Origin of the sequence: Rhizobium sp. NPDC092011 (assembly GCF_044756305.1) — a bacterium.
Lineage (GTDB): Bacteria > Pseudomonadota > Alphaproteobacteria > Rhizobiales > Rhizobiaceae > Rhizobium.
Genome location: NZ_JBIVSO010000008.1, coordinates 1 through 57165, shown reverse-complemented (window position 1 = coordinate 57165; position 57165 = coordinate 1). Strand labels below are relative to the sequence as shown.

General features: G+C 59.5%; 50 protein-coding genes and 3 pseudogenes (1 of these 53 only partly in view). 29 read left to right on the top strand and 24 right to left on the bottom strand.

What is annotated here, in order from left to right:
- Nucleotides 1–1506, top strand: partial view of a 3-hydroxyacyl-CoA dehydrogenase NAD-binding domain-containing protein gene (locus tag ACIQJ2_RS26075; protein ID WP_400670378.1) — the 3' portion only. 543 nt of this gene lie to the left of the window's left edge; the window shows 1506 of its 2049 coding nt (coding positions 544–2049); its start codon lies beyond the left edge, outside the window; the stop codon is at nucleotides 1504–1506.
- Between the two features lie 357 nt (nucleotides 1507–1863).
- On the opposite strand, the gene ACIQJ2_RS26070 is transcribed toward ACIQJ2_RS26075, so the two are convergent.
- A complete protein-coding gene (locus ACIQJ2_RS26070; RefSeq protein ID WP_400670376.1) occupies nucleotides 1864–2853 on the bottom strand; it encodes a zinc-dependent alcohol dehydrogenase family protein in 990 nt (329 codons plus the stop codon).
- A 99-nt stretch (nucleotides 2854–2952) separates the two neighbouring features.
- Between ACIQJ2_RS26070 and ACIQJ2_RS26065 the strand changes: the two genes are divergently transcribed.
- Complete coding sequence (locus tag ACIQJ2_RS26065) at nucleotides 2953–3852, top strand: LysR family transcriptional regulator (RefSeq protein ID WP_400670374.1); 900 nt, start codon at nucleotides 2953–2955, stop codon at nucleotides 3850–3852.
- A gap of 316 nt (nucleotides 3853–4168) precedes the next feature.
- Here the strand turns inward: ACIQJ2_RS26065 and ACIQJ2_RS26060 are convergent, their stop codons facing one another.
- Entirely contained in the window at nucleotides 4169–4861 is a 693-nt protein-coding gene (locus ACIQJ2_RS26060) for an RraA family protein (protein WP_400670372.1), read from the bottom strand.
- Nucleotides 4862–5401: 540 nt separating this feature from the next.
- On the opposite strand from ACIQJ2_RS26060, the gene ACIQJ2_RS26055 reads away from it, so the two are divergent.
- The 8 genes from ACIQJ2_RS26055 to ACIQJ2_RS26020 all read left to right on the top strand — a co-directional run bounded on the left by ACIQJ2_RS26055 (nucleotide 5402) and on the right by ACIQJ2_RS26020 (nucleotide 13692).
- On the top strand, nucleotides 5402–6136 hold the full coding sequence (locus tag ACIQJ2_RS26055; protein ID WP_400670369.1) for a FadR/GntR family transcriptional regulator: 735 nt from the start codon (nucleotides 5402–5404) through the stop codon (nucleotides 6134–6136).
- Between the two features lie 121 nt (nucleotides 6137–6257).
- Nucleotides 6258–7223, top strand: coding sequence for a substrate-binding domain-containing protein (locus ACIQJ2_RS26050; RefSeq protein ID WP_400670366.1), 966 nt, complete (start codon nucleotides 6258–6260; stop codon nucleotides 7221–7223).
- Nucleotides 7224–7299: 76 nt separating this feature from the next.
- Nucleotides 7300–8844: a sugar ABC transporter ATP-binding protein gene (locus ACIQJ2_RS26045; RefSeq protein ID WP_400670363.1), complete on the top strand. Its 1545-nt coding sequence runs from the start codon at nucleotides 7300–7302 to the stop codon at nucleotides 8842–8844.
- Nucleotides 8841–9833, top strand: coding sequence for an ABC transporter permease (locus ACIQJ2_RS26040; protein WP_400670361.1), 993 nt, complete (start codon nucleotides 8841–8843; stop codon nucleotides 9831–9833). The genes ACIQJ2_RS26045 and ACIQJ2_RS26040 overlap by 4 nt, the downstream gene beginning before the upstream one ends.
- Nucleotides 9834–9852: 19 nt before the next feature.
- Nucleotides 9853–10638 (top strand): SDR family NAD(P)-dependent oxidoreductase, encoded by a 786-nt coding sequence (locus ACIQJ2_RS26035; RefSeq protein ID WP_400670360.1) that lies wholly within the window; start codon nucleotides 9853–9855, stop codon nucleotides 10636–10638.
- A 19-nt stretch (nucleotides 10639–10657) separates the two neighbouring features.
- Nucleotides 10658–11770: a mannonate dehydratase gene (locus ACIQJ2_RS26030; RefSeq protein ID WP_400670359.1), complete on the top strand. Its 1113-nt coding sequence runs from the start codon at nucleotides 10658–10660 to the stop codon at nucleotides 11768–11770.
- A gap of 9 nt (nucleotides 11771–11779) precedes the next feature.
- On the top strand, nucleotides 11780–12679 hold the full coding sequence (locus tag ACIQJ2_RS26025) for an SMP-30/gluconolactonase/LRE family protein (RefSeq protein ID WP_400670358.1): 900 nt from the start codon (nucleotides 11780–11782) through the stop codon (nucleotides 12677–12679).
- Nucleotides 12679–13692, top strand: coding sequence for a hypothetical protein (locus tag ACIQJ2_RS26020; RefSeq protein ID WP_400670355.1), 1014 nt, complete (start codon nucleotides 12679–12681; stop codon nucleotides 13690–13692). The genes ACIQJ2_RS26025 and ACIQJ2_RS26020 overlap by 1 nt, the downstream gene beginning before the upstream one ends.
- Before the next feature lie 25 nt (nucleotides 13693–13717).
- Here ACIQJ2_RS26020 and ACIQJ2_RS26015 read toward each other — a convergent pair whose 3' ends face one another.
- Nucleotides 13718–14200, bottom strand: a complete 483-nt coding sequence (locus ACIQJ2_RS26015) for an Lrp/AsnC family transcriptional regulator (protein ID WP_199150060.1) — start codon at nucleotides 14198–14200, stop codon at nucleotides 13718–13720.
- Between the two features lie 338 nt (nucleotides 14201–14538).
- On the opposite strand from ACIQJ2_RS26015, the gene ACIQJ2_RS26010 reads away from it, so the two are divergent.
- The 5 genes from ACIQJ2_RS26010 to ACIQJ2_RS25990 all read left to right on the top strand — a co-directional run bounded on the left by ACIQJ2_RS26010 (nucleotide 14539) and on the right by ACIQJ2_RS25990 (nucleotide 20824).
- Entirely contained in the window at nucleotides 14539–15669 is a 1131-nt protein-coding gene (locus ACIQJ2_RS26010; protein WP_400670353.1) for a trans-sulfuration enzyme family protein, read from the top strand.
- A gap of 61 nt (nucleotides 15670–15730) precedes the next feature.
- Nucleotides 15731–17290, top strand: a complete 1560-nt coding sequence (locus tag ACIQJ2_RS26005; protein WP_400670351.1) for an ABC transporter substrate-binding protein — start codon at nucleotides 15731–15733, stop codon at nucleotides 17288–17290.
- A gap of 89 nt (nucleotides 17291–17379) precedes the next feature.
- On the top strand, nucleotides 17380–18327 hold the full coding sequence (locus ACIQJ2_RS26000; protein WP_400670350.1) for an ABC transporter permease: 948 nt from the start codon (nucleotides 17380–17382) through the stop codon (nucleotides 18325–18327).
- A gap of 24 nt (nucleotides 18328–18351) precedes the next feature.
- Nucleotides 18352–19146 carry an ABC transporter permease gene (locus ACIQJ2_RS25995; protein WP_400670348.1) on the top strand — a complete coding sequence of 265 codons (795 nt, stop codon included), beginning with the start codon at nucleotides 18352–18354 and terminating at the stop codon, nucleotides 19144–19146.
- A 22-nt stretch (nucleotides 19147–19168) separates the two neighbouring features.
- The gene (locus ACIQJ2_RS25990; RefSeq protein ID WP_400670346.1) at nucleotides 19169–20824 is read left to right on the top strand and encodes an ABC transporter ATP-binding protein; all 1656 of its coding nucleotides are present in this window, start codon (nucleotides 19169–19171) and stop codon (nucleotides 20822–20824) included.
- Nucleotides 20825–20884: 60 nt separating this feature from the next.
- On the opposite strand, the gene ACIQJ2_RS25985 is transcribed toward ACIQJ2_RS25990, so the two are convergent.
- On the bottom strand, nucleotides 20885–21778 hold the full coding sequence (locus tag ACIQJ2_RS25985; protein WP_400670343.1) for a tetratricopeptide repeat protein: 894 nt from the start codon (nucleotides 21776–21778) through the stop codon (nucleotides 20885–20887).
- Nucleotides 21779–22001: 223 nt separating this feature from the next.
- Between ACIQJ2_RS25985 and ACIQJ2_RS25980 the strand changes: the two genes are divergently transcribed.
- Together ACIQJ2_RS25980 and ACIQJ2_RS25975 are read left to right on the top strand one after the other, a co-directional pair.
- On the top strand, nucleotides 22002–23648 hold the full coding sequence (locus ACIQJ2_RS25980) for an acetolactate synthase large subunit (RefSeq protein WP_400670340.1): 1647 nt from the start codon (nucleotides 22002–22004) through the stop codon (nucleotides 23646–23648).
- Nucleotide 23649: 1 nt separating this feature from the next.
- Nucleotides 23650–25041, top strand: coding sequence for an aldehyde dehydrogenase family protein (locus ACIQJ2_RS25975; protein WP_400670337.1), 1392 nt, complete (start codon nucleotides 23650–23652; stop codon nucleotides 25039–25041).
- A gap of 169 nt (nucleotides 25042–25210) precedes the next feature.
- Here ACIQJ2_RS25975 and ACIQJ2_RS25970 read toward each other — a convergent pair whose 3' ends face one another.
- Nucleotides 25211–25432, bottom strand: a complete 222-nt coding sequence (locus ACIQJ2_RS25970; RefSeq protein ID WP_400670334.1) for a DUF4287 domain-containing protein — start codon at nucleotides 25430–25432, stop codon at nucleotides 25211–25213.
- Between the two features lie 406 nt (nucleotides 25433–25838).
- On the opposite strand from ACIQJ2_RS25970, the gene ACIQJ2_RS25965 reads away from it, so the two are divergent.
- Entirely contained in the window at nucleotides 25839–27194 is a 1356-nt protein-coding gene (locus ACIQJ2_RS25965; RefSeq protein ID WP_400746635.1) for a hypothetical protein, read from the top strand.
- 86 nt (nucleotides 27195–27280) lie between these two features.
- Here the strand turns inward: ACIQJ2_RS25965 and ACIQJ2_RS25960 are convergent, their stop codons facing one another.
- From ACIQJ2_RS25960 to ACIQJ2_RS25925, 8 genes are all read right to left on the bottom strand, one after another.
- Nucleotides 27281–27853, bottom strand: coding sequence for a hypothetical protein (locus ACIQJ2_RS25960; protein ID WP_400670328.1), 573 nt, complete (start codon nucleotides 27851–27853; stop codon nucleotides 27281–27283).
- Nucleotides 27843–28406, bottom strand: a complete 564-nt coding sequence (locus ACIQJ2_RS25955; RefSeq protein ID WP_400670326.1) for a hypothetical protein — start codon at nucleotides 28404–28406, stop codon at nucleotides 27843–27845. Before ACIQJ2_RS25955 ends, ACIQJ2_RS25960 begins: the two co-directional genes overlap by 11 nt.
- Complete coding sequence (locus ACIQJ2_RS25950; protein WP_400670324.1) at nucleotides 28403–28996, bottom strand: hypothetical protein; 594 nt, start codon at nucleotides 28994–28996, stop codon at nucleotides 28403–28405. Before ACIQJ2_RS25950 ends, ACIQJ2_RS25955 begins: the two co-directional genes overlap by 4 nt.
- Nucleotides 28997–29344: 348 nt before the next feature.
- Entirely contained in the window at nucleotides 29345–30052 is a 708-nt protein-coding gene (gene arsH / locus ACIQJ2_RS25945; RefSeq protein WP_400670322.1) for an arsenical resistance protein ArsH, read from the bottom strand.
- Complete coding sequence (gene arsC / locus ACIQJ2_RS25940; RefSeq protein ID WP_400670320.1) at nucleotides 30045–30467, bottom strand: arsenate reductase (glutaredoxin); 423 nt, start codon at nucleotides 30465–30467, stop codon at nucleotides 30045–30047. The genes arsH and arsC overlap by 8 nt, the downstream gene beginning before the upstream one ends.
- 2 nt (nucleotides 30468–30469) lie before the next feature.
- Nucleotides 30470–31543 carry an ACR3 family arsenite efflux transporter gene (gene arsB / locus ACIQJ2_RS25935; protein WP_400670317.1) on the bottom strand — a complete coding sequence of 358 codons (1074 nt, stop codon included), beginning with the start codon at nucleotides 31541–31543 and terminating at the stop codon, nucleotides 30470–30472.
- A gap of 1 nt (nucleotide 31544) precedes the next feature.
- The gene (locus tag ACIQJ2_RS25930; RefSeq protein ID WP_400670315.1) at nucleotides 31545–32072 is read right to left on the bottom strand and encodes an arsenate reductase ArsC; all 528 of its coding nucleotides are present in this window, start codon (nucleotides 32070–32072) and stop codon (nucleotides 31545–31547) included.
- Nucleotides 32073–32128: 56 nt separating this feature from the next.
- Nucleotides 32129–32491 carry an ArsR/SmtB family transcription factor gene (locus ACIQJ2_RS25925; RefSeq protein ID WP_400670313.1) on the bottom strand — a complete coding sequence of 121 codons (363 nt, stop codon included), beginning with the start codon at nucleotides 32489–32491 and terminating at the stop codon, nucleotides 32129–32131.
- Nucleotides 32492–32837: 346 nt separating this feature from the next.
- Between ACIQJ2_RS25925 and ACIQJ2_RS25920 the strand changes: the two genes are divergently transcribed.
- From ACIQJ2_RS25920 to ACIQJ2_RS25905, 4 genes are all read left to right on the top strand, one after another.
- Nucleotides 32838–33221, top strand: coding sequence for a hypothetical protein (locus tag ACIQJ2_RS25920; RefSeq protein WP_400670311.1), 384 nt, complete (start codon nucleotides 32838–32840; stop codon nucleotides 33219–33221).
- 129 nt (nucleotides 33222–33350) lie between these two features.
- Nucleotides 33351–33755 carry a FixH family protein gene (locus ACIQJ2_RS25915; RefSeq protein WP_400670309.1) on the top strand — a complete coding sequence of 135 codons (405 nt, stop codon included), beginning with the start codon at nucleotides 33351–33353 and terminating at the stop codon, nucleotides 33753–33755.
- Nucleotides 33752–35191: an efflux RND transporter periplasmic adaptor subunit gene (locus tag ACIQJ2_RS25910; RefSeq protein ID WP_400670307.1), complete on the top strand. Its 1440-nt coding sequence runs from the start codon at nucleotides 33752–33754 to the stop codon at nucleotides 35189–35191. The genes ACIQJ2_RS25915 and ACIQJ2_RS25910 overlap by 4 nt, the downstream gene beginning before the upstream one ends.
- Complete coding sequence (locus ACIQJ2_RS25905) at nucleotides 35188–38358, top strand: efflux RND transporter permease subunit (protein ID WP_400670305.1); 3171 nt, start codon at nucleotides 35188–35190, stop codon at nucleotides 38356–38358. The genes ACIQJ2_RS25910 and ACIQJ2_RS25905 overlap by 4 nt, the downstream gene beginning before the upstream one ends.
- A 124-nt stretch (nucleotides 38359–38482) precedes the next feature.
- Here the strand turns inward: ACIQJ2_RS25905 and ACIQJ2_RS25900 are convergent, their stop codons facing one another.
- Nucleotides 38483–39394, bottom strand: coding sequence for a hypothetical protein (locus ACIQJ2_RS25900; protein WP_400670302.1), 912 nt, complete (start codon nucleotides 39392–39394; stop codon nucleotides 38483–38485).
- Between the two features lie 376 nt (nucleotides 39395–39770).
- Here ACIQJ2_RS25900 and ACIQJ2_RS25895 point away from each other — a divergent pair, with 376 nt between their 5' ends.
- Nucleotides 39771–40505: a phosphotransferase gene (locus tag ACIQJ2_RS25895; RefSeq protein WP_400670299.1), complete on the top strand. Its 735-nt coding sequence runs from the start codon at nucleotides 39771–39773 to the stop codon at nucleotides 40503–40505.
- A gap of 88 nt (nucleotides 40506–40593) precedes the next feature.
- Here the strand turns inward: ACIQJ2_RS25895 and ACIQJ2_RS25890 are convergent, their stop codons facing one another.
- The 4 genes and pseudogenes from ACIQJ2_RS25890 to ACIQJ2_RS25875 all read right to left on the bottom strand — a co-directional run bounded on the left by ACIQJ2_RS25890 (nucleotide 40594) and on the right by ACIQJ2_RS25875 (nucleotide 46074).
- Nucleotides 40594–40908, bottom strand: coding sequence for a DUF1634 domain-containing protein (locus ACIQJ2_RS25890; RefSeq protein ID WP_400670296.1), 315 nt, complete (start codon nucleotides 40906–40908; stop codon nucleotides 40594–40596).
- Complete coding sequence (locus ACIQJ2_RS25885; protein ID WP_400670293.1) at nucleotides 40905–41756, bottom strand: sulfite exporter TauE/SafE family protein; 852 nt, start codon at nucleotides 41754–41756, stop codon at nucleotides 40905–40907. Before ACIQJ2_RS25885 ends, ACIQJ2_RS25890 begins: the two co-directional genes overlap by 4 nt.
- Nucleotides 41757–42176: 420 nt before the next feature.
- A pseudogene (locus ACIQJ2_RS25880) lies at nucleotides 42177–43959 on the bottom strand (B12-binding domain-containing radical SAM protein).
- 576 nt (nucleotides 43960–44535) lie between these two features.
- Nucleotides 44536–46074 carry a PLP-dependent aminotransferase family protein gene (locus ACIQJ2_RS25875; protein WP_400670290.1) on the bottom strand — a complete coding sequence of 513 codons (1539 nt, stop codon included), beginning with the start codon at nucleotides 46072–46074 and terminating at the stop codon, nucleotides 44536–44538.
- A gap of 81 nt (nucleotides 46075–46155) precedes the next feature.
- Here ACIQJ2_RS25875 and ACIQJ2_RS25870 point away from each other — a divergent pair, with 81 nt between their 5' ends.
- Nucleotides 46156–47343, top strand: a complete 1188-nt coding sequence (locus tag ACIQJ2_RS25870; protein ID WP_400670287.1) for an MFS transporter — start codon at nucleotides 46156–46158, stop codon at nucleotides 47341–47343.
- Nucleotides 47344–47498: 155 nt separating this feature from the next.
- Here ACIQJ2_RS25870 and ACIQJ2_RS25865 read toward each other — a convergent pair whose 3' ends face one another.
- Entirely contained in the window at nucleotides 47499–48398 is a 900-nt protein-coding gene (locus ACIQJ2_RS25865; protein WP_400670286.1) for a sigma-70 family RNA polymerase sigma factor, read from the bottom strand.
- Nucleotides 48399–48478: 80 nt separating this feature from the next.
- Here ACIQJ2_RS25865 and ACIQJ2_RS25860 point away from each other — a divergent pair, with 80 nt between their 5' ends.
- Nucleotides 48479–50005: an MFS transporter gene (locus tag ACIQJ2_RS25860; protein WP_400670284.1), complete on the top strand. Its 1527-nt coding sequence runs from the start codon at nucleotides 48479–48481 to the stop codon at nucleotides 50003–50005.
- 15 nt (nucleotides 50006–50020) lie between these two features.
- Here ACIQJ2_RS25860 and ACIQJ2_RS25855 read toward each other — a convergent pair.
- A pseudogene (locus tag ACIQJ2_RS25855) lies at nucleotides 50021–50146 on the bottom strand (transposase); the annotation flags it as partial.
- Nucleotides 50147–50430: 284 nt separating this feature from the next.
- A complete protein-coding gene (locus tag ACIQJ2_RS25850) occupies nucleotides 50431–50634 on the bottom strand; it encodes a cold-shock protein (protein WP_199093616.1) in 204 nt (67 codons plus the stop codon).
- Nucleotides 50635–51260: 626 nt separating this feature from the next.
- Between ACIQJ2_RS25850 and ACIQJ2_RS25845 the strand changes: the two genes are divergently transcribed.
- A complete protein-coding gene (locus tag ACIQJ2_RS25845; protein ID WP_400670280.1) occupies nucleotides 51261–51545 on the top strand; it encodes a hypothetical protein in 285 nt (94 codons plus the stop codon).
- A 376-nt stretch (nucleotides 51546–51921) separates the two neighbouring features.
- Here the strand turns inward: ACIQJ2_RS25845 and ACIQJ2_RS25840 are convergent, their stop codons facing one another.
- Entirely contained in the window at nucleotides 51922–52239 is a 318-nt protein-coding gene (locus tag ACIQJ2_RS25840; RefSeq protein WP_400670772.1) for a winged helix-turn-helix transcriptional regulator, read from the bottom strand.
- On the opposite strand from ACIQJ2_RS25840, the gene ACIQJ2_RS25835 reads away from it, so the two are divergent.
- From ACIQJ2_RS25835 to ACIQJ2_RS25825, 3 genes and pseudogenes are all read left to right on the top strand, one after another.
- Nucleotides 52204–53331 (top strand): NmrA/HSCARG family protein, encoded by a 1128-nt coding sequence (locus ACIQJ2_RS25835; RefSeq protein ID WP_400670277.1) that lies wholly within the window; start codon nucleotides 52204–52206, stop codon nucleotides 53329–53331. The genes ACIQJ2_RS25840 and ACIQJ2_RS25835 overlap by 36 nt on opposite strands.
- A 172-nt stretch (nucleotides 53332–53503) precedes the next feature.
- Complete coding sequence (locus tag ACIQJ2_RS25830) at nucleotides 53504–53737, top strand: hypothetical protein (RefSeq protein WP_400670275.1); 234 nt, start codon at nucleotides 53504–53506, stop codon at nucleotides 53735–53737.
- A 290-nt stretch (nucleotides 53738–54027) separates the two neighbouring features.
- Nucleotides 54028–55028: pseudogene (locus ACIQJ2_RS25825) on the top strand (IS30 family transposase).
- Between the two features lie 107 nt (nucleotides 55029–55135).
- Here the strand turns inward: ACIQJ2_RS25825 and ACIQJ2_RS25820 are convergent.
- Complete coding sequence (locus ACIQJ2_RS25820; RefSeq protein WP_400670273.1) at nucleotides 55136–55741, bottom strand: zeta toxin family protein; 606 nt, start codon at nucleotides 55739–55741, stop codon at nucleotides 55136–55138.
- Entirely contained in the window at nucleotides 55742–55918 is a 177-nt protein-coding gene (locus ACIQJ2_RS25815; protein WP_400670270.1) for a hypothetical protein, read from the bottom strand.
- Nucleotides 55919–57165: the final 1247 nt, after the last annotated feature.

Sequence of the window (57165 nt, the reverse complement as noted above, 5' to 3'; positions counted from 1 at the left end):
GGCTTCGCGCGGGAAGCCTCGCAAAGGCCGCAGCCGCAGCCGATCTCTGAGCGCAGCGTTCCGATGGTCGAGGACGATTTCTGGTCACGCACGGAGAAGGCTGTCGCCGCCAAGGCGAGGGGAGAGGTCGCCCCGCTTCGTGCGCTTGCCTGTATCCGGATGGCAAGTGAAGCGGATTTTTTCACTGCGTCAGCTTTTGAACGCGAGACGTTTCTCGACTTGCGCGGCTCAGCACAAGCCGCTGCGTTGCGTCACGTCTTCTTCGCCGAGCGCGCAGCGCCGCGGCCGCCCGAGCTTGCTGGTGTGGTGCCGCGCCATATCCGTTCGGCCGCCGTCATCGGCGGCGGCACCATGGGAGCCGGCATCGTCGCGGCACTTAGGGACGCCGGCCTGCCGGTTGTTCTCGTCGAGCGTGACGCAGCCGCCGTCGAGCGGGGGCTTGCCAATGTAAACCAGATCTTCCAGGGCTCGGTAAAACGCGGCCGCATCTCGGCCGATGTTGCGGCAGAACGGATGAGAGGTGTTATCGGGACGGATGACTATGGTGCGCTCGCAGATACGGATCTTGTCATCGAGGCGGTGTTCGAAGATCTCGCCGTCAAGCGCGCGGTCTTTGCCCAATTGTCGAAGGCCTGCCGAGCCGATGCTGTATTGACCACCAACACATCCTATCTCGATCCGGACGAGATCGGGGAGGGCCTCGCGCAGCCGGAACGTTTTCTTGGCCTGCATTTCTTCAGCCCTGCCCATGTCATGAAGCTTCTGGAAATTGTGCCGACCGAGACCACGGCGCCGGACGCCTCGGCGACTGGCTTTGCGCTTGCCCGCTTACTTGGCAAAATCCCTGTCCGTGCCGGCATTTGCGATGGCTTCGTCGGCAACCGCATCCTCAAAGTCACGCGCGCACAGGCGGAGCGTCTGTTGCTATCCGGCGCGACACCCGCTGCCGTCGATGTCGCCATGCGTGCCTTCGGCATGCCGATGGGGCCATTCGAGGCGCAGGATCTGGGCGGCCTCGATATCGCAGCCTTTCAACGTAAGGCCGCGCGCGAACGCGGCGAGACGCCATTTGCGCCTGTCGGCGACCTGCTCGTTTCCATCGGACGCATCGGCCAGAAATCGAATGGCGGTTGGTATGATTATCAGCCAGGCGACCGCACGCCACAGCTCTCGAACGCGGTTGCGGCTGTTATTGCCGAGGTGGCGGCCGGACGGCCGCAACAGACATGGGACAAGACGGCGATTGCCGATGCCATCATCCTGCCGATGGTAAACGAGGCGACCCGAATTCTGGAAGAGGGGATTGCCCTTCGCGCTGCCGACATCGATCTCGTCGAGATCCACGGCTATGGCTTTCCGCGCTGGCGCGGCGGCCTGATGCATTATGCGCAGGCGCGCGGACTTCGCGAAATTGTCAGCGTGCTGGATCGTCTCTCAAGCAAAGGCCTCTCAGATCCAGCATGTGACGGTTTGCGACAGGCAGCCGATCAAGAACACCCGTCTTGAAGCCGTGCTCGGCTATGGCCGTTTCGGCAGTGGCTCCCACAATCGGTAACAGATGTTCGGCAACGTGAAGGTCCGTTACGAAATCTCCCGAGGCGAACTCTATTCATCTTCTATGCCGGAGCGGTACTGATCCGAGCTGTATCGATTGGTCGGACGGCGCGTTGTTCAACCTAAAGGGGACGGCGCAGTTCGATTGGGCGCTGGTTTCGACGCAAGGGCGAGCCTAAGGCTTTAGACGTTGGGACGTGGGTAGGGGCTCCATCCGTCCGATAGTCCCGACGTCAATCTCATCGAATTCGCGATAGGAACCGAGCAATCTTACGGGACCGCTCGGCATGCTATTGAAGAAAGCGAGAATTAAAGGGTTACAACAACCTTGCCGAACTGTTCGTTCGATTCCAGATAGCGGTGAGCCTCGACAATCTGATCCAGCGGGAAGCTTCGCGCGATGACCGGTTTCAATGCGCCCTTGGCGACCCCTGCAAGAATGAAGCTTTTTGCCGCGGCGAGCCTGACGGGATCACGTGTGATCTCATGAACGAGATAGCCTCGCAGCGTCAAGCTTTTGCTGAGCACGGCCATTAACGGAAATGGCGTCGGCAAGGGCGATAGGCCGCCATACTCGATCAATATGCCGCCGGTCGCCATCGCCGCCGTCAGCGGTTCAAAGATCGGCCCACCGACCGCATCCAGAACCACGCGGATGCCGGATGAGCCGCCGGCCGATGCCAACCTGCCGGCGAAATCGTCACCATCCGACAGGACGACGTCCGCCGCGCCTTGAGCAATCAGCGCCTCACGCTTCGCTGCCGTGCGTGTGATGGCAATGGGCCGGGCGCCGACAAGATTGGCAATCTGAATGGCTGCAAGGCCAACGCTGCTTGACGCTGCGGTGATCGCTACGGTGTCGCCGGCCTTCAATCCCGCAATCTCGATGAGCGCGCCATAGGCCGTCAGATAAGCCATCCAGAGCGCCGCGGCCGGTTCAAATCCAAGCGCAGCCGGATGCTTCACGACAAGTTCCGCGGGTGCGCGGATCACCTCGCCATGCATCGGCCAGCGCACCATCGAGCGCGGGGGAATGACACTGACGGCGTCGCCCGGACGCAGCCCTTCGACATTCTCACCAACGCTCTCCACGATGCCGGCTGCCTCCAGCCCCAACCCCGAAGGCCCTGTAACTGCCTCGATATAGTCGCCGCGTCGCAGCAAGGCTTCGGCCCGGTTGAGACCGAGTGCCTTCACGTTGATGCGCACCTCGCCCGGGCCGGGAGATGGGATTTCAAGGTCTTCAAGACGTAGGACCTCAGGTCCACCGAGCTCCGAGAAGCGAACAATCTTAGCCATGACTTCACTCCGATTAATTTCGAATGGCACCTTGTTACATGGCGATTTCCGACGATAAAGTGGGAGTCGCTTTGCTCATTAATAACCATTGGTTTCGAAATGGATCGTCTTACCAGCATGGAAGCCTTCGTTCGGGCAGTCGATCTCGGGTCATTCGCCGCCGCGGCCGAGGCGCTCGATATCTCGGCGCCGATGGTCGGCAAGCACATTCGTTTCCTTGAGGAGCGATTGGGCATGAGGCTCCTCAACCGGACGACGCGACAGCAGAGCGTGACCGATTTCGGCCGCGCTTATTACGACCGCTGTCGTACTATCCTGACCGAGACGGCAGCCGCCGAGGCGCTCGCCGGTAACCATCTCGGCGAGCCGACGGGGCGTCTGCGCGTGACCATGCCGGCTCATTTCGGACGGCATTGCGTTGCGCCCGTCCTTTATGCCTTGGCCCAGCGGTATCCACGCCTCGAGCTGGAGCTGTCCTTCGGTGACCCCATCTCCGATCTGGTCCAGCAGGGCTATGATCTGGCGATCCGCACGGGAACGCTGGAGGACCGCGCCGGCATCGTCGCCAGGCGCGTCGCGCGCCAATCGATGATCCTCTGCGCCTCACCGGCTTACCTTGACCGTTGCGGAATGCCCGCCGATATCGACGATATCATGCAGCATCAGACCATCCTCTACGGCCGCGCCGGCTGGGTCCGGCCGTGGCAGTTCCCGCGGCCCGGCATGGCGCCGCTTGAGATTTTCCCAGGCGGGCGCTTGCGCCTAGACGACCTCGGCGCGATGGCCGATGCGGCGGCTGCGGGTCTCGGCCTGTCATGGTTGCCTGCCTGGCTGGTTCGTGACCGCCTGGCCTCGGGTGAACTGGCTGTCGTGCTGCCGGACCAGCCCCGTTTTCTATATGATGCTTATGCACTCTGGCCGCAGACGCCGTTGCTGCCGCTCAAGGTCCGGGTGGCCGTTGACGAACTGGCGCAGGCCCTTCCTTCGCAGATGACCTGAAAAAACGGTGGCTCTCAGACGGGACAGCACGAAGACCTGCTGTTTCAGTTGGAGAGTCGTCGGGCCGCTCATCTTGATGCACAAGAGGTGTGCGCAGCCGAACGAACATCTGCTGCAAAGCTGCCGATCTCATCGTCTCGGCAAACGGTCATTCCTGACGTCTTCCGTCTTGTCGCTCGTTCTATTGTCGCGACCTTAAGGTCGCGCGTGCGCGCTCAAGGTTGCGCCAGCGCTACGGCGTGATCCGTAGCGCCGGCACACGCCTTTGTCGTGCGTCCACAGTGTATTCGGACTTTAGCGTTGCGGGATGCTCAGGTCACATCACTCCGAAGCGCTCGAAGGCTTCCACGGTGCTCATGCCGGCCTCGATCGCAAGACGGACTTTGTTCTCGGTTTCAGCCTTTTCCAGCGCAAGCGCGATCACCTCCCGTTCGGCTTCGCGCGGGATAACGAGGACGCCGTCTCTGTCGCCAAAGAGAATGTCGCCAGGCCTGACGCGTATGCCGCCAACCTCGATCGGGATTCCGTAATCTACGACCTTGCCCCGCGGCCCTTGATCCTGTGCGTAGGAGCCGTAGCAGAAGGTCGGAAAGCCAAGCGCGAGAATGCCTCTGCTGTCACGGCAATAGCCGTCACAAATCGCGCCCGCCGCCTTCAGTTTAAGCGCGCGCGTCGACATCAATTCGCCCCAGAGGGCGTAGCGTGGCGAGGCACCCGAGCAGACATAGATCTCGTTTGGCTTCAGGCTGTCGAGAGCCTGGAACATCAGGCCGAAAGGCTTGCTGCTAAGCTCGGAATGTCCGCCGGGCTCCGCAACGGCGAAGAAATCCGCTTCGAGGACCGGCATCGCTCGCCCCACAGCGACCATGTCGTCACGCAGCGCCTTGATCTGTGGGGGCAGGAACTGATGCTGCAGACCCATCGTATCAAGAATGTCGCCAACCACGGCCGTGAATAGGCGGCTGCGCATGGCCGCGAACAGCTCGTTATCGTCTTTGAAATGTGTCATGTCTTCTCCTCAAATCCTGTGCGCCAGGGCCGTCGAGATACCCTGTCTAGCGCCTTTGTTTTCCGCAGAGCCCTTTAACTGCCCCACAGCGACCAGGCGGGTTGCCGATCTCCGGCACGTATGTGGCCGACGGCCACATCGCCCGACCGCGATGGTGCCTACACGATGTCACTGTTCCGCCCAATGCCGCATTCGCCGTCATCGATCGAGAACCTGGTCGCGATGCGTCCGGGAATGTTCTCGGCGACATTCCAATACACGTCGGTGGCTTCAATCGGCGCCCTGCAGGCAAGGGTCTGCTTGTCCGCGCCGCGCCAGTGAAAGTACTCCTCCCTTAGGTTCATTTCAGCTTTTGTCGCCCCAAAGCCTCCATTATTTGTTGGACCACGACCTGATTAAGATCTACAATTTGAAAGAATTCAAGCCAATATCGCCGCGACTTTCGAATTTAATGGTCTGAAATCGGAATCATTCAGATATGCCGCTTGACATTTATCGATCTTGGACCAACAAATAGGATTATCGAAAAAGGATGCGCCCATGAATAGTTCCACGCTGCCAGACATGGTGTCGGGCGGAGAAACAGCGGAGCCTGGCAAGACTTCGGCCGTTGATCGGCTCGTCGAGCAGATCCGCGACATGATCTCGGAGCGCGGTCTTGGCATTGGCGATGCACTGCCGACCGAGCGGGATCTCGGCGAGCATTTCCAGGCTGGCCGCAACACGGTACGCGAGGCGCTGCAGGTATTGCGTGCCTATGGCATGATCGAGACCAGGCCGAAGGTTGGTGCGGTCATCAGTGGGGGGCATGGAGAGGCGATCCGCCGGCTCTTCGCTTTCCACAATGGCATTTCGCCTGACTCCTTCCGTGATCTGCAGGGCTTTCGGCGGATCATCGAGACAGGTGTTGGCGAGCAAATCATCCTGACGGCGAGTGACGCCGATTTCGATCGGCTGGACGCGATCAACAGGCAGATTCTGGGGGCGGCAAGTGTCGAGGAGGCGGCGCGCTACGATTACCAGTTTCATGCGGCAATCGTCGAGCTTTCCGGCAACCGCACCACGCTTGCGGCTTATCACATGCTACGCTCGGTCATCGAGGAGGTCATGCGTCTTGGTAAGGCAGACCAGCCGGTGCCTGCCGCAACGGTCGAAGCGCATGCGGAAGTCATACGGGCGCTCCGCGCCCGTGATCGTATCGCCTATGTTTATCTGATGAGCAGACACCTGGAATTCGGTTTGCGGTTCGTCAAAACCGATCCCGTTGATCCGTAATTGCAACACGCATTGTGAAGGTTTGACCTGGTTCGCCCTCGGGCGAAGCGGGCAGCTGTTTGCCGGATACTTCATTCGTTGATCCGGTGACATCAACAAGGCACTTGGGAGGAGAGCCAAAATGAGAAAGACCAAACACGCCATACTGACACTTGCCGCGCTACTGGCCACGGTCAGTTTCGCACCGAATGCGGCCTTCGCTGGGGGAAGGGCGATTGCTGGCATCGTGTTTCAGCAGGACCAGTATTTCCGCGGCGTCCAGATCGGCATGGAGAAGGCGGCAAAAGCTGCCGGCGATGAGCTTCTGGCCGGCAACAGCGACAGCAAGCTGGAGAAGGAAACGCAACTCATCGACACCTATATCGCTCGTGGCGTAAGCTCGATCGTGGTCGCGCCTCTCTCTGCCGACGCCTCGATGCCGGCACTCAAGAAGGCGCGCGCCGCCGGCATCACGGTCGTGACCTACGGGACTTCGGTCAACGGCGACGTCGCACAGGCGACGGTGACGAGCTCGGATCGCGATATCGGCATCGGCACAGGCAAGGAGGCTGCCAAATTCCTGAAAACGCTCGGCGGTGGCGGCAAGGTCAAGATCGGCACGCTCGCCTTCAAGTCGCAGCTTCCCGAACAGTCGAACGCTCGCGTCGAGGGGTTCCTCAGCGCCGTCTCCGATCAGGTTGATGTTGTTTCCCAACAGGACGCGTGGCTTGCGGAAAAGGCACTCGCGGTCGCAAGTGACATGCTGACGGCCAATCCCGATCTCAAGGTGATCTATGCGGCGAACGAAGGCGGCACGATCGGCGCGGTGCAGGCGGTCAAGAAGGCGGGGCTTGAGGGTAAGGTCTTTGTCTTCGGTACGGATGGCTCCGAGCAACTCGCCAACATGCTGTTGAATTCGGACAATGTCCTGCAGGCGACGACGGCGCAGCAGCCGCTCGAAGTTGGGCGGCAAGCGATTGAAGCCGCGCAGAATCTGCTCGACGGCAAGAAGATCGAGACCAAGGTCAATGTGCCGGTTCTGCCTCTGACGCGCACCGACGCAAAGGCCGTCGCGGCATACAAGGAAAGCCTCAAGGCACTGAAGTGATCGAGGCCCTGAAGCGAGCCAAGTGGCGGGGGCATTGCTCCCGCCGCACCTTCGTCTTGCACAGCAGGAAATTTGCATGACCTATTCGCAAACCAGTTCAATCGTCTCGGAAGGAGTGCAGGGACGGCTGGATTTTCGGGCCGTGACCAAACGCTACGGCCCGACAATTGCACTTTCCGAATTCACCCACAGTTTCGCGCCCGGCCGGGTGCATGCCCTCATGGGCAAAAATGGCTCTGGCAAGTCGACGCTCGTCAAGCTCCTTGCCGGCGTGACGGAACCCACATCCGGCACGATCAGCGTCAACGGCGAGGATCGTCATTTCACCTCGCCGCACGATGCGTCAGCGGCGGGCATCGTTACCGTGCATCAGGAGCTCTCGCTGGTTCCGGAACTCTCGGTCGGCGAGAACATCTTTCTCGGCCGCTTGCCCCATATACGGCGCGCAGGCTTCAACACCGTCGACTGGGCGGGGCTGCATCGACGCGCCGGCGAACTGCTTGCCGACATGGGGCTTGCTATCGATTCCCGCCAGCCGGTCTCGGGCTTGAGCGTCGGTCAACAACAGGTGGTGGAGATCGTCAAGGCGATGTCCTTCAACCCGTCTATCCTCCTCTTGGACGAGCCGACATCGGCGCTCGCGACGCGTGAGGTCAAGCAGCTGTTTGCGCTGATCCAGCGACTTCGCGCCCGCGGCGTGACGATGATCTACATTACTCACCGGATGAGCGAACTCTTCGAGATCGCAGATACCTGTACGGTGATCCGCGACGGCCATTATATCGGCTCGGTGGAGATGAAGGCGACGACGCCATCGGCGATCGTCGGCATGATGTTCGGCGATATGGCTCGCGCGACACGTCCCCCTCGGCGGACACTCGATCGCACCAAGCCGATGCTTGAGGTGCGTGGACTTAGCCGCGCTGGGCATTTTCGCGATGTATCCTTCGACCTCTATCCCGGCGAAATCCTCGGAATCGCTGGGCTGCTCGGCGCCGGACGCACGGAACTCATGCGCGCGATCTTCGGCGCCGATCGGGTCGACGGCGGTTCCGTGACGCTCGATGGCCGCGTCATGACTGGTGCTAGCCCGCGCGAAATGCGCAAGGCAGGCCTCGGCTACACGCCGGAAAATCGCAAGGAAGTGGGTCTCGTGCAATCACTCTCGACGGCGGACAATCTCTGCATGGCGAGCCTTGGTCCCATTTCGAGAAGGGGTTTCATCTCGCGCCGGCGCGAGCAGCCCCATGTCCGCCGCCAGATCAGCGACTTGCATATCAAATGCGGCGATCCGGAACTGCCGGTTTCGTCGCTTTCCGGCGGCAATCAGCAGAAGGTGGTGATCGGCAAATGGCTGAACCGACATCCTTCTGTGATGTTCTTCGACGAACCGAGCCGCGGCGTCGACGTTCAAGCCAAGCGGCAGATCTTCGACATCATCTGGCAGAAGGCCGCCGACGGTCTCGCCAGCATCTTCGTATCGACTGAACTCGAGGAGGTGCTCGAGGTGGCCGACCGCATTCTGGTGATGCACCACGGCGCGATCGTCGCCGAGGTCGATCCCACGAAAACCGATCTCACCGAACTCTACGGCTTGTGCATGGAAGGGGCCCGCCAATGACGCTTGTGAACCAAACCGCGGAGGTTGACCGACAGAATATGCCGCTTCGTATCCTCAAAACCTACCCGATGGAGATCATTCTCGCAGCGCTGGTGATCTTTCTGATCCTAGTCGCGCCCGGTTTTGCCTCGATCAGCAATGTCCTGAACGTGCTGCGCACGGTCTCGATGCTCGGCATCATCGCCTTCGGCATGACGGCCGTCATCATCAGCGGCGAGATCGACCTTTCGGTCGGCGCAGGGGCGGCGCTCGCAGGCTGCATCGTCGCTTGGTTTGCCGACCGCTTCAGCGACGTGCTCGGCGATTGGGGCGCGGTGACGGCAGGCTTTGCCGTGGCTCTGTTGCTCGGCTTTGCGCTCGGCTATCTGACAGGTCGCTTTCGGCAATGGTTCAACGTGCCGACCTTCATCACGACCCTTGCGCTCTTTGCGGCCTTGCGCGGCGTCGCCAACCTCATCACAGGCGGCTTTCCGCTATCGTCCTTCCCGCTGGGCTTCGATTTTCTGGGGGGCGGCTATCTCTTCGGAATTCCGTTCCCGGTCTATATCTTCGGACTGACCTTCGCCGGCATGCACTTCCTCATGAAGTACACGAGCTTCGGCCGCGAAATCTATGCCGTCGGCGGCAATATGGAGGCGGCCCGCCTCTCCGGCATCGACATCTGGAAGGTGAAGGCGCTGACGCTCGGCCTGACGGGTGGGCTCACCGCGGTCTCCGGCACGCTCATCGCATCGCAGATCGGTGCAGGGACCGGGACGACCGCCACCGGCATGGAACTCGACGTAATCGCGGCCGTCATCATCGGCGGGACATCGCTTTTCGGCGGCAAGGGCCGCATCTGGGGCACGCTGATCGGGGTATTGTTCCTCGGCTGCATCTCCAACGGCATGACGCTGATGAATGTCAGCGAATATTGGCAATACGTCGTGCGCGGCGGGATCATTCTCGGCGCCGTGCTTCTCAATCAGGTTCTGGAAAGGGTGCGCTGAGACAGGCGCGGAGATAGTTATGACTGAATTCAAAGGAAAAATTGCGCTGGTCACCGGCACATCCGGGATCGGTCTCGCCTCGGCGATCCGCCTGGCTTCTTCCGGGGCAGCCGTGCTTGCCTGCGGCAACGACGCTGCCGCCAACGCCGCCTTCGACCTTATCGCCAGGGAACACGGCCTGCCGATGTCGGCGCGACTGACGGACGTATCCGTGGAGGAGGAAGTGGACGCGGCCGTCCGCGAGGCGGTGCTGCTCCATGGCGGCCTCGACGTCATCGTCAACGCCGCCGCCGTTCATCCCTTTGGCACCGTGCTCGACACCAGCGCAGAAACCTGGGCGCGTTGCCTCTCGGTCAATGTCGGTTCGATCTATCTGACAGGCCGTTTCGGAATTCCCGAAATGACGAAGCGCGGCGGTGGCGCGATCGTCAACATTTCCTCGGTGCAGGGCCACGCCTGCCAGCAGAATGTTGCGGCTTACGTTGCCTCCAAGGGCGCGATCCATGCGCTTACCCGGGCCATGGCGCTCGATCACGCAGCGGCGAAAATACGGGTGAACTCGGTCAGCCCCGGCTCGGTGCGCACGCCATTGCTCTCGCTCGCTGCCCGCACCTATGGCGGCGAAGGTGTCAGCGAGGCCGAAGTCTTCGCACGCTTCGGGGCTGCCCATCCAATTGGGCGCATCGGCGAACCGGAAGAGGTGGCGGATCTGGTCGCATATCTGGCCTCGGAGCGCGGAGCCTTCATCACCGGATCGGACTTCCGCATCGACGGCGGGCTCACGGCCGGTATTGGCGTCAAGTAATCGAAAGGGAGACAGCAGGATGAAGATTGGCCTTGGGCTCTACCGGGAGCAACTTACCCGAGATAACTTTCAGTTTGCGCAGCAGGCGGGCGCCAGCCATATCGTCGCGCATCTGACCAACTATTTCAGCGGTAAGGATCCGAAGATCGCCAGCGGCGACCAGGGCGGTTGGGGCGATTGTTCCGGCGATCAGCTCTGGTCTTTCGAGGAGCTGTCGGCTCTTGTGAGGGATGTGCGCGCAGCAGGCCTGGACGTGGCAGCGATCGAGAACTTCTCGCCGCGCTTCTGGTCCGATGTGCTTCTGGACGGACCGAAACGTGCGGAGCAGATCGAAGGGCTCAAACAGCTCATCAAGAATGCTGGCCGTGCCGGCATCCCCTGCATCGGCTACAACTTCTCGCTTGCCGGCGTCTATGGTTGGACCCGTGGTCCTTACGCGAGAGGTGGGGCGGTGTCCGTCGGCTTCGGGGTCGAGGACAGTGGGGTACCACATCCGGATGCGCCGATCCCCGATGGCATGGTCTGGAACATGCGCTATCGCCCCGGCATTGCCGGCGCTGCGCCTGTCTCCGTCAGTTCGTCGGAACTCTGGGAGCGCCTCGCCCATTTTCTGAGGGAGGTCGTCCCCGTCGCCGAGGAGGCCGGCGTCGTTCTCGGCGCCCATCCTGATGATCCGCCGGCGGAGGAGCTGCGCGGCACGGCGCGGTTGGTCAACCGCCCGGAGAAATACGATCGGCTGATGGCGATCGTCGATTCACCGTCGAACGGACTTGAACTTTGCCTTGGCTCGCTGCAGGAAATGCCGGGTGGCGACATCTACGAACACGTCCGGCGCTTTGCTCGCTCCGGCCGTATCGGCTATATCCATTTCCGCAATGTGCGCGGAAAGATGCCGCACTATGTCGAGACCTTCGTCGATGAAGGCGACATCGATATGGCCGAGATCGTCCGGATCCTACGTGACGAAAACTACGAAGGCGTAATGATCCCGGACCATACGCCAGCCATGAATTGCGGTGCCTCCTGGCATGCCGGCAAGGCGTTTGCGCTCGGTTACATGCGTGCCCTTGTGCAGAATGCAGAGGCACTCGGTCCCTCACGATCGATCCCTGCCGGTATCGCGGCGGAATAGGAGGCGCAGATGACACGCTCACCTGTCTGTGTCGCGCCGGTCGGCGATCGGTGCGGCGAGGGCGCAGTCTGGTCGGTGGACGAGGCGTCGCTCTACTGGACGGACATCAACCGCTTCCTCATCCACCGCTACGACGAAGCAACACGGGCAGTTAGAAGCTGGTTGTTCGACGAACCCGTGGTTGCCGTGTCGTTGACGCAAGAAGCCGGTCGTCTGCTCGTGGCCCTCGCCTCAAAGCTCGTCTGGTGGTGGCCTGGGTCGGATCGGCGGGAGGATCATGGCTTTGTCCTGCAAGGCGCGCCGCGCGTGCGGCTCAATGATGGTCGGGCCGATCCAGCCGGAAACTTCTGGGTGGGTTCGATGAAGAACAATGTTCTGCCAGACGGGCAGCTTGGCGAGGCCGGGCCAGGGGAGGGTATCCTCTATCGGATCGCCCCTGATGGTGCCGTCACCGAATGGCGCCGTGACCTTGGCATCTCCAACACGCTCTGCTGGAGCCCGGATCGCCGGACCTTTTATTTTGGCGATACGCTTTCAAACGAAATTTACGCGTTTGATTATGATCTGGCGAAGGGATCGATTGCTGGCGAGCGGCGTTTTTTTGCTGGTTTCGGTCGCGGTTCACCCGATGGTTCGGCCATCGATAGCGCTGGTTTCCTCTGGAATTGCCGCTTTGGTGGCGGATGCATTGCCCGCATAGCACCCGATGGCAGCCTCGCCGAGCTGATTGAAATGCCGGTGACCAACGTCACCACCTGTACCTTCGGCGGCCCGGATTTGAAGACGCTCTACATTACCACTGCAAGTGTGCTTGCAGCGCCCGGCGAGCGTCTTGCCGGAAGCCTATATGCAATGCGGGTCGAAATTGCCGGCCTGCCCGAGAACCGATATGGAGCTGCGATCCGCTGATGGCGAAGACGACACGCAAAGCGCTTGCCTGGGCGCATGGCTGCCTCTCGGTGCAATCGCTTGGTGGAATGCTCGGCCCGGTGTTGTTTCTGCTGCCGGACGGGCGACAGGTCAGTCCCTTGCATGTCGCCCGCTGGGGTAACGACCCACAGCGCGGAGCCTTACCGGAGATCCTGCAGGAATTGCGTGGCGAGTGGCCCTGCGTGCCTTTCGGCGGCGACGCCGATCGTGCGCTCGCGGCCGGTTGGACGGCGGCGGGAGAGAGCTTCAAAGGGGCGACTGTGCCCCATGGTCACGGCTCCAATGTTCATTGGGACTGGAGCGTTTGCGACGACCACCAGCTCAGCCTGGAGTGCCACTATCCGGAAGACCATCCGATCCGCCTGCTTCGTCGGCGTATCGTTCCGGACCCGACCGCGGCCGCCATCGACATCATATTGGAGATCGAGGCGCGCCGTATGTGCCGTCTTCCCATTGGCCTGCATCCAACCTTTCGGTTACCGCTTCGCTCCGGCGCAGTCACGATCGAACCGGGCGCATACGATCGCGTATGGAGTTTCCCCGGCGATCTCGAGCCGGGCGCGGCCCAATTCCCCCCGGCACGGCAATGGTCGTCGCTCGGCAGGGTGGAAACGCGTGACGGAGCGACCATCGACGCAACTCAGGTACCGCTTGTCGCAGAGGTCGAGGACTTGCTGCAACTGACCGGCGTCAACGGCAAGGTTGCGCTCCATTACCGGGATGAAGGATTTCGCGCGAGGCTCGAGTGGCAGAAGGAACACTTTCCGAGCCTCTTGCTTTGGTACAGCAATCGTGGGCGCAAGGCCTATCCATGGGACGGGCGGCATGTGGCGCTTGGGGTCGAGCCGATTGCTTCCGCCTTCGATCTGGGACCGGCGATCTCTTCAGCGTCCAATCCATTGGAGCAGGCTGGCGTCGCTACGGCTCTTGCCCTTGATCCCGATCAGATATTCACCAGCCGTTACCGGCTTTCGGTCGAGGCCGCAGCATAGCCCGCCTCGCAGGGCATCTACTCCATCAATTCTCGTCAAAGAGATAGTTCGGATGAAGCTTTACGCGCTGGGCCACCGTGATCGAGCGATAGGTCTTGATGATTGGACTTTTCCGCATAAATTCGCGTGTGACTTCGCGAAACTCTTCCATGTCGATCACATTGAGGCAGGCCAATATGTCGGTATCACCGGTGATCACGTCGCAGCATGACACGTAGGGCGAGCTCCGCAGCATCGCCAGCAACTCATTGAAAGTGTTCAATTGGTGAGACGATAGGGATATTTCGATCCAGATCGCCAATTTGCGCTCGGCATAGGTCTGGTTAACGATCGAGATGTCGCCGAGGATCACGCCATTGTCGCGTAGCCGATGGATACGGCGATGGCAAGCCGGCTGGGAAATGCCGATCTTATCTGCCAGTTGCTGGAAGGTGAGCATGCTGGATTGCTGCAGCAGATTGAGCAGCTTGCGATCGATGCGATCGAGGCTCACCTTCGATGAAGACATCCGGCACTCCAAATCCTGATCATCCGCACAACCTCAAGCATGTCGCGTCCATATCGCCTCGCGCGACGCGCTTCAGGGTGGGTTTTCAAGCATGTCGCTCCATTGATGCGACCTCGCTCCTGAGCCAAATGCTCTAGGGGAAACGAGGGGCATGCACAAGGCGGCCAATATTTCGCCGATGAGAGTTTTATGCGTCACGAGGCCGTTTCGGTTATAAATTTCTCGATCAGGACCGAAAGAACGAAAAAACCATAAAGCGCGACAGTGCCATAGTGTCACGAACATGACAGCGCCTTCCTGGACGGACGGCTCGATCTCAAGACGGGTGACCCTCTCGCATGCCTCGCTATCTTCCGGACACAACCCTTGCCCAGGGTGCCTGCGAAAACCACGATCCAACCGGGGCAGTCGTTCCTCCCATTCATCTGGCGACAACCTTCCTTCGCCCAGCGGAGGGCTATTCGCAAACCGGCTGGAGCTACAGCCGCTATGGCTATCCGGGGCTGGAGCAGCCGGAGGCAACGCTTAGGACACTCGAAGGGGCTGCGGATTGCAGGCTCTTCAGCTCCGGCATGTCTGCCATGACCGCCATTATCATGGCGCTGAAACCAGGCTCGCACTGTGTCTTCCCCATCGACATGTATCATGGGATGCGCACCTGGCTGAAACGATACTCGGCGCAGCAGAACCTCAAAATAACCCACGCGGATATGACGGATCTCGAGTGCATACGCGCAGCCGTCATACCGGGAGAGACGAGTATCGTCTGGGCTGAAACGCCCTCCAATCCGCATTGGTATCTCTACGATATCGCCGGGCTGGCGGATATCGCGCACAGCGCCGCGGCGCGGCTCGTGGTGGACAATACGGTTGCGACGCCCGTTCTGTCTCAACCCTTGTCGTTTGGCGCCGATATGGTCGTTCATTCGGCAACCAAGTATCTGAATGGCCATAGCGACGTTCTGGCGGGCGCCGCCATGACCGCAAGGACGGACGATTTCTGGGAGCAGGTTTGCTTCAACCGCGACTATCATGGCGGCGTTCTCGGCCAATTCCAGGCCGCCTTGCTGATGCGCGGCATGCGAACGCTGCATCTGCGCGTCGGACGCGCCTGCGCATCAGCCATGACGCTGGCCATGGCCTGCCTCGAACATCCAAGGGTGGAAAAGGTCTATTACCCCGGCCTGCCGTCGCACCCGGGGCATGATCTGGCCAAGCGGCAAATGACGGGCGGTTTCGGCGGAATGGTGTCCATTCTTGTCAGGGGAGGCGCGTCAGAGGCCGACCGCGTGACCGCCCGCACCCGCATCTGGAAGCCTGCAACTTCGCTCGGAGGGGTGGAAAGCCTGATCGAACGGCGCGAAGCCATCGAACCCAATTCGCATGTCGAGCCGAACCTCCTGCGTCTTTCCGTCGGTATCGAAGCCGTAGCCGATTTGATCGACGACCTGTGGACGGCGCTCGGCTGATGCACTACCCGCACCCGCACAAAACAACCAAAAACAATCTGCCAATGGAGGAGAACGGAATATGACATTGATCGGCTCTCAGTCCCGCCGGGACTTTCTGAAGACGGCGACTGCCTTCGGCCTGACGGCCGCAACCGGTCCCTATATGATCGGTTCTGCCTTTGCGCAGGAGGCGCCGACGAAGGGCGGGACACTGAAGATCGGCATGCGTGGCGGCAGCACGACCGATACGCTGAATCCGACCTCCTATTCGAACGCCGTGCCGTTGCTGGTCGGCTACGCCGTCATGAACGGTCTCATCGAAATCGACGAGAGGGGCGTGCCGCAGCCGGAATTGTTCGAAAGCTGGGAGATTGGCGATCAGGCGAAAGAATGGATTTTCAACATTCGCAAGGGGATCGTCTTCCATAACGGCAAGGCCATGACCGCCGATGACGTGATCTATTCCCTTTCCCTGCATACAGGCGCAGACAGCAAATCCGCAGCCGCCGGCGGCTTGAAGCATGTCAAGGAAATCCAGAAGCTCGGCACGCACCAAATCAAGGTCGTGCTGGCAACATCGGATGTCGATCTGCACTACACACTCGCCGATTATCACCTTCTGGTCGTACCCGAAGGCTTTAGCGATTGGGCCAAGCCGATCGGCACGGGGGCTTTCACCGTCGACAGCTTCGATCCGGGTGTGCGCTGCGTGCTGCGCAATGTCGGAAACTACTGGAAGACGGGCCGCGGCAATGTCGATCGCATCGAAATCACCGTCGTCAACGATATCGTGCAGCGCATGAACGCCCTGATCTCCGGTCAGGTCGATGTCATCAATGACGTCGACAAGCGCGCGGTCGACCTGCTGCGCGCCGCACCCGGTATCGAGCTAGTGCAGGCGCCGGGCGGCTGGCACACCATCATGGCGATGCAGACGGATGCCGCGCCATTCAACAACCCCGATTTCCGGCTGGCGCTGAAATATGCCTGCGATCGCGACCAGATTCTAAACGCCCTGTTCAACGGCTTCGGCCGGGTCGGCAACGATCAACCTATCCCGGTTTCGGATCCTTTCTACAATACCGATCTCGTGCAACGGCCTTACGATCTCGACAAGGCGAAATTCCATCTGAAAAAGTCGGGTATTACCGACACGAAGGTGATCCTGTCGGCCTCGGATGCCGCCTATGTGGGGGCGGTCGACATGAGCGTGCTCTTCCAGGCTTCTGCCGGCAAGGCGGGCATCGATGTGTCGGTCAAGAAGGAGCCGCATGACGGCTTCTGGAGCAATGTCTGGCTCAAGGCGCCGTTCTGCACCTCCTATTGGGCGGGCCGCGCGTCTGCAACCGACATGCTTGCCTCTGCCTATTACTCGGGTGCCAACTGGAACGAAACACACTGGAAAAGCGAGGCTTTCGACAAGCTTCTCGATGCCGCCAAGGCCGAAGTGGACGAAGCCAAGCGCAAGAGCCTGATCTGGGATATGCAGGTGATGCTGTCGGATCAGGGTGGCGCTCTTATCCCCGTGTTTTCCGACTGGCTGGATGCCCATCGTTCGCACGTCAAGGGGCACACTCCCCATACCCAGTTCGACCTGGCCAATGGCCGTCTGTGCGAGAAGGTCTGGCTGGAGGCCTGATATCGGAAGTGTGAAGGGAGACCGGGGCGCAAGCTTTCGGTCTTCTTTCCCCTGTAAGAAAAGAAACGATAAAGATAAAAGAGGGAAACGTGCTCACACTCGTGATCAAGCGAGCGGCACTCGGATTGCTGACCCTATGGGCCGCCTCCGTGCTCATCTTCGCCGGCACCCAAATCCTGCCCGGCGATCTCGCGCAAGCCGTGCTGCAGAACAATGCCACGAAAGAAAACGTCGCGGCGTTGCGACATGATCTGGGACTCGATCGGCCGGCCGTGGAGCGCTACGCCGATTGGCTCGGCAAAGCGGTACAGGGCGATTTCGGAACCTCTCTCATCAACAAGCGCGAGGTTTCAGCCGATCTCGCGCCGCGCCTCTATAATACGCTTTTCCTGGCACTATACGCCGCCGCCATTGCGGTACCCCTATCGGTGGGGCTCGGCATTTTGACGGCAGCTTGGCAGGGAAGCGTATTTGACGCTCTCGCCAATGCCGTGACGCTGCTTGCGATCTCGCTGCCGGAATATTTCCTCGGCTATCTGCTGATCAAATGGGTGGCGGTCTACTGGGGCCTGTTTCCGGTTCTGGCGAGCGTCACCCCCGAAACCCCGTTTTCGGGCCGACTCTACATGACGTTTCTGCCGATGCTGACGCTGGTTCTGGTCATCGTGGCCCATATGATGCGCATGACCCGGGCCTCGGTTATTGCCGTCATGTCCAGCCCCTATATCGAGATGGCCTTGCTGAAAGGCCTGCCGAAATGGCGCGTCGTGGTCGAGCATGCGCTTCCCAATGCGCTGGCGCCGATCATCAACGTTGTCGCACTCAATCTGGCCTATCTGATCGTCGGCGTCGTCGTGATCGAGGTGGTGTTCGTCTATCCAGGCCTCGGTCAATCCATGGTGGATGCCGTTGCCAAGCGCGACGTGCCGGTGGTGCAAGCATGCGGCCTGATCTTTGCGACCGTCTTCATCACGCTCAACATGGTCGCGGATATTCTGGCGCTCGTCAGCAATCCGCGCCTCAGACATCCGAGGTGAATGATGCGGCTCTTCGGACACAAAATGCCGTTAAAGGCACAAATCGGCCTGCTCATCGTCATCGCAAGCGCATTGGCGGCATTGCTTGCTCCCATTCTCGCACCCTATCCGGAAGCGGACGTTCTCGGTCGGGCCTGGGCAGTGCCGAGCGCGCAACACTGGCTGGGCCTTGATAATCTCGGTCGCGACGTCCTCTCGCGCCTGCTTTATGGGGCCCGACTGTCCATCGGGCTGTCGCTGCTCATCACCATACTCTCCTTCACGCTCGGCGTTTTCACCGGCTTTTCTGCCGCCGTGCTCGGCAAGACGATCGACATGATCCTGTCGCGTGTCGTCGATCTTCTGCTGTCGATGCCGGCGCTGATTTTCGCCATGGTCGTGCTCTCGGTTCTGGGTACGGATCTTGCCGTCCTCGTCGTCACGATCGCCATTCTCGACGCCACGCGCATTTTCCGCGTCAGCCGGTCGCTGGCCATGAATATCGCGACGCTGGATTTCGTCGAAGCGGCGAAACTGCGCGGAGAAGGCCTGTGGTGGATATTGCGCCGGGAAATCCTGCCTAATGCCATGGCGCCGCTGGTGGCGGAGTTCGGCTTGCGCTTTTGCTTTACCTTCCTGTTCATTTCGGCGCTGAGCTTCCTTGGGCTCGGCATTCAGCCGCCAAATGCCGACTGGGGAAGCATGGTGAAAGACTATTCGGCCATGATCATGCTGGGCGTGCCCACCGTGTTCTATCCCGCCGGCGCGATTGCCACCCTGACAATTGGTATCAACCTGCTGGTCGACTGGCTTGTCTCGACCAGTGCCGCCAAACGCTGAGCGCGCCATGATGGACACACAGATGGAAAATACTCTGCTTGAAGTCGAAGGGCTGCGCATCGAAGCCACATCGCAAACCGATGTCAAAACGGTTCTCGTCGATGATGTCAGCTTCACGCTGAAGCGCGGCGAGGTGCTGGGGCTGATCGGAGAGTCCGGCGCAGGCAAATCCACGATTGGCCTGTCGAGCATGCATTATACGCGGACGGGCTGCGCGATCACCGGAGGCCGGATCATTTTCAACGGCCGCGATATCCGGGGGATCTCGAAGGCGGAGGAGCGCTCGCTGCGCGGTGTCAAAATCGCCTATATCGCCCAAAGTGCCGCCGCCTCGTTCAATCCCGCACTGACCATTGGCCGGCAGGTCTGCGAGGTCGTCGTCCGGCACAAGCTGATGAGCAAGGGGGCAGCGAAAGCGCGCGCGATCGATCTGTTTCGCTCGCTGGATTTGCCCGATCCCGAAAGATTCGGCAAACGCTACCCGCACCAGGTATCAGGCGGCCAGCTTCAGCGCGCCATGGCAGCCATGGCCATGATTGCCGAGCCCGATCTTCTCGTCTTCGACGAACCCACCACCGCGCTCGACGTGACCACCCAGGTCGAGGTTCTGGCCGCGTTCCGCGCGCTTGTGCGCGAGCGCAACACGGCGGCCCTCTACATCACCCATGACCTGGCCGTCGTTGCCCAAATCGCCGATCGCATCATGGTGTTGCGCCACGGGAAAATGGTAGAAACGGGGACGGCGGAAGCCATCCTACATGACCCGCAGCAGGACTATACCAAACGGTTGGTGGCAGAACGCAACGCAGCCACGACCGAGCGATTTGTTCAGGCAAGCCATAGCGATGAAGCAGCGGTTCTGCGCATGGACAAGATCGTGGCAAGTTATAGCGGTCTGCCGCGTGTGATCGACAATGTCGGCATGGAATTGAGGCGCGGTGATACGCTTGCCGTCGTCGGAGAGTCCGGTTCGGGCAAGAGCACGCTTGCGCGGGTTATTGTCGGTCTGCTTCCACGCGAAAGCGGTGAGCTTTTCTTCCAAGGGCAGGAGTTGTCGGCAGCGCTCGCTCAACGCTCGCGGGATGAGCTGCGGCGTATCCAGATGATCTATCAGATCCCGGATATCGCGCTGAACCCCAAACAGACCCTTCTGGAAATCATCGGTCGCCCGATCGAATTCTACCTCGGCAAGTCGAAAAAGGACGTTCGGGAACGGGTTCTCGAGCTTCTCCGTCAAATCGAGCTCCCGGAAAGCTTCATCACGCGCCGGCCGCCCGAATTGTCGGGTGGACAGAAACAGCGCGTTTGCATCGCTCGCGCACTGGCAGCGCAGCCCGACGTCATCATCTGCGACGAGGTCACATCGGCGCTCGATCCACTTGTTGCCGAGGAGATCCTCAATCTGCTGCGCCGCCTGCAGGAGAAGTTCGGCCTTGCCTACCTCTTCATTACCCACGATCTCGGCACGGTGCGGCGCATTGCCAACAAGGTGGCGATCATGCGCAAGGGACAGGTCGTCGCCTATGGAGGAACGGCCGAGGTCTTTTCGCCGCCCTATCACCCCTATACGGAGCTGCTTCTATCCTCAGTGCCCGAAATGCGCTCCAAATGGCTGGATGAAGTACTGGCCAACCGAAAAGTCCAGACAGGTCCCGCGAGCGGATTGGAAGCCTCTTAGGCGGTGCACAAGTGCAGGTCTGCCATTTGCAGGCCTGCCTCCATTCCGTTGTTCGGATCCTCAGTCTCCCATCTTCTCGCGTAAAGTCTGCAGATCTCGCTCGGCATCGTGAACCCGGCCGAGGTCTCCACTCTCTTTGGCAAGCTTCAGTCGTTGATCCATGAAGGCTTTAGCCTCGCTTTTGTCACCCTGCTCGAAAGCAAGGACGCCGAGCTGGAAGAGACTTGCGTCGATATGGTTCTGGTTTCCGTGTTTTGTTGCGATGCTGTATCGCCTCTCGAGGAAACGTCTGGCTACCGCTGGCTGGTTTAGCTTGTAGGCGTTCTGCGCGAGATCGGTGATCACGACCAGCAGCTTCTCGCTGTCCTGTCCGAACAACGTCTCGCCCGCCTGAAGCACATTCTCGTTGATGGCCATGGCTTCTGCGTATTGTCCGACCTCATGCAGGCAGAAAGCAAGGCGTTCCTTCGTCCCAAGCCTTTGATCGTCGGAAAAATCCGGATCGCTATCAAACAGATCGATCGCTTTCCGGTAGTTATCGATGGCGATATCCCAATCACCGATGTCCTCCGCCTGACTGGCCAGGTTGTATGTGAAACGAGCGCGCTCGGCTTTCGTCAGAAAGGGCGTGCCTGCATCGATGCGCAGCGCCTCGAGACTTGCGGGCACGGATTCACTCGCCCTCCCAGCCCGATAAAGGATGAAGCCGCGGAGATAATTCAGTTCTCCAAGGGATTCGGTCGCATCCCGCGGTATCCTCGGCGCAAGATTGTCGAGTTCCGCCAAGGTTGCGCTGATGCTAAAGGTCTGGCTCGGATCCATGACCATACGATGGATTTCCTTCAGACGCCCAAACACAGCCTGCGCATCTTGCGCTGCGGCCGGACCAGAAAGCCCGATCGTAGCGATCGCGACCGCCAGCATCTTCGAAAAAATGTTGTGTCGTTTACTCATTGGATCGTCTTTGCTCCAATCCATGCCATCCAGAACGATCAGCATGCCAGTTGTGGCCCATACTTTGGCAAAGAAAGCGCCCATCGATCAAGCATACCTCACCTGCAATATATGCACCGAAGTGCGATTGGATCGGATCGGGAAGGGGCCTATGTTTAGCTCTGCACTCGCTCGATCTCGATCGTTCCATCGATCGGTATGACAACCAACAGAGGCATCCGTCATGACCAAAGGCTCTGATCTGCTCGTCGCTGCGCTCGAAAATGAGGGTGTCGACCGCATCTTCGGCATCCCCGGTGAAGAGAATCTCGACGTCGTCGAGTCAATCCGCAAGTCCTCGATCCAACTGGTGCTCACGCGACACGAGCAAGCGGCAGCCTTCATGGCCGCCACCTATGGTCGGTTGACCGGTAAACCGGGGGTCTGTCTGACGACGCTCGGACCAGGTGCCTTGAACCTTTCGACCGGTGCGGCATATGCGCTGCTTGGGGCCATGCCAATGGTGATGATCACCGGACAAAAAGGGATACTTTCGTCCCGGCAGGCGAGGTTCCAGGTGGTCGACGTCGTGGCATCGATGAAGCCGCTCACCAAGCTTTCCAGACAGATCGTCTCGCCGCAGATGATCCCAACGATGGTCAGGGAGGCATTCCGGATCGCAGAGGAGGAAAGGCCGGGGCCGGTTCATCTCGAGCTTCCGGAGGATATCGCGGCCGAGGAGTGCGAACCGGTCGCACTGGTCGCACCGCATCAGCTGGAGCTTCCAATCGCAAGCGACGCGGCGCTCGAGCGCGCCGCCGCGCTCATCACCGCGGCAAAGCGCCCGCTGCTCATGCTCGGGGCGGCAGCTTCGCGCCCGCGCTCGACCTCGGACATCGCGCAATTCGTCATTCGCACCGGCATCCCGTTCTTCACGACTCAGATGGGGAAGGGGACGGTTCCGGGCGGAACAGAGCTCTATATGGGCACCGCCGCGCTATCGGAAAAGGACTATGTCCATGAGGCGATCGAACAGGCTGATCTCATCATCACCATCGGCCATGATACGATCGAGAAGCCGCCTTTCATCATGGGCAAGGGTGGTCCGAAGGTCGTCCATGTCGGATATCAGCCGGCGACCGTCGAGCAGGTCTACTTTCCGCAATCGGAGGTGATCGGCGACATCGGCGCTTCGCTGAAGGCGCTGGCGGATCGCCTCGAAGGCAAGCTTCCGAACGCGCAGGCCCTTCTTCACCTGCGCGAGCGCATTCTCGAACGCATCGCGGTCAGGGCGACCGAAGATCGCTTTACACCGCAGCGGCTGGTCCATGATATCCGTGAGGTCATGCCGCATGACGGCATCCTCGCGCTCGACAACGGCATGTACAAGATCTGGTTTGCGCGCAACTACCGGACGCGCATGGCAAACACGTTGCTGCTCGACAATGCGCTTGCAACAATGGGGGCCGGGCTGCCCTCGGCCATGGTCGCCTCGATGCTTTATCCCGAGCGGCGCGTCATGGCGATCTGCGGGGACGGCGGCTTCATGATGAACTCGCAGGAGATCGAGACGGCCGTCCGGCTCAAACTGAACCTCGTCATTCTCGTCATCGAAGACAATGCCTATGGCATGATCCGCTGGAAACAGGCGGTAGACGACTTCCCGGACTTCGGGATGACGTTCGGCAATCCGGATTTCGTGAAATACGCCGAATCCTACAGCGCCAAGGGAACACGGGTCGACGACATCAGCCAGTTCAAGCAATCTCTCGAAGATGCCTTTTCCGGCGGCGGCGTTCACCTCGTCAATGTTCCCGTCGACTATTCGGAAAACGAACGCGTATTGGTCAAGGAGCTGCGTGAACGGCTTCCGGCCATCCTGGAGGACTGAGATGACGCCCAATTTGAAAGTTTATCAGGCATTCGACCGGCAGCTGATTGCGGACATCGCAGCGGACGATGCCGAGGCTCTCGAGCGCAAGCTCGGCCTCGCGGCAAGGACCTTTGCCGATCGTGAAGGCTGGCTACCGGCCCATCGCAGGATGGCGATCTTAAGAAGGGCGTCCGAGCTTCTCTCGGACAATCGCGACCGCTTCGCCGTCATGATCGCCCGCGAGGGCGGCAAGCCGCTCACCGACGCGATCATCGAGGTAACGCGTGGGATCGATGGTCTCGTCAACGCGGCGGACGAGCTTCGCAATTTTGGCGGCAAGGAAATCCCCATGGGCCTGACTGCCGCCAGCATGAACCGATGGGCCTTCACCACCAAGGAGCCGATCGGTGTCGTCGCGGCAATATCAGCGTTCAATCATCCCCTTAATCTCATCATTCACCAGATCGCGCCGGCGGTGGCAGTCGGCTGCCCGGTTATCGTCAAGCCGGCGGCGACCACGCCGATTTCCTGCATCGAGATCGTCAAGCTGTTCTGGGAAGCCGGACTGGACGAGCGCAGGTGTCAAACCTTGATCACCGAGGATAATGTGCTTGCCGAGCGCTTTGCGACGGATTCGCGTATCGCTTTCATGAGTTTTATTGGATCGGCGAAGGTGGGTTGGTATCTGAAGAGCAAGCTGCCTCCAGGCACAAGATGCGCATTGGAACATGGTGGCGCGGCTCCCGTCATCGTCGACCGCAGCGCAAGCGTCGATGCGATCGTCGGCACGATCGTCAAGGGCGGATACTACCACGCCGGCCAGGTCTGCGTGTCGGCGCAGCGCCTCTTCGTGCATGACGACATTCTGGCGACCTTCACGGATGCACTGGTCGCCAAAGTCGCAAATCTCCGCGTCGGCGATCCCACACGGACGGAGACAGAAGTCGGGCCTCTGATCCTGCCGCGCGAGACCGAGCGTGTTGCGAGCTGGATTCAGGAAGCGATCGATGCGGGCGCAAGGCAGTTCAGCGGCGGACGGCTGTCCGAGACCACGCTTCTGCCCTCGGTCCTGCTCAATCCGCCGGCCGATGCAAAGGTGTCGCGGTTGGAGGTCTTTGGCCCCCTGACTTGCATCTATGGCTACAGCGACGTCGACGACGCGATACGCATCGCCAACTCGCTGCCATATGCCTTCCAGGCGAGCGTTTTCTCGACAGACATAGCCGTTGCGCTCAAGGCCGCAAGGCATCTGGACGCATCGGCCGTGCTCGTGAACGACCACACAGCTTTCCGGACCGACTGGATGCCCTTCGCCGGGCGCAGGCAGTCGGGATATGGCGTCGGAGGTATTCCGTGGACGATGGAAGAAATGGCCGACGACAAGATGGTGGTGTTCAACGGCGTCAGTTGATCGGCATGGCGGCCTGCGGAGGTGTGGTCACCTTGCTTTCAAACCGGGGAAACTGGACGCAAGAGCGACCAGTTTCCCCGGCCAATCCATATGTGGTTTCGGACTTCGCCAACGCGGTCATCGCGGCCAAGTTGAGCTCGGTCTGCCCCATCTCTCGCAGCATATTTCCTCAGGGGGCTGTCTTCTCCTTCGCGGCGAGCGTGTAGGCGACGACCGCATTTGCGTGACCATGACCCATCCCATGTTCGCTCTTCAGCATGTTGACGAGCTCCATGTGCTTCGCCGGATAATGCTTGCGCACCAAATCCTGCCATTCAGCGATTGGACGGCCGTATGTCTTCTCGATCGATGGAAAATAGGAAGCAGGCCCTTTGATCTTTTCGTTGGTCATGGTGCATTATCCCTTTCATGCTGACTAGATCGCTGCCGCGCGCAATTTCCGCGGCGATTTGATGACATAATGACGTGCCAGTCGATATAGATCCTACATCGTGATCGCAAAATCGCCGTGGCTGCCAACTTATCCCGTTGCGCGGACCGAATACATCATAACAAGGGCGGTTTCGATGGTTGCACGCCATGAACCGTCTCCCAAGGCAAGCCGTACCTGGAAATGGCGTTCGGGGAACACTCCAGCCCCCTACAACCACGGGAAAGACGCGGGAGGCTGGTCAGCTGCTCCGCCGCGGCAATTTTACCAATCGGATTGCTCCATGCATTTCCCTTCTTGAAAGTTCGATGGCCGCTGACAGAGGCCGACGCCATGCCTTTGTGCAGGCGGGGACGCTTGTTGCCAGATGATCCGCAGGTCACGGATTGACTTGGCGATCGGCGGTTCGATTGCTACTATCAGTTTCATGACGGTTCTCTCTGAGGGCACCAGCCCGCCGATCCGGCTCCTGCTGCGGCTGCCATTGCTGACCTTGCAACTGCTGTGGCGTTTCTGGCCGCAGTTGATGGCGCTCTGGCTACTGGGGCTGATTGGAAATTCCCTTCTCAATGAAATTGCTGTCATGATCGGCCGGCTGAATGCATTGGCGGGTTTGTCGACCCTTGCCCTTGTCGTGCTTCTCAAGCTGGTGATCATCGTCGGGCTGTTCGAAACTGTGCGGCCCGGATTGCCGGCACTTGATGCTGCATCGCGCACTGCGGCTGCCCGGCCGGACGCTGGAACGGGCGAGGAGGTCAGAAAGCCGGGTTTTACGTCGATACTCGCGCTGACGCTCGTACCGTTCTTTGCTTATTATGCGGCCTGGGGTTTCTTAGGGGATACGGTCAGGGAATATTCCCGGCTATCTCTGGATCTGATGCTGGCCGGAGAGGGATACACGCCACTGAAATTCGGCAGCAGCGCTTGGCTGCTCATTTCCGTTGCCGTTGCCTGGGCAGTTCGACGCTTTGCGAAATTCATGCATGAGCGATCAAAGGCTCCGATCTGGGCGATCGTCATTGTGGTTTGCGAGGCCAATTGGGCGTTTATCGGTCTCTACGTTATTTCCACCTGGGAGGGCGATATTCGCTCCTGGGTCGCCAAACTTCCCGAAACGGTCGGACATTTTCTTGGCTTTCTCAATCCGGTTGGCGATGCCGCAGCGGCCACCGCCTTTCCACCAACTGCGGAAGCCGCTTCGATTTCCCTTTCCAAGCAAATGCGTGGGCTCTTCCTATACGCGCTCTATCCTGTCGTTTGGCTAACCCTTGCCGCCTTGGTCTACGGCTATGACATCAACGGAGAACGCCCGCTGGCGGAAGGCCGAATGGCGCGCGCCGTTTCGCGCTGGGAGGCGCTGCCGAAAGCAATACGCGACTTTATCTCGCACTTCATCGCGGGGACGGCAAAGCGCTATCGCGCCTTGGCGGAAGGAGTAGGCCTGACCCTGAACTCCGGCCTGGGGCTGATGATCAGCGTTATTCTGCTCTATCGGGTGCTGGATTGGGGCGCGGCATGGGCTTGGTATGGCATATCCCGATTGATTGGTCCGTATGATCTGCTGTCGTGGCAGATGATTGCCCAGGCCATCACGCTGTTCTTCGGCAGCCCGAGCTCGCCGGGTGATGGTGTCCTCATCATGCCGATCAAGATTTGCCTGCTTGCCGCTGCGCTGGAGATCGGTTTTGCGCAAGGACGGCAATGGCGGCGAAGTGGTAACTGATCCTCGAGCCGGATGATTTCAGGTCTGCACCTTAGCGAGCAGAGCATGATGCGGCACGAAAACCGCTACCCCTTTTCGGCATGATGCTAGTGGAGCGGCAGTGGAAATGAGATAGCATTCGGCCGTGTCGACGCGAAGCTCAGTCGCACCGATAATGAGGCGATTGCGTCGGCCGGAACGACGAATTTTTCCTCGATGAGCGCGCTTGCTCCCTTGGCTGGAGGTTTGCGGGATGCCGCATCACACCCTTCGACCGGCGCTGTCTGCGGATCGAGATCGCGGCTGATACCGTCGGAGAGAAGAAAATTGAGCGGCAGCCATCGCCGCCCGCTCGGATCTGTGAGGGTCAGTTGGCACTCGCTCCAGGAACCGCCGATCTCTTCTTCGGCTTGTGCGGTCACCCGCAGAATCAAAAGCCGCATTTGCCCTGGAAAGGTGATCTTCGTGTCGCGACCGTCGCCGATCAATCTTGTCTGTTTGATGGACCACAAGGCTCCGGCATAGGCTTGTCCGTCGACGCTATCATGCACCCGCAAGTCGTTCCGCCGAACGTATTCCCTGGCGTTGCGCCATGCGTCAATCGCGTAGTTGCCGGCCAGCAATATGGGCAGGCTCACCAGGGATATCAGCCAGAGCCGCCGTTCCCGTCTAGTTGCCATTGTCGCCGATCTCCGTCCGGTCACGTGTTTCGACGGTGTTCTGATCGAGTTTGACGTAAATCTCGGAGTCCAGTTGTGATGACGGCTGCTTGGAAACGATCAATGTCATGTCATGCGCGTCTTCTTCCGGGAGTTCGAATATCATTATGCCTGTGCTCGACAGGCCCGGCTGCAGCGTCTTTGTCGATACGAGGCGAGGGGCGCCATCAGCACGATGAGTTTGCCGATAAAGGCGGCCGGAAGCGCCCCTTATGGCTGCAGCCTGGATCGTCATCGTTTCCTTTTTTGTCTGAAGCTCGACGCTGGCGATCACCCAAACCCCGGCGCTTTGTCGTTCGATCGGCTTTCCGTAGCGCGTGAAGGCGAGCGTCCTGGCGCGTATGATCTTGTCGACCTTGATGCTGAAGGTCCTGCTCGACACGGTATCTTTCTGCTGGCCCACCGTCGCGATCGGCCCCGTCAGAATGGCATAGCTTGGCGTCGTCGCTTGCAGGAAAGCAAGCATCAGCGCGCTGAGGCCGATCAGCGGCAGGAAAAAGAGCAGCCGTATCATGGGGACGCTCCTTCTGCGGCTGGAGCGATCGGCAGATCGACGCGCGCTATGTTCGTGGGGTTGAACCAACCGGGCGCGGCATAGAGATTGTCCTTCGGCTTATATGTCGTGCCGACGACGGTCACTTTCAGGATCTTGGGCAGTGCCTGTGTTGCCGGCAGCTCCCAAACCGCCCGAACGGTTTCAGGCATCATCGGTTGAAGATCCCATAGCAGTTCATGATCCCGAACGAGATAGAATTGCGGTATCGGCGCGTTCGCAACATTGTCGAGTTTGATTGCGTCGCGATAAAGATTCGAGCTCTCTGCAGTCAGGTTCTCAAGCGTCAGATCGACTGACAGCGCTTTCTTGCCATCAGCTATGCGTAGTCCATCCGTTGTCCTGGTAATCAGGCTGGCGGAGTTGAGCGTGACTTTCCATTGGCCGCTATCGAGGGCGGTGCCGACCGCTGACTGCGGCACCTCTTCTCCCGTGCGGGTTTCATAGATCGATAGTCCCAGCGACAGGGCACCCGCCAGAAGGCCACCGATCCCGGCGGCAATGCGTGCATAGAGCGTCCTGTTGGTTTTCCTGATGATCGATTGCTTCATCGCCGAATTCAATTGGAGCTGGTTTTTGCCACCCGGAATAGAACATCTACCGTGCGACAATCCGTATGTGGTCCATGCTCGCGATACGACAAGGGTGAAACCTGCAATCTGGTCCAATGAAGAGGCTATCGGCGCACGGCGGCTGGGGGAGGTTCCTTGACGTTCAACATGGCAATTCTTCCGCTATCCGCATCTGGCATCGACGCCGCGATAGCGAGCTTTTCCTCGATGCCGCCTACAAACAGCCCTTGGTCTCGCGCCTGGACAAGCTGGAGGCGGGTCGGGTTCCGAGATTTTCGAACTGGGCGGCTGCTATTTCGACAAGTGTGGAAATAGCCGCCGCCGGGATCATATCGATTTCAGGGACACCCGTTGTTCGAGCTTCTCGGCCTCTTCCTTCCGCTCGCTGTAGCGATCGGTCAGATAGTTGGACGCGTCACGGGTCAGTATGGTGAACTTCACCAGCTCCTCGCAGACATCGACGACACGATCATAATAGGAAGACGGTTTCATGCGCCCGTCGGCGTCGAATTCCTGAAAGGCCTTGGCGACCGATGACTGGTTGGGAATGGTGATCATGCGCATCCAGCGGCCAAGAACCCGGAGCTGGTTGATGGCGTTGAACGACTGCGATCCGCCCGACACCTGCATGACCGCAAGCGTCTTGCCCTGCGTCGGCCGGACTGAGCCGACAGACAGCGGAATCCAGTCGATCTGCGCCTTCATGACACCTGTCAGGGCACCGTGGCGCTCGGGGCTGACCCAGACCTGGCCTTCCGACCATTCCGACAATTCCCGCAGTTCCTGCACCTTCGGATGCGTCACCGGCGCTGCATCGGGCAAGGGAAGGCCCTCCGGATTGAAGATCCGTACCTCGCAGCCGAAGTGTTCGAGCAATCGTGCGGCCTCGTGCGCCAGGAACCGGCTGTAGGAGACGGTCCGGAGGGAGCCATAGAGGATCAGGATGCGTGGCTTGTGGGACGAGAAGGCTGGACGCAGTGCGTCCAGATCCGGCTGGCGCAAATGCTCCAGCGATGCGGCAGGCAGGTCAGACAATGCGCTTGCCCTCCGCGTCGAGCACCTTTTCACCGTCTTCCTTGATGAACGCGCCCTTGTGGGTGTCGGGTAGGATGTCGAGCACGGCTTCCGATGGCCGGGACAGGCGTGCGCCGAGCGGCGTGATGACGAACGGCCGGTTGATGAGGATCGGATCCTTGAGCATCGCGTCGAGCAACTGGTCGTCGGTCAGGGCGAGGTTGTCGAGACCGAGATCGACATAGGGTGTACCCTTCTCGCGGATCGCCTGGCGGACGGTTAGACCTGCATCCGCAATCATCTTTGCGAGCTTTTCGCGGTCTGGTGGATCTTGCAGATAGTCGATGATCGTCGGCTCGATGCCGGCATTGCGGATCATCGCCAGCGTGTTGCGCGACGTGCCGCAATCCGGGTTGTGATAGATGGTGACATCCATGATCAGACTTCCTTTGGCTGTGTGGATTTGGAGGCGGATAAGGAGCGCACCGCGGAGCCGCGCTCGTACCAGCCCTTGCTGCGATTGACGATCCAGACCACCGACAGCATGACAGGCACTTCGATGAGCACACCAACGACGGTCGCAAGGGCCGCGCCGGAGTTGAAGCCGAACAGGCTTATGGCAGCGGCGACGGCAAGTTCGAAGAAGTTCGACGCCCCAATGAGGGCCGATGGCCCGGCGACGCAATGTTCCTCGCCGCTTGCCCGGTTCAGCAGATAGGCAAGGCCCGAGTTGAAGTAGACCTGGATCAGGATCGGCACGGCCAGGAGCCCGATCACGGCCGGCTGTGCGATGATCTGCTCCCCTTGGAAGCCGAACAGCAGGATCAGTGTTGCGAGCAGTGCCAGAAGCGACAAAGGTTGCAGGGTATTGAGGAGCCGATCAAGCGGCGCGGTCGATCCGCCGGCCAGAAGGCTGCGCCGCAGAAGCTGAGCTGCTATGACGGGAAGCACGATATAGAGCACGACCGAGATGACCAGCGTGTCCCAAGGCACGGCGATCGCCGACAGTCCGAGGAGCAGTCCGACGATCGGCGCGAAGACGACGACCATGATCGCATCGTTCAACGCCACCTGGCTGAGCGTGAAGTGCGGTTCGCCCCTGGTGAGGTTCGACCAGACGAACACCATCGCGGTACATGGTGCAGCGGCCAGAATGATCAGCCCGGCAATGTAGCTGTCGATCTGCGCTGTCGGCAGCAATGGTCGGAAGAGCCATCCGATAAACAGCCACCCCAGCAGAGCCATCGAGAACGGCTTGACCGCCCAGTTCACCAGCAAAGTCACACCGATGCCGCGCCAATGGCGCCCAACTTGGCCGAGTGCGGCAAAGTCGATTTTCACCAGCATCGGGATGATCATCAGCCAGATCAACACTGCCACCGGAATATTCACCTTGGCGATCTCCGCCGCACCGATCGCCTGAAACACGCCGGGCATCAGATGCCCGAGGGCGACGCCGACGACGATACAGAGAAATACCCAGAGGGTGAGATAGCGCTCGAAGGTGGACATCCTATTCAACCTTTGCGGACTTCACGGACGCGCCTTCGAGCGAACCGATCTGGCGGATATGGTGCTGGAGCGCCAACCGGTCGATCGAAGCGATCGGAAGATTGACAAAGGCTGTGATGCGGTTCTTCAGGAAGCGGGCCGCCTGTGCGAAGGCGCGCTGGATCTCGATTTCCGTGCCAACGACGGCGGCTGGATCTTCGACGCCCCAGTGCGCGGTCATGGGATGGCCGATCCAGACAGGGCAGGCTTCGCCGGCCGCACTATCACAGACGGTGAATATGAAGTCCATCTCCGGGGCGCCTGGTTCGGCAAAGACGTCCCAGCTCTTCGAAGAGAAGCCCGTCGACGGATATCCGAGCGCCTCAAGTTCCCTGATGGCATGAGGGTTGACCTCGCCCTTGGGTTGGCTGCCCGCGGAGAAGGCTCTGAAACGTCCGCCGCCTTCCTTGTTCAAGATGGATTCGGCCAGAATAGAGCGTGCGGAATTGCCCGTGCACAGGAAGAGCACGTTATAGGTCTTGTCGGTCATGGTCGTGATCCGTGGTTCGGAGACTAGTCTAGTTGAGGTTCGACGCTAGTTGAGCGTCAGTTCATGCATGCTTCCGATCCGTCTGGGGAACAGCACGGTGTCAAATCGGCGATAAGTGGCGCACAAAGCGCGGCATTACCTCCACAACAGTCCTTGAGCAGGAACAGCGTGAGCGCGCGAAACCCTTCAAGGTCCGCCCGATAGATGATGGAGCGGCTCTGTCTCTCGCTTTTCACGATCCCGGCCCGCGACAGGGTCGCCAGGTGGGCGGACATGGTGTTCTGCGGCACATCCAAAAGGCGTGCCAGTTCGCCGGCCGGAATGCCATCCGGCTCGGCTTTCACAAGCAGACGGAAGGTTTCGAGCCTTGTCGTCTGCGCGAGGGCGGCCAATGCCGCGATTGCGTTTTTTGATTCCATATATCCAGAATAATGGATTTATTATTGGTGTCAACGAAGATCGTTGAAGCTGGTTAGCAACGAAATGACAATTGCGAGATCCGCAGGCGGGTGGTTGCAGGATACAAACGCGCTGACTGCCCACAACACGACGGCTCTGCCGAGACGCCACCCAAAAACTGTTTAACGTCCGCGTCAACGATACCGGGTAAATTCTGACGATCCACTCGGAGGAAGCCGCATCATTCGCCAACCGGGACTTTGCAATGCTCCAAACCAGATTCGTATTTCCTGAGGCTGGCGGAGACACAACACATCTGCGTGAGGCCGCTTCCAATTTTGGCAGCGGCGTGCCAAATCTCCAGGCATGAAACTCGCCAGGGCCATACATCACCTGTTTCTGGTCGTCGCCATGCTTGCGGTCGTCATCGGCCCTGCAAGCATTGGGCTGGCGGCTAGCGCCATGGCATCGCCCAATCCGGCGATGACTGCAGAAATGGCCGGCCCGATGTCCGGAATGCAGATGGCAGAGCACATGCCCTGCTGTCCGGAACAGAAACCGGTCAAGTCCGATTGCTTCAAGGGCTGTATTCTCGCACTAATCTGCACAACCTCCTTCTCTGCCCAAAGCCCCGACATTAGCGACTGGTCGGGTGCCATCTCCTGGCAGTCGCATCGCTACGACCTATTGCCCGCGTCACAACTGACCTCTGCTCCGGTCGATCCTCCGGCCCGCCCTCCAAAAGCATGATCTCACGGCATTCTTGAAACCGCTTGAGGCTTTCCTGGGACGCTGAACAGCGTCTCCACAACGCCGATGGCCAATCAAATCTGACCCAAGGACGTGATCTGCGAGATCTGTCCGAACGAGATCTGAACCATGAACAAGACTTCTCTTTCCGGAGGAGCGATGCTCCTCGCCGGAATTCTGATCGCCGGCTCCGCAACCGTTTCCTTCGCAGCCTCGAAGGACTACGAGTTCCAGCCGGTTTCGACCGATGTCAAACAGGGAGAGGGATCACTGATCTCGGTCCGCCTGATCGACAAGCGAACCGGCAAGCCCGTTCCCGATGCAGTCATCTTCACCACCCGCATGGATATGGCGCCGGAGGGCATGGAGATGATGACAACCCCCGTGGTCGCCGCGACATCGAGCGAACCTGGTATCTATGCGTTCAAAACCGATTTCACCATGGCTGGCGGATGGCGCTTCAAGCTCGCCGCCAAGGTGCAGGGCGAGCCCGACACTGTCCAAGGTGAAATCGTCCTGAAGGCGGCCCCTTGAACACGCCATCACGTGTGGCAGCCACGCTCTCCCTCGCCGTATTGCTCGGCGGGGGAGGCTATTGGGCTGGCACGAACAACCTGGGCTCCATTCTCGGCATCGATCTGGCTGGGAAGGCTGTTGCAACGCCTATCGCGGATAGAAACGCGCCCGCAGGTGCGATCATCTACTACCGTCATCCGGACGGCCTGCCGCAATTCTCGTCAGCTCCGAAGAATACGGACAAAGGTCGCCCCTTCATTGCGGTACATGCCAGCGAAGATGTGAGCTTCGATGACATGAAGAATGCCCCTTCATCGACGAAAGCCGCCGATGCCGCACCTCCGGCGCCGTCTGAAAAGGGCCGGATCCTCTACTACCGCAATCCCATGGGCCTGCCCGATACCTCTAAGGCGCCGAAGAAGGATTCCATGGGCATGGACTATATCCCGGTCTATGAGGGCGAACAGCCCGACGCCGCCACCGTCAAGGTTTCACTCGGCAAGCTGCAGCGCACCGGCGTGAAGACGGCCCTGGCGACGATGTCCAGCATCAGCCGCAGGATTGTCGTACCCGGCACCGTAGCGCTCGATGAGCGGCTAGTGAGCATCATCTCGATGCGCGCGGATTCCTTCATCGACGCCGTCGCCAATGTCACCACCGGCGATCATATCGGCAAGGGCGAGACGCTGTTTCGCTTCTATTCGAAGGAAATCGCCAGTGCGGCTTCGGAATATGCCGCCGGGCGCGATGGATCGCGCGGCAGTGACGATGCAGGACCGGCACTTCGTCTGAAGAATCTCGGCGTTCCGCAGGAAATCATAGACAGTATTGCGAGAACCCGTCAGGTGCCGACGAGCATGGCCTATACCGCGCCGCGCGACGGTATCATTCTCGATCGCCCGGTGACCGCGGGGATGATGGCGAAGTCCGGAGACGAGCTATTGCGTATCGCCGATACGTCCAATGTCTGGGTGATGGCCGAGGTTCCGGAATATGACCTGACCTCCGTCCGGATTGGAGCCGAGGTCAATGTCAGCGTCAGGAGCCTTCCCGGCAGAACGTTCAGAGGCGCCGTCGATCTGATCTATCCACAGGTCGACATGCAGACGCGCACGACCAAGGTCCGTATCGAACTTCCAAATCCCGATAGCGTGCTTTTGGCCAATATGTATGCCGATGTCGAGATTGAGGCTCTAGTGCCGGATCCGGTCGTCGCCGTCCCCAACGGCGCCATCGTCGATACCGGCGATCGCCAGATGGTCTTCGTCGATAAGGGCGAGGGGAGGTTCGAGCCGAAGGACGTCAGGTTGGGCGTGCGCGGCGACGACATTACGGAGATCCGTCAGGGCATTGTCGCCGGAGACAAGGTGGTCGTGTCAGCAAACTTCCTGCTCGATGCCGAAAGCAATCTGACTTCGGCGTTGAGCGCCATGGGCGAGGAGGCAAAGCCATGATCTCGCGCGTCATTTCCTGGTCTGCTCACAATCTGGTTTTGATCTTCGTCGGAGCGGCGCTTGCCGTGGCCGGTGGCGTCTATGCATTGCGCTCACTGCCGCTCGACGCCATTCCCGATCTCTCCGACGTGCAGGTGATCGTCTACACCGAATATCCGGGACAGGCACCGCAGGTGGTTGAGGACCAGGTCACCTATCCGCTGACGACGTCGATGCTGACGGTGCCGAAATCGAAGGTCGTTCGCGGCTTCTCCTTCTTCGGGGTTTCCTTCGTCTATGTGATCTTCGACGACGGCACTGATCCCTATTGGGCCCGCAGTCGCGTGCTCGAATATCTGAACGCCGCCCAGAGCCGGCTGCCACAAGGCGTCAGCCCGACGCTCGGGCCTGATGCGACGGGCGTCGGCTGGGTCTACGAATACGCTGTCGTCGCCAAGGAGCTGTCACTGGCCGAACTGCGCTCGTTGCAGGATTGGGTCGTGCGCTTCGGCGTCTCCAAATCCGAGGGCGTGGCCGAGGTGGCGAGCGTCGGCGGTTTCGTCAAACAATATTCCATCGTCGTCGATCCGGCCCGCCTCAAGGCCCAGGGCATTTCGCTCGACGATGTCGCCAAGGCGGTTCGCGCCAGCAATGCCGATGTCGGCGGGCGCACGATCGAGCTGTCGGAATTCGAATTCATGGTCCGCGGCCGCGGCTACCTGAAGGGCATTCCGGATATTGAGGCCATTGTCCTGAAGAGCCAGAACGGCGTGCCGCTCAGGCTCGGCGACGTCGCCAGGGTCGAACTCGTGCCAGACGAGAGGCGCGGCATCACCGAACTCAATGGTGAAGGCGAGGTGGCCGGTGGCATCGTGCTGCAGCGTTTTGGCGCCAATGCATTGACCGTGATCGACAACGCCAAGAAAAGCATCGAACAGATCAAAGGGAGCCTGCCGCCTGGAACCGATATCGTGCCCGTCTACGATCGCTCGACCCTGATCGAGGCGGCCATCGAGACCCTCAAGGGCACTCTGGTGGAGGAATCCATCGTCGTCGCACTGGTGACGATCGCCTTCCTGCTGCATGTCCGCAGCGCATTCGTCGCCATCATCATGCTACCCGTCGGAATCCTGATCGCCTTCATCGCCATGAGGCTGCTCGGGCTTGGCGCGAACATCATGAGCCTTGGCGGCATTGCGATTGCCATCGGCGCGATGATCGATGCCGCCATCGTCATGATCGAGAATGCCCATAAGCATCTCGAAAGGGCGCCGCCTGACAAGGCGCGGGTGGACATCCTCGTTGAGGCGGCAAGCGAAGTCGGACCGGCGCTGTTCTTCAGTCTGCTGATCATCACCGTCTCGTTCTTGCCGATCTTCACGCTGGAATCGCAGGAGGGCCGGCTCTTCGGTCCGCTCGCCTTCACCAAGACCTTTGCAATGGCGGCGGCCGCCCTGTTGTCGGTGACGCTGGTGCCGGCGCTGATGGTGTTGTTCGTCAGGGGACATATCGTGCCGGAGCAGAAAAATCCGGTGAACCGCTTCCTGATCTGGCTCTACCGTCCCATCATCTCCGCTGTCCTCAAAGCGAAGACCCTGACGATTGTCGGTGCGTTGGCGATCCTGGCGGCGACTGTCTGGCCAGCCCAGCACATCGGCAGCGAGTTCATGCCCAATCTAGATGAGGGCACGCTGATGTATATGCCGACGACGCTGCCCGGTATCTCGGTCACTAAGGCGGGTGAGTTGATGCAGACGCAGGATCGCATCATCAAGTCCTTCCCGGAAGTCCAGACGGTCTTCGGCAAGGCTGGCCGCGCGCTGACCGCGACCGATCCGGCGCCGACCGAGATGTTCGAGACGATCATTACCCTGAAACCGAAATCCGAATGGCGACCGGGCGTCACCATCGACAGTCTGAAGCAGGAGATGGATGCGGCCCTGCAGTTTCCGGGTGTCTCCAACGCCTGGACCATGCCGATCCGCGGCCGCATCGACATGCTCTCGACCGGCATCCGGACCCCTGTCGGTGTCAAGGTCTATGGCACCGACCTCGGCGAGATGGAAAAGATCGCCCGGCAGATCGAAGGAGTCCTGAAGGGCATCCCAGGAACGTCGAGTGCCTATGCCGAGCGGGTGATCGGGGGATATTATCTCGATATCCTACCCAACCGCGCGGCACTTGGCCGTTATGGACTGACCGTCGACGACGTGCAGAGTGTGATCGGCATGGCGCTCGGCTCCGAAGTCATAACCTCGACCGTAGAAGGGCGTGAGCGTTATGGCGTGGCGATCCGCTATCCACGAGCGTCTCGCAGCGACCCGCAGGCCATCGCCAGAGACGTGCAGGTGTCCTTGCCCGGCGGTGGAACCGTACCTCTTGGAGAAGTCGCCGACGTGAAGCTGACCCGCGGAGCGACCACGATCCGCACCGAGAACGGCCAGCTCGCGGTCTATGTCTATGTCGACATCGCCGGCCGCGATCTGGGCGGTTATGTCGCCGAGGCACAGCAGGCCGTGGCGAAATCCGTCCGCATGCCACCTGGCTATTCGGTCGCCTGGAGCGGGCAGTTCGAGTATTTGCAACGGGCCGAGGCAAGGCTTGCGATCGTCGTGCCGCTGACGCTGGCGCTGATCTTCCTGCTGCTTTATCTCAACTTCAAGGCGCTGACCGAAACGATGATCGTCATGCTGTCGCTTCCCTTCGCGCTTGTCGGCGGCATATGGCTGATGTGGTGGATGGGGTTCAATGCCTCGGTGGCGGTCGCGGTCGGCTTTATCGCGCTGGCGGGTGTCGCAGCCGAAACAGGGGTGATCATGTTGATCTATCTCGATCACGCCATGAAGGAGCAGCGCGAGATTTGCGAAAGGGAAGGGCGTCCATTCTTAAAACCCGACCTCAACAAGGCCATCATGGTCGGCGCGGTCGAGCGCGTCAGGCCGAAGATGATGACGGTTGTCGCCATCATGGCGGGTCTCGTTCCCATCCTGTGGAGGACTGGCACCGGCTCCGAGATCATGCAGCGCATTGCCGTACCGATGATCGGTGGGATGGTGTCGTCGACATTGCTGACGCTCGTCGTCATTCCGGCCGTCTACGGTCTTATCAAGGGGTGGCGGTTGCCATCGACATCAACGACCGGGATGCCCGCTCACGAGAGTGACGGCGGGCTCGCAGCCGCTGAATAAAGCAGGGGTGGGTGGGCGTTGAAGCCCGCCCATCTTGCATCCTTCTGGAATGGACTGCCGCAATAGATCGGCTGCCTTGAGGCACGGCGGACCTGACGATCAGATCGACCGTGCAGCCCATGGCTTAGCGCGCGGTATAGCGTGCCTTGATCTTTGCCGTGCCGATCATCTTGACTATGGCCGCTTCATCGGCGCCAAGGCTCAAATCCGAAACCATGATAGGTTTGGCGAATTCGATCTCAATGGAAAAGAATCCAGTCGGGTGCGGGATGTCCTCGATGAGGCGAATGAGGGCCTGGCGCGACTCCCGATCAATCTGGGTGTCTGGCGTGGCCGTCAGCGAGGCTATGGCTTTCGTCTTGGCGCCTTCCACCTGCGGCTCTATTTCGGGCTGGTCGTCGCCCGGCTTGCTAAAATAGAGCAATGAGGCGCTTGCCATCGGCCCGACCAAAGCTTCGAACAGACCTTGATTGTCGAGCCTCAGCCGAAGCCGCGATAATCCGACATGACCTGAGGCCAGCAGCGCCTGCGGCGTCGTGTCTTTGTCCGTCACCAGATCGGCGGAAACCGAGATGAGCCCGGTCCGCACGCTGGTAACTTGAATGTTTTCTACTTCGAAGCGTCCGTCGGCCGGAAACCAATGATAGGAGGCCGTGACGTCCATCGGCCATTGCTGAAGCTTGGTGATGTAATTTGTCACAGGGCTTGACGTGTGAAACCGCCAGGTAAGGCCCTCGACGGCCAGCCGACCCCAAGTCGGGATTGTGGACATGTCCTTCTTGATCCCGGCGAAATTATCCGCCTCGATCTCGGCCCTCTTGAATACCCAGGTCTGATAGCTTGACGTTTCGATCGCGCCGTCAGTCATCACGCAGCCATTGGGGCGATCCTGTATTTGGGCATCGTCGCCAAGCTTGACTCCGTATTCGTCAAGCAGGGCAGTACACCTTGGTGTGGATGTATCTGTCGGCGCCGCATCGGCAAGAGCAGGGCCGAGTGCAATCAAAATGGCAGTAGCAAGAAGAGGAAGGCGCATGATGCGGAGCGGTCCATTTTTGTTCGTATCATCCGGGCCAATAGGCCCCCTCGGGCGGCATCTCGATGGGACTTGGCTTGCCGGTCGACGCGGGTTTGTCATCAGCCTGCTTGCGGTTTCGCATGATCGATGCGGCCACAACTGCAGAACGAATCTGATGACGTCATAGGGGCATAACCGCCAACCGTCAAATGAGGGTACCGGCGATTTCGGCTTGCCTTGAAGTGCTGGCGGCAACGAATTCGAAGACGGGCCGACCGGAGCGCGCAGGCTTTTCCGGTTGCATTTTGTGCAGGTTGCAAAATTCCGGCGGTTGATGTCGTCCGCGCCTGCAGGCAAGGTCGTTCACGAACAATCGCGAGGCAGGGTATCGCCGATGGGATGGGAAGCACTGAGGCAATGGGATGAAGGCGCGGTCCGCATCGAACCACTCGCTGGCGGAGTTGCCAACGACGTTTGGAGCGTTCGCATCCGAGGGCAGGTCGCCGTTGGTCGCCTGGGTCAAAGGAGCGACGCTGATCTCGCATGGGAGACGAAGCTGCTCCAATACCTCGACCGTGAAGGTATGACCGTTCCGGTGTCGATCCCGACGACTGACGGGCGGCTCTTTGCGGACGGTCTGGTGGTGATGAAATATATGGAGGGCGGCTCGCCGGAGACAGCGGCGGATTGGCGGCGCGTTGCCGATACGCTCGGTGAACTGCATCGGTTGACGCAGGGCTGGCCGCAGCGCCCGGGCTGGCGGTCATCGACCGGCTTTCTGCATGCCGACAGCGGAACGAGGGTCAACCTTGCGGCAATGCCGCCTGAGGGCGTTCGTCGATGCCGAGCCGCGTGGGCGCGGCTCATCGGGCGTCAGACATGTGTCGTTCACGGAAACCCCAACAACCCTCACAATATCCGTATGACGGCAGATCACGTCGCCTTGATCGACTGGGACGAGTCGCATGTTGACGTCCCCGACCTTGACCTGGTGCTGCCCGACAACGCGGCCTGCCTTGACGACGTCACCTATGATATCGCCGAACAAGCCTCCGCCGCATGGGAGGCTGCCGTCTGCTGGAAAGACGACTACGCGGTGAGGCGGCTTGCCCAAGTTCGAGCAGTCTGAATGTCTTCCACAGACCGGCGATGGGATGCCTTGTCTTCGCTCAGTGATGCTTAGCTTGATGGTGCGATTGCGATCGGCCGAGCGTCCGTCAGATTTCCAGGGCAACCCCGATCGCGATGATCGCCAGGACCAGGGCGGCAATCATCGCGTAGATCCAGTCACGCTCGCGCAGGAAAATCGCCAGCATCAGCCCGACGCGAGTAATGGGCAGGAGAATGAAGACGGCGACCCCCAGCTTCACCAGATCGTGGCCGGTGAGCGGCAGCAGGAGCGAGGGTGGCAGTGGAACGGCGCCCAGGAGCATGCCGGCGGCAATCAGTGCGGACGCGAACCAGGTGCCGTACCACAGCAGCGCTGCGATGATCTGCTCTCGACGCGCAACACTATTGGAAGGGGGGATCATGCTGAAGCTCCCGGAAGATGGATACCGAAGGCACTCAGACACATCTGAACCGCCAACAGAACCAGAATAACCACGAAAAACACGCGTAGCATCTCGGCCGGAAGCCACATCAGCAGGCGTGCGCCGACGAGCGCGCCCACAACGGAGCCAAGCGCGATGGGTCCGGCAATTCCGATATCGATGTCGCCACGCATGAAATAGGCCGCGGCGCTTGCTGAGGCCGTCACTCCGATCATGAAGTTCGACGTGGCGGATGAAACCTTGATGGGAAGCCGTAGGGCCGTATCCATCGCGGGGATCTTCAGGACGCCGGAGCCTATCCCCAAAAGCGCCGAGACCAGCCCAGCCCCATACATCAGCATCAATGCCAGCGGGACCCGCCCAACTTCGTAGGGGATGGCTTCTCCTGTCGCCTTGTTCGGGAAGCTCGAATGCAATCGCAGAACCGTCGCCCAGCCCCGCACGTCAGGGGTGCGCGCATCGAGCGTCTCCTGCCGCCGGGCGAGCATTTGCCTTGCGGAGAGCACCAGGATCGCCGCAAAGAGACCGTAGAGAAACGAGGTGGCCACGATCCCGATAAGAAACACCCCGGTCACCGCCCCAAGGGTTGTCGCCGTTTCAAGGACTATGGCAAGCCGGATATTGGTCAAGCGACCCTTTAGGAAAGGAGCCGCGCTGCCACACGAACAGGCGATCACCGAAACGATGCTCGCTCCGATAGCGGTGTGAATGTTTACTCCGAAAAATAAGGTAAGAATGGGCACGATGAAGATGCCGCTGGCCATACCGAGCACCCCACCAAGCGCACTTGCACCGAAGGCGGCAATGAACAGCCACAATATTTCCATATGCCTTCCTTCCGCGTCACCATGTCCGACGCAAAAGCCGAGCCAGCGGGGCGATGAGATTGATTCGATTTGCGCAAGTTTAAGGCTTTTCGCGCCCGATAGGCCACTGTTGGGACCAAATCATGCTCTCTCCGCTGTGGTGGAGCACCCTGCGGTTCATTCCCAAAAGCGCAGTCGCTCTTACTGCGGTTCCGTCGTCTCAGGTGCGATCAAAGCACCTCTCTCTGCTTCCGCGGCCGTGATTTGTGCGAGCAGCAATTCGCGACGATCGGGATCTCTGCAAATTTCGCCTTTAAGGTGTCTGGCTGCCTCCTTGCGGAGAGCGTCAATCCGGGGGCACATAATGGTCAGATGAGACCCGGTGGTAGATTGCCTCGCGAGTCACATATCCGACCGGCCGCATTCCTGCTGAATGCTCGATCAGGCAGCCGAGTTGGCGCGGGTGAGCTTGGCAATCTTCTTGATGTGGTTGACCGCAGCGATGCCCCCGTCCGTCTTCGTGAAGAGGTCGAGCTTTTCATCGTCATCGTTAGCGACAGGGGTCCAGCGCCTTATCCATATACGCCTTCGCATCGGGATCTCTTGCGAGAAAATATGCAGATGCCGCCAACCTCACGATAGTACCCGCCAAGCTTACATGCTTGGCGAAGGTCTCCCAGGCGAAGCGAGGCCAGAAAAGGGCGGGATGTTCGCGTGGCAGGGCCGGGCGCCGTTCGGAGGGATGTTTCAACCTCAGCAGACCGCTTTGTAGCGGATGAACATTTTCCAACGGAACGGTGGTGGCAAATGAGACCAACACCTTGACGAGGCTCGCCAGCGGCACGCCGGTCGCAATCGCTCTGCGTAGCAGCGTTTTCATATGTTTCGGCGAATAATAAAGCGACCATGCTTCGTGGTAGATATTTTCCCATTCCTGTTTGCTCATTTTCGGATGAGCGGTGCAGACGTGTTCGACATCGTAAATATTGAGGTCGGGATCCATCGCGACGCCCGTCTTCCACAGCGTCTGATGATCCTCGGATCCGGGCAGCGGCGTTAGAATGAAAAACTCGATGACGTCGAGCGGCAGCTCTTCCTGAATGATGGCGATATCACGCCGGATCGACTCCGGCGTATCCGCAGGGAAGCCGAGAATATAGCCGGCCAGCGTCATGATGCCTTGCGCCTTCCAGGCAAGCAGCATCCTACGGTATTCGGTGATCTTGTTCTGGTTCTTTTTGGCGGCTGCAAGGTTATCCGGATTGACATTCTCGAGCCCGATGAAAACGCGGGTCACGCCGGCACGCTTGGACTTTTCGATGAAATTGGGGATCTTGTGGCATAGCGTGTCGACCTGGATCATCAGTCCGAGCGGGATCCCATCCCTTTCCTTAAGCTCGATCAGGCGATCGAAGATCGCTTCCCAATCCTTGTTGCGCGCGAAATTATCGTCCGTGATGAAGAATTTGTGGATACCCTGCGCCCAGTTCATCCGCACCAACTTCTCGACATCGTCCGCGGAACGGAAACGGGACTTGCGTCCCTGGACGTTGATGATGGTACAGAAGGAGCACTGATAGGGACAGCCGCGTCCCGCGTCGAAGCTCGTGCTGAGACCAAGGGTGCCGTGGATATTGTCTTTCGGCAGAAACGGAACCGGCGTGCCGCCAATGCCCGGCAAGTCATCCATGAAATTATAAAGGGACTGCAATCGGCCGAAGGCAGCATCCTGCAGCAGGCGATCGAGCCGACCTTCCAGTTCGCCGGCAAAGATGGAAATCTCCATGTCACGGCAGGCCTCAAGCCCCACAGCTTGACCGTCCAACATCGACAGACAACCCGAGACATGAAATCCACCGATGGAAACCTGGATCTGGGCGTCGCGGAACGGCTTTGCGATGTCGAGTGCACGCGGATATTGATTGGATTGAACGCCGACAAGGGCAACCATGCCGAAATTATCGTTCCGGCGAAGCTTGTCGACGAGCGCCGAAATATTGACCCGCGTATTGGTTTCGTCAATCACGGTGATGTCGATGTCGACATCTGGCCCGAGCACCTGACGTTCAACGCAATCACTCGCGATGCCGTAGATTGCCGCCAGCGAGTTTGATGGGATCATGGCTCGCCACCAGCGGATCACATATCCATCATCATCGTAGTGCGATGGCTTGATCATAATCAGCTGAAAACGCCGATTTAAGGCCTGCCGAACATGTGGCAAAATCTATCTTCCTGTTGAGCGACCGATCCGGGCCACAGCGAAGTTCGGACAAACATGGTGCGAGGGGCAGCCCAATTCAACGGGCGGCTTCCAAGTTAATCATTTGGGCCTCGTTAAAACGTCGGAGGACGCACGGGATAGGCGCGGATGTCCTGTATGGCGCCTCTTGAGCCAAGAGGGCTGCGAACTTACGCTTGATTGTCGCCATCGGACCCTGTAGGTACCTCGGTAGAACGCGACTGCCGTCATCTATAGGACGGGGTCGGGTGGCCGATTGACGTCACGCTGCTGACACGAGACTACGTGGCCGTTCTTTTTCGATTTCGTGCGAGAATGTGCCTCGCCGGCAAACCCGGTTTTGGCTCGTCGGAACGTGGAGAAGTTTCAAGCGCAAACGTTTGCTATTGCAGGGATAATCGTTCCTGGGCAATCGGCAATTTCGGCGAGGCGATCACCTCGTCTCGAATACGGAATTGCAATGAGTTGGGATCTGAACAGTTCCGCGGCCTTTTCCTCAGCGTTCGAAATAGCTTTCGGTGAGGTCATCAGGCCGCCGCGGCCCACAGAATATGCATGCTAAGTCGCCGCACCGATGTGACGCCGAGCGAACCGGGCATGCTCCAAAACGTTTGCCAGCCGCCCCGTCGCCATATCCGCCTCCGCAGCCGTCAACCCTGAGAAACCCAAAAGCAGCCGTGGTTCCGGCGAGGCGGAGACATGCATGGGCGAGACCGGAATGACGACGACACCGCCCTTCAGCGCAGCCTCGGCTAGCGCCTGGTCATCGGTCCACGTGCCGGTGCTTCTGACGGTGAAATGAATGCCCTGTTCGGGCACCGGGGCGATCAGGTGAGCAGATAGCCGCTCCTTCAAGAGCAAGGCGAGATTGTCGCGGGCGGCGCGGTGGCTCTCCCGCAGGCGGCGCAGATGGGCCGGGAAATAGCCCTCGTTGAGAAAATCGGCGACGACGAGTTGGTGAAGTGGTGCCGGGAAGCGGTCAATAATCGGGCGGACTGCGCGGAAGGCGGCGACGAGATCATCGGGAACGATCAGATAGCCGACGCGGAAGCTCGGCAGCAGCGCCTTGCTGAAGGTGCCGGCATAGATGACCCGCCGCGTCGCATCGAGGCCCTGCAGCGAGGCGATCGGATGGCCATCATAGCGGAATTCACTATCGTAGTCGTCCTCGATGATCCAACTGCCGCGGGCCTGTGCGAACGCGAGCAGCTCCAGCCGGCGCGCCAGCGGCAGGGCCGAGCCCGAAGGATATTGATGCGACGGCGTGACGTAGATCGCCGCCGGCGCCGGGCCGTCATGGAGAGACAGCCGGTCGGTGATCAGCCCCTCGCCGTCGACAGGCAGACCGGCGATCTCGGCGCCGTTCAAGAGGAATGCGAGCCGGGCCGGGGGATAGCAAGGATCTTCGATCATCACGCTGTCGCCGGGCGAGACGAGCACTCGGATGGCGAAATCCAGCGCCTGTTGGGTGCCTGAGGTGATGAAGATCTGAGCGGGATCGCAGCGCACGCCGCGCGAGGCGGCAAGATGGGCCGACACGGCCTGGCGCAACGGAAGCTCGCCCTGCGGATCGCGGTAGCGGTCGCTGGCGTAGTCGATATGGCGGTGGGCGAGCCGCTTCAAGAGCCCGGCGGTGCGCTCGTCATGGATCACGCGGCCGGTGGCAAAGGCGACCTGGGCTGGCGGCAAAATGTCCGTGCGCATCGCCAGCCGCGCCGCTGTGGAAATGCCGCGTCTCGCGCTGTGGTCAGCAGCCTCCGGCCTGCCGCCGCTTCCGATTGGCATCGGCGGCAGACCGGAGGCGACATAGGTGCCGGAGCCATGCCGCCCCTTAGCGTAGCCTTCGGCGATCAGCATCTCATAGGCCTCGGCAATCAGCCCGCGCGACAGCGACCATTCGACGGATGCCGTTCGGGTCGAGGGCAGTCGGTGGTCTGGCTGCAATGTCCCCGCGACGATGCCGTCGCGCAGCTGCAGATAGAGCTGACGCACTGCGGGGACAGACGAGGACGCATCGATCTCAGGCAGGAAACCGGCCGCCGCACTTTCGCGACGGAGAGTTCGTGCGCCGATCTGGCTGGGCGAAGTGGCTTGCATCGTAGACTCGAAGTGGCTCTGGATATTCTATCCACTATTAGCTTTTATCAAGCCACTTTCAACCGCTGCTCGGAAATTCCCATGCGCCAGTCTGCTGCCCCCTTCCTCTTCACAGGCACCATGCTTGCTGCGGCAGGTTATGGCGCTACCTTTCTGTTCTCGGCCTACTACCGCGCCCATGGTGGCAGCGATGTCGATACAGGACTGACGCTCGGCGCCGCCATGGTGGGAACATTTACCGGTGTGCCACTGGTCGGCTGGCTTTCCGGGCGGGTCGATGCGGCGCGCATGAGTGCTATTGCCACTGCTGCCGTGGCGCTCGGGTTTCTCCTGCTTGCCTTCGCTGGGGGCAGCGGCTCCGGCTTACCGCTCGTCTCGGGCTTTCTGATCGGGCTCGGCTGGGGTATGTTTTATATCGGCGCGCCGATGGCGCTTTCCGAGCGGGTCACCGACGCCGATCGCGGCTTCTGGTTCACCCGCTTTGGCGCCTTCCAGATGGCGGGTATCGGCGGTGGCCCTGTCATCCTCAATCTTGTACTGACGCAGGCGGGACTTGCGGTCGAGACCACCTTCATGCTGGTGGGCGCCGCATGCCTTGCCGCTTCCGTCCTGCTCTGGATCTTCGGCTCGATGGCGCCGGGCGCGCCGCGAACGGCCACACTTCGCGTCTGGGTACGCGATATCGGCGTGATCGCCCGCAGCGCCTCGATCCGCCCGATCGTGATGGTCGCGCTCGGCGCCTGCGTTTTCTCCGGGTTGCTGACCTTCCAGTCCTCGCTGGTCGAAGGCACCACCGCCACCGCCTCGACCTTCTTCGCCGTTTATGCGGTTACAGTCGTTGCCGCCCGACTGGTGCTTGCCCGCCTTTTGGCAACGCTGCCGCAGGCGCAGCTTGCCTGCGCTCTCTTGACCTCGATGTGCCTGGGTGTCGCCGCAATGTTCGGTATAGGCATCCATCCGGCCTTCCAGATCCTCTCGGCGATCCTCACCGGCATCGGCTACGGTCTCGTCTATACGGTCATCCAGACCTGGGCCGTCAACGACACCGAACTCCGCTACCGCCATGCGGCGCTGACCTGGTTCGCGATGTCCTATTTCGTGGGCGTCTTCGGTTTTCCTGCCGTTGGCGGCTGGGTGCTCGTCCATTTCGGCCGGAACGTCTTTCTTTCCATCATGCTCGCTGCAGCGCTGATCGAGCTCGCCATCGCGGCAAGCATCGGTTGGCGACTGAGTGCCAGCAAACGCGAGATAAGACGTGCTCGTTCTTGAGACGTATCCCCCGGAACAACCATCCGCTGCCCGAGAAGCCGCCGCCGCGTATGGAGGCTGTAAACTCAGCGTTCGCAGGCGAGGGAGGGCGGTATCTTTTCGGATGGAGTGAAGCTGAGTGATTTCACCCCAGCTCTGCGCAAAGGATAATTCTGCTAATTGAGGTATGCGTCAGCCCGCATAATTTGCTGTCCGATACGCTCCGGGTCGATGAGCGAATAGATTTCGCGAATGCGACCATCCTCGATCATGAAGACCATCACGGAAACCGGCCCATGATCACTTTCGACAATAACGCCCGTCGAACCGTTGACCAGGACCCATCGCAGGTTCGCGTTCGCAACGGCGAAACTGGCCGCTCGCCGAGCTACCTTGTCTGAACCCCGAAGCGTTGCGGTGGCCGCTACACGCAAGATCCCGCCATCCGAAACGAACGTCACGTCGGGATGCAGTATCCGCAGCAGATCGTTGATGTCTCCACGCTGCGACGCCGCAAAGAAGGCGGTCACGACGTCTCTTTGCTTCTGCCGATCTTTTTCGAACCGGGTGTCGGGCATATGCTGTATCCGGCGGCGGCCCCGGCTGGCCAGCTTGCGCGCTGCTTCAGGTGTCCGATCGAGCATCGAAGCAATATTATCGAAGGAAAAGCCGAAGAGATCATGCAGAACGAAGGCTACCCGCTCAGCCGGTGCCAAAGTCTCCAGCACGACTTGGAGAGCAAAGCCGACCTGTTCCGAAAGGTGAACGTCGTGCTCGGCCCCGGTTTCGTTGACATCCGTAATAAGCAGGTCAGGCAAAACGAGCCCGACCGCATTTTCCGGGCGTGCTTTCCGCGCTCGCAGTTTATTGAGACAAACCCGCGCGACGACGGTGGTCAGCCAGCCTTCGATATTCTCGATTTCCCCAAGATCGATGGGCCGCTTGCTCATGCGCAGCCAGCTATCGTGCAGGGCGTCGTCGGCATCGGCTATATTGCCGAGCATTCGGTATGCCAGTGCCTTGAGCCGTAAGCGGCTCCGCTCGAACTGTTCAGTCAGATTTTTATCTTGGCTCATCGGTCACATCCGCGCGGTCTGAGGTGTCACTAGCTTTGACACGCCATCTGGCTGAGATGTGACAAGGAACCGATTTCAACATGTCAAAAACTGCCGAACAACCTTTTGTTTCCAACGATCACTTGCAAGATGCAGCTCCCGATCGTCGTCGACTTCGTTTGACGCTGCTGGCAATGTGCATCGCCGCTTTCATGATCCAGCTCGACGTGACCATCGTGAATGTTGCGCTCCCGACAATCCAGAAGAGCCTGGGCTCAACCGTGGGGCAGATGGAATGGGTGCTCAGCGGGTATGCTCTAGGCCTTGCCGCCTTCATTCCTCTTGCGGGTGCAATGGGTGACCGGCTCGGTCACAAATCGATCTTCACCGCTGGCCTGATTGTCTTCGGCATCGGCTCTATTGGCTGTGCTCTCGCCGCGGACAGTCCGACGCTCATTGCATCGCGAATGGTTCAAGGCGTCGGCGGAGCGGCAATTCTGGCGCTGACTCTGGCTATTCTCAAGCGGGTCTATCCTGCGTCGGTGCGCGGTCGCGCAATCGGAACCTGGGCTGCAGTCGGAGGCACCGGCTTCGGGGCTGGGCCTGTGATTGGCGGCCTGTTGCTGGGTTCTTACGGTTGGGCATCGATCTTCTGGGTCAATATTCCTTTTACGGCGCTGGCTATTTTCCTGACACTGCTCGCAGTGCCGGAAACGCGTCATGCCACAAGCATCCGGGCAGTCGATGCTCGGGGCATCTTTCTGGCCTCGCTGGGACTGACATCTCTGACCTTTGGATTGATCGAAGCAACGAGCGGACCATGGAGTGACCCGTGGACGCTCACTCCTATATTGGGCGGTTTTGGCTTGCTTGGTGGTTTTGCCTGGTGGCAGCGCCGTGCGTCTGAGCCATTGGTTCCTGAGAGTTTGCGTGGTGCACGCAGTTTTGTCGGAGCCTGTCTGATCTACTTCACAAGTTACACGGCATTTGCTGGCACGCTTTATTATGTAACCCTGCTTTTCCAGAACATCAAAGGATGGTCCGCGCTGCAAACTGGGCTGTCGTGGCTGTTAATGAATATCCCGTTTCTGATTTTCGCCCAGCTCGCGGGCCATCTTGAAGCACGGTTCTCGACGCGAACTATCATTACCGCAGGCTGCTTCCTCTCGGCCCTTGGCGTTGCAACGCTTGCGGGCCTGACGGACGTTCCTTCGTTGGACTATGCGGCCATCGGCTACGTCTTATCGGGCGCCGGCTTCGGCCTGCTTGTGCCGGGGGTCACACATGTCGCTATGCGTGACGTTCCCCCAAATGCGGCGGGTGCCGGGTCGGCCATCTTGAATTGCTCGAGGCAGTTGGGAACAGCGACCGGTTTGGCCACGATCGGTGCCTTGGGTTCTGCTGCAACAACCAGTCGTCTCGCGGACGGCATCATGCCAATCCCCCTCAATCGTGAGGCTCTTTCAAACGTCATTAGTGGGCGAGCCATCGAAACTTTGGGGGGAAATCTCAGAGAGATCGCCGTCGCCGCCTTTATCCATGGCTATCGAGTTGCACTCACAGCCTGCGTTCTGTGTCTTATCGCTGCAGCCCTCGTTTCAGTGTCCGCACTCCGAGCGAAAGAATAAATGCCAGTGTGATGCCGCCCAATTCTTCGCTCCCGCGTCATGCCGAATCAAAAGCGCGGTCTTGCGGTTCGGGCCAATCGGACGAATGGGTCTCTCGACGCTGTTGTTGCCGATGTCGATGCGGCCATCGGCCAGGACGATGGGGGGGGACAGGGTTCGGACAGAGAGGACAGCGTGGGAGCAGGACACCAATACCTGTGAACGATTCGAGCACAGGCACCTTTGGCTCTACCGGAAATCTCGTCAGTCGGAGGCGCTGTCGAGTCATCCTTCAATCTCGATCAATAAGACAGAGAGATGGTTATGGCTGCCGCGACGCACCGATCTTTGTCAGATCGTGCGACATATCGCGTGAATGCAAACGGCATCTACGCCTGCAAAGACGACAGCCTGCCTAATCTAGCCAGGCTGTCGCAAGCACGTGATTACAGTACGCTAACGTTCTCGGCCTTCGACTTGCCGGTCTTGCGGTCCTGGCCGACTTCGAAGCTGACCTGGTCACCCTCCTTGAGCGAGCCGCCGCGCTGCAAGGCCGACACGTGAACGAAGACATCTTGTCCGCCATTCGACGGAGTGATGAAGCCAAATCCCTTGTCTTCGTTGAAAAACTTTACGGTACCTGTAGGCATGACTTTTCCTTTTAGATTTTCATAGCCGTTCTATCTCGACAAATGTTTCTATAGCGCGATCCCAGCGTCTATCAATCGGCGCAACCGGAATTGGTGAGTATTTTGGCAAATCTGCTGCTTCCTGGAACCTTTTGATGCTTTTGCGGCGGCTTCGAAGCAGGGAAAAGCGGTAATTTGATACCTCAACGCATTTCGGCTGTCTCATCCGACGTGCAACCTGATTGTCTGCGCGGGTGATCGACTGGTCTGACGTCGGGGAGTCGAACGGCTTGGCGTGCTAATCCGATCAATGTTGCCAATAGGCCTTTGCAAAGGCCGGAGCATTCAAATGCCAACGCAGAATGCGCTGTGCGGTCGCACTGCATTGTTAGCTTCGATTTCGATGATTTCAGACTGATTGACCCAAACTGGGACGTGAATATTCGCAGCAGATTTACAGGGTTCCGACAGGTGGGATCCCGGCCGCCTCCGGATTGGATGGTCAAAAATGGATGGTCACTCTCGCTTGGCACTTGAACAAGTTTCGTCTAATGTTCATAATAATATGAAGTTTCGGACAAGGGCAGGCTCAGTTCGAGCTTGTTGCTGTTCTGTGAAATATTGAGAGGCACGATTGTGAGGGCATTATGCAGCGCCTACAACGCCTTGCAAAAGGCAGCTTACCCAGTAAAAACCTAGAGACGCTTAAGCGAGTATTTGATCAGGTGGTAGGAGAGGCTCGATCCGAACTCGACGAGCAGCGCCGCGATCGCTTGGCCCTGCGACTGATCTGGTTGTTCCGATGTGGATTGGTCAATCCCGCCCATTTGGAGCGGATTGCGATGCTTTGGGAGCTGACTGATGATCAGCTCGCCAAATCGAGAACAGGCTACAAGACGAAGTCGTCTTTTCCCGGGTTCGGTGAGCCATGATGGCGCCACTTGATCGGCACCTGCCTCACCAAAAAGGTATGAAATGGTGCTGATCCAATGCACGATGGCGCGGGTCGCGCTGGGATGGGCGCTCGCGACTGACCAACGGCAGTGGGGTAGGGGTCGCTGCAAGGACTCGGATTTGCCGCCAGCATAGAGACCGCCAGGCGATCCTCAGGCATAACTTAGGTTGCAAGACTCCGGCGAAAAGGGTGGCAAGGGCCGGTTCGGCCGTTAGGTCAACGGAAGCTACTCATGACAGCGCCGCCAAACCCGGGTCCTCAGCCGATGGGCTGCGACATTCGCTTGTCCATCAACCGATCGATGGCCTCATAGCTAGCCCTCGTGAGCGGCGACAGCAATTGGAGCCGCCCGGTCATTGCTGCTCGGCATCATCGTAGACGCGCCGATTTTCTTCTATCCTGGGCAAGTTGTCCGTGAGCCAGGAGTTGATGGTCTCCAAGGCTTGTAACATTCCGGCTCCCATTTCGGTCAGTTCGTATTCGACGCGTGGCGGTACCTCCGGAAAGTAGTAGCGCGAGACAAGGCCATCTCGCTCCAGGTTTCGCAGCGCGAGCGTCAGCATGCGCTGCGTGATCCCTTCAATTTCTTTCTTGAGCGCGGAGAACCGAAGCCTTTTCCCGCGTGCAAGTGAGAGATGCCAAAGGACCTGAACGGTCCATTTATCTCCCAGCCGTCCGCAAATGCCATTGGACGGCAGCGGTCTAAAACCGCGTCCGCCGTCAGGCTGCTTGTTCGATTTAGCAACGACCGTGGGTTCCAAAGCGTATCATCCTTGTGCCTGAGGCTGCGAAATGTGCTGTCTTCCGATGCGATTCAATTCGTATATATGGATAGCCCTTGTTCTGAGCGAGGGTATCCCATGATAAATCACAGACGTCCGATCCTGGTATTGGGAGCGACGGGTCGACAAGGCGGATCGGTCGCCAAAACACTCCTGGAAGCACGCTGGAATGTTCGCGCTCTTGTTCGCGATCCGACACAACCGGCATCGGCAGCACTGCGGCAGCAAGGTGTCGAGCTGGTACGCGGGTCCTTTGACGACGCCGAGGCAATGGCCGCTGCAATGAAGGATGTTCATGGCGTCTTCAGCGCCTTGCCATCCAATCTGTCGGCGGAGGACGAGGTCCGGTATGGAACTTCGATCGCCGATGTGGCCGCGGAGAGCCGCATCGATCACTTCATCTATTCTTCCGGCGCGAGCGTCGGCAATACGCTCACCGGGGTTGCGCGTTTCGATGCCAAGCCCCGCATTGAAGCGCACATCCGCAAACTGCCGCTGACCGCAACTATTGTGCGACCGTTGATTTTCATGGAAATGCTCCTTCGCCCGGGCTTCGGTCTGGAACAAGGTCGGCTGACGTCTCTGATCCGGCCGGATCATTCGATGCAGTTGATCGCCGTTGACGACATCGGAAAAATTGTTGCTGCACTGTTTGCAGACAAACCACGCTTTGCAGGGATTACAATAAAAATTGCCGGCGACCGGGTGACCGGTCACGAGCTGGAAACTGCCTTTTCTGACGTCGCTGGACAAACCATCACCTATGCCCGGTTTCCAGATGCGGTATTGGCAGCCAATGCGGATCTCGCGCATATGGCGGCCAGTCTGGAGAACGGGCCGCTTGCAGAGCTTGCCGATCTGAATCTCATGCGCGAACTCAATCCGGAACTGCTCTCGTTCAGATCCTGGCTTGCCAGCCGCGACCGCAAGGCGCTCGATGCCGCGTTCGGAAGGAATGGCGAGGTGGACCAGCCCGGTTGACCCTAGTCTTGGCAGCGGCGTTGGCTATTCGTCGGCCTGCGGCCCGACATCTCCGACAGCGGATGAGCTGTTTCACTTCATCGTCACTCATTGACGCGGACGCGCTTCGCCACAATAAGGTCAAGCCGAAAAATGTGGTAAGCGCCACAGTAACAACAACAGGAGCGTATGAATGAGCGAACCGACCGTAGAAGATGCAATCAACCGCATTTATGTATCGCTCCAGGCGGACAATACCGATATCGACTTGCATATAGCCGATCTCAAGGAAGCCTTGAAGCGGGCGGGTTTGAAAGAGGCCGTCTTCGACCCGACTAAGCTCGTGCAAAACAATCGCTCCGGCAGAAAGCTTATGCAGGCGTACTTTCGGCAGCGCGGCGTGACGGTGAAATTCAGCGGCCCGTGATAACTCTAACGGCGCTAGACGGGCCGTCATGGTGTCGAGGGAGCTTCCGATGACGCGATCGGCTGGGCGTTGGTTCCAATGATCCGGCCGATCGCCAGCTGCAAGCGCGTCGCTTTACACAGTTTCCGTGTGGGTTTTACGAGCAAGAAGCGTATGCCAATGCAACGGCAGAAAGCTGCTCGCTTGTTCCATAATTAAGCTTATCTGTGATTAGCCGGCTAAATGGGTGCATTCACTTTCCAAGTGCGACATACAAATGATTTCAATGGTTTCGCTTTGGAGATTTTGACATGTCCCGCTGCTATTCGCAATTCACCCTCGCCGATCGACGACGCCTTCATCATCTTATCGAGCGCAAGGTTTCGATCAACGAGATGGCGCGCCAGCTCGGCCGCCGCCGTTCGACCATCTATCGTGAGATCCGTCGCAATACCTTTCGGGATCACGAGCTTCCTGAATACAGTGGTTACTTCTCGACAGTTGCTGATGACATCGCCAAAGAGCGGCGTGGACGCTTGAGAAAGCTCCGTCGCCATCCGCATTTGCGTCGCATGGTGATTGAGAAACTGCAGGCCTATTGGTCACCGGAGCAGATTGCCAGCCGTCTGCTGGCCGACAGCGTCAGCCTGGTTCGCATCTGCGCCGAGACCATCTACCGCTTCATCTACAGCAAGGAAGATTACGGGCTTGGCCTCTATCGATATCTGCCCGAGGCGCGCCGCAAACGCCGCCCGCGTGGATCGAGGAAGCCGCGAAACAGCGTGTTTCCAGCCAGCCACCGAATATCGCAACGGCCTGATTTTATTGATGATCGGACGCAGTTTGGTCACTGGGAGGGCGACCTCCTGATCTTCGAACGCGAACTCGGACATGCCAACCTCACCTCAGTGGTCGAGCGCAAGAGCCGCTACACCGTCATGCTCAAGAACGCCAGCCGCCACTCGCGCCCGATCATGGACAAGATCATCGAAACATTCTCTCCTTTGCCGGCCTTCGCACGTCAGAGCATTACCTTTGATCGCGGCACCGAGTTTGCCGGCTTCAGGGCTTTGGAAGATGGCATAGGTGGCGCAGCTGGTTCTGCGATCCCAGTGCACCCTGGCAGAAAGGTGCGGTCGAAAACGCCAACAAACGCATCCGCCGCTTCATGCCAGGCGACACTGACCTGGCCGAGGTGCCGCAATCGGCCCTGGTTCAACTCGCTCACCATCTGAACAACCTACCGAGAAAATGCCTGGGCTATAAGACACCAACCGAAGTGTTCATGGCACATTTGCAAGCGGGTAGCTGATCCCCTACCCTCAAAACTGGCCATGATGCACTTGGAGCAGATTCTCCAAAACCCGGCATGCTCCTAAGGATCCGAGCTGTCAGATCCTCGGCCTCCCGAAGGCATTCTCAATTGCGAATACGGTACATGTTGTAGGCAATGTAGACGCCCTGCATCATCTTCCTGTGCAGGTAAATGCGGTCGTCAACATCTTGCGACACGATTGTCCCAGCGCTGATCCGGCAAACTTCGCGAGGCTCAATGCCGCTGTTGTCGATAAGCAAAGCTTCGTCTGCGGACTTCAGAGCCTCCGAAAGTTTATCTAGCGATCCCCAATACCGCCGCTCGATGACATCCTCAGGAATATCATGGCCACCCTTCTGCACCCGGCGCTTCACACGCTCGATGTTCAGGTCAACGGACTCCAAGGCAACGTAAAAGAGGCCGACAAAAAACCCGGCCGCCTTGGCGTCCCGCATCACATTGAGGGCCTGATAGCTGCTTAGAGTGGTCTCGAAAATGAAGGAAGTCTTGGTTTCGATCATCTCAGCAATTTTGCGGATAGCAGCCTTGCCTGCGGCCATGGCCGCCGCCCGACCGTCAATGGTTCCGGTCAGCTCTTTCGCGATCTCGTCGGCATTGATCCAAACGCCGTCGAGCTGCAGCTTCGCATAAGCCGAGGATTTGCCGGACCCATTTGGGCCGCCCAGGATGATGCATGATGGTTGGGGCAATTACCGCCTCAAGGCAGCAGGAACACGCACGTACTGTTCGTGTTCGTCGCGATCCTTGGCCTCGTTTTCGAGATCCTTGTCGGAGATCGGCAGGCCCAGACGGCGGCTCTCGGCAATTGCTTCCCGGCCGATCTGCTTCAGGGCTTCCTTGTGTTCGTCGTACTTTTTCAAAAGCATCGTTGATCTCCTATGCGCTGAATATAGCGCTTCCCGCCCCTGACAGCAAATATCGCTTGTTTCAAGTTTCGCCGACAGCAACATTTTTTCAATAGGTCGCGGGAGACGGCCTGTGTCTTCGGACCAAGCCCGCACGGCATCCCCCGTTCCTATCTCTGAGCCTAGACCTGACCCTTACATGTCGGGGTTCTTTTTGCCCTGCAGGCCGATTTCCAGATCGACAGGCTCGTAGCTCGGCGCATCGATATCGTCGGCTTCACCTTCGAAAGCATCTGCTGGCAGTTTCGCGCCGATGGGTTAGCGCTGATCCGATACAAGACCGCATTTGCCTCGATAGACATTCCGCGGAACACCTCAGTCAGCTTCGCATAGTCGGATGATCCCTCATCAGCCGCAGCCAGCTCGCGAGCGAGATCGATGATCGGCTCCGGTAGCAGGTCGAGGATCCTCTCAGGTGGTAATGTGGCTCGGCTCATCAGCCCCCTTTCTTCTACTCCTTTAACTCCGCCGGGCAGAGTTGGCGGCGCGTGCCGCGCCTTAAGGAGGCTGACCAGTATAGTGCCCATGAGTTTCGTAACATGAATGAAGGCGTCGGTTACTTCATATTAGTTGGCCTCGTTTTTCTTTGGATCCTGCGCTGATATGACGAGCTGGGTAACATTGTTTTCCTCGTCTAATTCGAGCCGTAAGGAGCGGTACGCGGCCAAGACGCAGTGCCCGATTGACCGCAGCCTGCCGATCCATCTGAGCTTTTCGCGCAGCGAGCCCGCCCTGGGCAGCTTGCCGGGCCCTTTCCCATTCGGCTTTTATCACTTCGGTTTCGGAAGAACGGCGCCTTTCGACCTTCTGGCGCCGGATCCCGGTCAACGTATAGTAGCTGCGCATAAGATGCTCAACATCGCCGACCCTGTGCGGGACGAGTGAGCCTCGGAAGCTCTTGGCTCTCGCAGACGCCTGCCTGAGAGCTTCGTAGCGTGGGTCCGAATTGACCTTTCATCGGCCCTGTTGCAACAGCGCCATGACATTTCGCGTTCATCTGTTGATGCCAATGAGATTGCTTATGAATTCACGGTTCTGGCGTTCCGATCTGTCGTTTTGTAAACAGAACCCGCCACCAACGCCTGTTGATTTCCGCCAGGAACTGACCCCCTCGTGGAGTGAACCCTTCGGGCTGGACCACGGGACACGGAAAAACTGATACACTCTGCGGGGCTCAATCGGAGAAGGCTCATGAAGTCCCGAGGTCC

Coding starts and splice junctions, on each gene's coding strand:
- ACIQJ2_RS25830 (WP_400670275.1), top strand. CDS start 53,504: ATGAGCGAACCGACCGTAGAAGATGCAATCAACCGCATTTATGTATCG.
- ACIQJ2_RS25920 (WP_400670311.1), top strand. CDS start 32,838: ATGAAACTCGCCAGGGCCATACATCACCTGTTTCTGGTCGTCGCCATG.
- arsC (WP_400670320.1), bottom strand. CDS start 30,467: ATGGATGTCACCATCTATCACAACCCGGATTGCGGCACGTCGCGCAAC.
- ACIQJ2_RS26065 (WP_400670374.1), top strand. CDS start 2,953: ATGGATCGTCTTACCAGCATGGAAGCCTTCGTTCGGGCAGTCGATCTC.
- ACIQJ2_RS26035 (WP_400670360.1), top strand. CDS start 9,853: ATGACTGAATTCAAAGGAAAAATTGCGCTGGTCACCGGCACATCCGGG.
- ACIQJ2_RS25860 (WP_400670284.1), top strand. CDS start 48,479: ATGTCAAAAACTGCCGAACAACCTTTTGTTTCCAACGATCACTTGCAA.
- ACIQJ2_RS26030 (WP_400670359.1), top strand. CDS start 10,658: ATGAAGATTGGCCTTGGGCTCTACCGGGAGCAACTTACCCGAGATAAC.
- ACIQJ2_RS25985 (WP_400670343.1), bottom strand. CDS start 21,778: ATGAGTAAACGACACAACATTTTTTCGAAGATGCTGGCGGTCGCGATC.
- ACIQJ2_RS26020 (WP_400670355.1), top strand. CDS start 12,679: ATGGCGAAGACGACACGCAAAGCGCTTGCCTGGGCGCATGGCTGCCTC.
- ACIQJ2_RS25980 (WP_400670340.1), top strand. CDS start 22,002: ATGACCAAAGGCTCTGATCTGCTCGTCGCTGCGCTCGAAAATGAGGGT.
- ACIQJ2_RS26040 (WP_400670361.1), top strand. CDS start 8,841: ATGACGCTTGTGAACCAAACCGCGGAGGTTGACCGACAGAATATGCCG.
- ACIQJ2_RS25950 (WP_400670324.1), bottom strand. CDS start 28,996: ATGAAGCAATCGATCATCAGGAAAACCAACAGGACGCTCTATGCACGC.
- ACIQJ2_RS25850 (WP_199093616.1), bottom strand. CDS start 50,634: ATGCCTACAGGTACCGTAAAGTTTTTCAACGAAGACAAGGGATTTGGC.
- ACIQJ2_RS25835 (WP_400670277.1), top strand. CDS start 52,204: ATGCCAAAGGACCTGAACGGTCCATTTATCTCCCAGCCGTCCGCAAAT.
- ACIQJ2_RS25965 (WP_400746635.1), top strand. CDS start 25,839: ATGATCCGCAGGTCACGGATTGACTTGGCGATCGGCGGTTCGATTGCT.
- ACIQJ2_RS25990 (WP_400670346.1), top strand. CDS start 19,169: ATGGAAAATACTCTGCTTGAAGTCGAAGGGCTGCGCATCGAAGCCACA.
- ACIQJ2_RS25960 (WP_400670328.1), bottom strand. CDS start 27,853: ATGGCAACTAGACGGGAACGGCGGCTCTGGCTGATATCCCTGGTGAGC.
- ACIQJ2_RS25885 (WP_400670293.1), bottom strand. CDS start 41,756: ATGGAAATATTGTGGCTGTTCATTGCCGCCTTCGGTGCAAGTGCGCTT.
- ACIQJ2_RS25900 (WP_400670302.1), bottom strand. CDS start 39,394: ATGCGCCTTCCTCTTCTTGCTACTGCCATTTTGATTGCACTCGGCCCT.
- ACIQJ2_RS25815 (WP_400670270.1), bottom strand. CDS start 55,918: ATGCTTTTGAAAAAGTACGACGAACACAAGGAAGCCCTGAAGCAGATC.
- ACIQJ2_RS25875 (WP_400670290.1), bottom strand. CDS start 46,074: ATGCAAGCCACTTCGCCCAGCCAGATCGGCGCACGAACTCTCCGTCGC.
- ACIQJ2_RS25865 (WP_400670286.1), bottom strand. CDS start 48,398: ATGAGCCAAGATAAAAATCTGACTGAACAGTTCGAGCGGAGCCGCTTA.
- ACIQJ2_RS25995 (WP_400670348.1), top strand. CDS start 18,352: ATGCCGTTAAAGGCACAAATCGGCCTGCTCATCGTCATCGCAAGCGCA.
- ACIQJ2_RS25955 (WP_400670326.1), bottom strand. CDS start 28,406: ATGATACGGCTGCTCTTTTTCCTGCCGCTGATCGGCCTCAGCGCGCTG.
- ACIQJ2_RS25845 (WP_400670280.1), top strand. CDS start 51,261: ATGCAGCGCCTACAACGCCTTGCAAAAGGCAGCTTACCCAGTAAAAAC.
- ACIQJ2_RS25915 (WP_400670309.1), top strand. CDS start 33,351: ATGAACAAGACTTCTCTTTCCGGAGGAGCGATGCTCCTCGCCGGAATT.
- ACIQJ2_RS26025 (WP_400670358.1), top strand. CDS start 11,780: ATGACACGCTCACCTGTCTGTGTCGCGCCGGTCGGCGATCGGTGCGGC.
- ACIQJ2_RS25905 (WP_400670305.1), top strand. CDS start 35,188: ATGATCTCGCGCGTCATTTCCTGGTCTGCTCACAATCTGGTTTTGATC.
- ACIQJ2_RS26060 (WP_400670372.1), bottom strand. CDS start 4,861: ATGACACATTTCAAAGACGATAACGAGCTGTTCGCGGCCATGCGCAGC.
- ACIQJ2_RS26055 (WP_400670369.1), top strand. CDS start 5,402: ATGAATAGTTCCACGCTGCCAGACATGGTGTCGGGCGGAGAAACAGCG.
- ACIQJ2_RS26010 (WP_400670353.1), top strand. CDS start 14,539: ATGCCTCGCTATCTTCCGGACACAACCCTTGCCCAGGGTGCCTGCGAA.
- ACIQJ2_RS25895 (WP_400670299.1), top strand. CDS start 39,771: ATGGGATGGGAAGCACTGAGGCAATGGGATGAAGGCGCGGTCCGCATC.
- ACIQJ2_RS25970 (WP_400670334.1), bottom strand. CDS start 25,432: ATGACCAACGAAAAGATCAAAGGGCCTGCTTCCTATTTTCCATCGATC.
- ACIQJ2_RS25930 (WP_400670315.1), bottom strand. CDS start 32,072: ATGACCGACAAGACCTATAACGTGCTCTTCCTGTGCACGGGCAATTCC.
- ACIQJ2_RS26070 (WP_400670376.1), bottom strand. CDS start 2,853: ATGGCTAAGATTGTTCGCTTCTCGGAGCTCGGTGGACCTGAGGTCCTA.
- ACIQJ2_RS26015 (WP_199150060.1), bottom strand. CDS start 14,200: ATGTCTTCATCGAAGGTGAGCCTCGATCGCATCGATCGCAAGCTGCTC.
- ACIQJ2_RS25870 (WP_400670287.1), top strand. CDS start 46,156: ATGCGCCAGTCTGCTGCCCCCTTCCTCTTCACAGGCACCATGCTTGCT.
- ACIQJ2_RS25975 (WP_400670337.1), top strand. CDS start 23,650: ATGACGCCCAATTTGAAAGTTTATCAGGCATTCGACCGGCAGCTGATT.
- ACIQJ2_RS25925 (WP_400670313.1), bottom strand. CDS start 32,491: ATGGAATCAAAAAACGCAATCGCGGCATTGGCCGCCCTCGCGCAGACG.
- arsB (WP_400670317.1), bottom strand. CDS start 31,543: ATGTCCACCTTCGAGCGCTATCTCACCCTCTGGGTATTTCTCTGTATC.
- ACIQJ2_RS26045 (WP_400670363.1), top strand. CDS start 7,300: ATGACCTATTCGCAAACCAGTTCAATCGTCTCGGAAGGAGTGCAGGGA.
- ACIQJ2_RS26005 (WP_400670351.1), top strand. CDS start 15,731: ATGACATTGATCGGCTCTCAGTCCCGCCGGGACTTTCTGAAGACGGCG.
- ACIQJ2_RS26050 (WP_400670366.1), top strand. CDS start 6,258: ATGAGAAAGACCAAACACGCCATACTGACACTTGCCGCGCTACTGGCC.
- ACIQJ2_RS25890 (WP_400670296.1), bottom strand. CDS start 40,908: ATGATCCCCCCTTCCAATAGTGTTGCGCGTCGAGAGCAGATCATCGCA.